The sequence below is a fragment of the Pseudomonas sp. PS02288 genome (genome assembly GCF_029959715.1).
GTDB classification, from domain to species: Bacteria; Pseudomonadota; Gammaproteobacteria; order Pseudomonadales; family Pseudomonadaceae; genus Pseudomonas_O; species Pseudomonas_O kuykendallii.
Map to the genome: position 1 here is coordinate 1 of NZ_JASCPA010000025.1, position 56,972 is coordinate 56,972.

Annotated in this window: 54 protein-coding genes and 1 pseudogene (1 of these 55 running past the window's edge); 37 read left to right on the plus strand and 18 right to left on the minus strand. The window is 63.1% G+C overall.

Features of this window, described 5'->3' with window-relative positions:
• From QMX85_RS11800 to QMX85_RS11815, 4 genes are all read left to right on the plus strand, one after another.
• Positions 1–968, plus strand: a 968-nt coding sequence (locus QMX85_RS11800) for an aldehyde dehydrogenase family protein (protein WP_282341069.1), incomplete at its 5' end; no start/stop codon positions are given.
• 169 nt (positions 969–1,137) lie between these two features.
• A complete protein-coding gene (locus tag QMX85_RS11805) occupies positions 1,138–2,466 on the plus strand; it encodes an MFS transporter (protein ID WP_282341070.1) in 1,329 nt (442 codons plus the stop codon).
• A 44-nt stretch (positions 2,467–2,510) separates the two neighbouring features.
• Entirely contained in the window at positions 2,511–3,476 is a 966-nt protein-coding gene (locus QMX85_RS11810; RefSeq protein WP_282341071.1) for a D-glycerate dehydrogenase, read from the plus strand.
• Between the two features lie 108 nt (positions 3,477–3,584).
• Positions 3,585–4,106 (plus strand): hypothetical protein, encoded by a 522-nt coding sequence (locus tag QMX85_RS11815; protein WP_282341072.1) that lies wholly within the window; start codon positions 3,585–3,587, stop codon positions 4,104–4,106.
• A gap of 42 nt (positions 4,107–4,148) precedes the next feature.
• Here the strand turns inward: QMX85_RS11815 and QMX85_RS11820 are convergent, their stop codons facing one another.
• The 5 genes from QMX85_RS11820 to QMX85_RS11840 all read right to left on the minus strand — a co-directional run bounded on the left by QMX85_RS11820 (position 4,149) and on the right by QMX85_RS11840 (position 8,206).
• Positions 4,149–5,027, minus strand: coding sequence for a DMT family transporter (locus QMX85_RS11820; RefSeq protein WP_282341073.1), 879 nt, complete (start codon positions 5,025–5,027; stop codon positions 4,149–4,151).
• Positions 5,024–5,359 (minus strand): tRNA-binding protein, encoded by a 336-nt coding sequence (locus QMX85_RS11825; RefSeq protein ID WP_273233809.1) that lies wholly within the window; start codon positions 5,357–5,359, stop codon positions 5,024–5,026. Before QMX85_RS11825 ends, QMX85_RS11820 begins: the two co-directional genes overlap by 4 nt.
• Before the next feature lie 85 nt (positions 5,360–5,444).
• Positions 5,445–6,212, minus strand: coding sequence for an AraC family transcriptional regulator (locus tag QMX85_RS11830; protein WP_282341074.1), 768 nt, complete (start codon positions 6,210–6,212; stop codon positions 5,445–5,447).
• A 68-nt stretch (positions 6,213–6,280) separates the two neighbouring features.
• Positions 6,281–7,669, minus strand: a complete 1,389-nt coding sequence (locus QMX85_RS11835; RefSeq protein WP_282341075.1) for an adenylate/guanylate cyclase domain-containing protein — start codon at positions 7,667–7,669, stop codon at positions 6,281–6,283.
• Positions 7,670–7,888: 219 nt separating this feature from the next.
• Complete coding sequence (locus QMX85_RS11840; RefSeq protein WP_282341076.1) at positions 7,889–8,206, minus strand: Mpo1-like protein; 318 nt, start codon at positions 8,204–8,206, stop codon at positions 7,889–7,891.
• A 129-nt stretch (positions 8,207–8,335) separates the two neighbouring features.
• Between QMX85_RS11840 and QMX85_RS11845 the strand changes: the two genes are divergently transcribed.
• Positions 8,336–9,349, plus strand: a complete 1,014-nt coding sequence (locus QMX85_RS11845; protein ID WP_282341077.1) for an AraC family transcriptional regulator — start codon at positions 8,336–8,338, stop codon at positions 9,347–9,349.
• 15 nt (positions 9,350–9,364) lie between these two features.
• Here QMX85_RS11845 and QMX85_RS11850 read toward each other — a convergent pair whose 3' ends face one another.
• Positions 9,365–10,819: a TrkH family potassium uptake protein gene (locus tag QMX85_RS11850; protein WP_282341078.1), complete on the minus strand. Its 1,455-nt coding sequence runs from the start codon at positions 10,817–10,819 to the stop codon at positions 9,365–9,367.
• A 191-nt stretch (positions 10,820–11,010) separates the two neighbouring features.
• On the opposite strand from QMX85_RS11850, the gene QMX85_RS11855 reads away from it, so the two are divergent.
• Positions 11,011–11,583 (plus strand): nitroreductase family protein, encoded by a 573-nt coding sequence (locus tag QMX85_RS11855; protein ID WP_282341079.1) that lies wholly within the window; start codon positions 11,011–11,013, stop codon positions 11,581–11,583.
• Between the two features lie 7 nt (positions 11,584–11,590).
• On the opposite strand, the gene QMX85_RS11860 is transcribed toward QMX85_RS11855, so the two are convergent.
• The 6 genes from QMX85_RS11860 to QMX85_RS11885 form a co-directional block, all read right to left on the minus strand.
• A complete protein-coding gene (locus QMX85_RS11860) occupies positions 11,591–12,931 on the minus strand; it encodes a HAMP domain-containing sensor histidine kinase (protein ID WP_282341080.1) in 1,341 nt (446 codons plus the stop codon).
• Positions 12,932–13,005: 74 nt separating this feature from the next.
• Positions 13,006–13,467 carry a Spy/CpxP family protein refolding chaperone gene (locus tag QMX85_RS11865; RefSeq protein ID WP_282341081.1) on the minus strand — a complete coding sequence of 154 codons (462 nt, stop codon included), beginning with the start codon at positions 13,465–13,467 and terminating at the stop codon, positions 13,006–13,008.
• Positions 13,468–13,584: 117 nt separating this feature from the next.
• Positions 13,585–14,262: a response regulator transcription factor gene (locus tag QMX85_RS11870; RefSeq protein ID WP_273233817.1), complete on the minus strand. Its 678-nt coding sequence runs from the start codon at positions 14,260–14,262 to the stop codon at positions 13,585–13,587.
• A gap of 6 nt (positions 14,263–14,268) precedes the next feature.
• On the minus strand, positions 14,269–14,646 hold the full coding sequence (locus QMX85_RS11875; protein ID WP_282341082.1) for a translation initiation factor 2: 378 nt from the start codon (positions 14,644–14,646) through the stop codon (positions 14,269–14,271).
• Between the two features lie 38 nt (positions 14,647–14,684).
• Positions 14,685–14,984 carry a YciI family protein gene (locus QMX85_RS11880; protein WP_282341083.1) on the minus strand — a complete coding sequence of 100 codons (300 nt, stop codon included), beginning with the start codon at positions 14,982–14,984 and terminating at the stop codon, positions 14,685–14,687.
• Between the two features lies 1 nt (position 14,985).
• Entirely contained in the window at positions 14,986–15,576 is a 591-nt protein-coding gene (locus QMX85_RS11885; protein ID WP_282341084.1) for a septation protein A, read from the minus strand.
• A 78-nt stretch (positions 15,577–15,654) separates the two neighbouring features.
• On the opposite strand from QMX85_RS11885, the gene QMX85_RS11890 reads away from it, so the two are divergent.
• From QMX85_RS11890 to rluB, 11 genes are all read left to right on the plus strand, one after another.
• Positions 15,655–16,530 (plus strand): PHP domain-containing protein, encoded by an 876-nt coding sequence (locus tag QMX85_RS11890; RefSeq protein WP_282341085.1) that lies wholly within the window; start codon positions 15,655–15,657, stop codon positions 16,528–16,530.
• Between the two features lie 13 nt (positions 16,531–16,543).
• Complete coding sequence (locus QMX85_RS11895; protein WP_090231747.1) at positions 16,544–17,173, plus strand: L-threonylcarbamoyladenylate synthase; 630 nt, start codon at positions 16,544–16,546, stop codon at positions 17,171–17,173.
• A gap of 142 nt (positions 17,174–17,315) precedes the next feature.
• Positions 17,316–18,038, plus strand: a complete 723-nt coding sequence (locus QMX85_RS11900) for a ScpA family protein (protein ID WP_273233889.1) — start codon at positions 17,316–17,318, stop codon at positions 18,036–18,038.
• Entirely contained in the window at positions 18,035–18,814 is a 780-nt protein-coding gene (gene scpB, locus QMX85_RS11905; protein WP_282341089.1) for an SMC-Scp complex subunit ScpB, read from the plus strand. The genes QMX85_RS11900 and scpB overlap by 4 nt, the downstream gene beginning before the upstream one ends.
• 44 nt (positions 18,815–18,858) lie before the next feature.
• Positions 18,859–19,044: a DUF1289 domain-containing protein gene (locus QMX85_RS11910; protein WP_282341091.1), complete on the plus strand. Its 186-nt coding sequence runs from the start codon at positions 18,859–18,861 to the stop codon at positions 19,042–19,044.
• Positions 19,045–19,208: 164 nt separating this feature from the next.
• Positions 19,209–21,035 carry a phosphogluconate dehydratase gene (gene edd, locus QMX85_RS11915; protein WP_282341094.1) on the plus strand — a complete coding sequence of 609 codons (1,827 nt, stop codon included), beginning with the start codon at positions 19,209–19,211 and terminating at the stop codon, positions 21,033–21,035.
• A complete protein-coding gene (locus tag QMX85_RS11920; RefSeq protein ID WP_282341096.1) occupies positions 21,032–22,027 on the plus strand; it encodes a glucokinase in 996 nt (331 codons plus the stop codon). Before edd ends, QMX85_RS11920 begins: the two co-directional genes overlap by 4 nt.
• Before the next feature lie 162 nt (positions 22,028–22,189).
• Positions 22,190–23,653, plus strand: coding sequence for a glucose-6-phosphate dehydrogenase (gene zwf, locus QMX85_RS11925; protein ID WP_273233825.1), 1,464 nt, complete (start codon positions 22,190–22,192; stop codon positions 23,651–23,653).
• Positions 23,640–24,356 (plus strand): 6-phosphogluconolactonase, encoded by a 717-nt coding sequence (gene pgl, locus QMX85_RS11930; protein WP_273233826.1) that lies wholly within the window; start codon positions 23,640–23,642, stop codon positions 24,354–24,356. Before zwf ends, pgl begins: the two co-directional genes overlap by 14 nt.
• Before the next feature lie 19 nt (positions 24,357–24,375).
• A complete protein-coding gene (locus tag QMX85_RS11935) occupies positions 24,376–25,017 on the plus strand; it encodes a bifunctional 4-hydroxy-2-oxoglutarate aldolase/2-dehydro-3-deoxy-phosphogluconate aldolase (RefSeq protein ID WP_282341100.1) in 642 nt (213 codons plus the stop codon).
• A 99-nt stretch (positions 25,018–25,116) separates the two neighbouring features.
• Positions 25,117–26,256: a 23S rRNA pseudouridine(2605) synthase RluB gene (gene rluB / locus QMX85_RS11940; protein WP_090231740.1), complete on the plus strand. Its 1,140-nt coding sequence runs from the start codon at positions 25,117–25,119 to the stop codon at positions 26,254–26,256.
• 61 nt (positions 26,257–26,317) lie between these two features.
• Here rluB and QMX85_RS11945 read toward each other — a convergent pair whose 3' ends face one another.
• The 5 genes from QMX85_RS11945 to QMX85_RS11965 form a co-directional block, all read right to left on the minus strand.
• Complete coding sequence (locus tag QMX85_RS11945; protein ID WP_282341103.1) at positions 26,318–27,244, minus strand: GGDEF domain-containing protein; 927 nt, start codon at positions 27,242–27,244, stop codon at positions 26,318–26,320.
• Positions 27,245–27,462: 218 nt separating this feature from the next.
• Positions 27,463–28,203: a YciK family oxidoreductase gene (locus tag QMX85_RS11950; RefSeq protein WP_282341105.1), complete on the minus strand. Its 741-nt coding sequence runs from the start codon at positions 28,201–28,203 to the stop codon at positions 27,463–27,465.
• 73 nt (positions 28,204–28,276) lie between these two features.
• The gene (gene mupP / locus QMX85_RS11955) at positions 28,277–28,948 is read right to left on the minus strand and encodes an N-acetylmuramic acid 6-phosphate phosphatase MupP (RefSeq protein WP_282341109.1); all 672 of its coding nucleotides are present in this window, start codon (positions 28,946–28,948) and stop codon (positions 28,277–28,279) included.
• 5 nt (positions 28,949–28,953) lie between these two features.
• Entirely contained in the window at positions 28,954–29,652 is a 699-nt protein-coding gene (gene ubiG / locus QMX85_RS11960; RefSeq protein ID WP_090231736.1) for a bifunctional 2-polyprenyl-6-hydroxyphenol methylase/3-demethylubiquinol 3-O-methyltransferase UbiG, read from the minus strand.
• Between the two features lie 121 nt (positions 29,653–29,773).
• The gene (locus tag QMX85_RS11965) at positions 29,774–31,093 is read right to left on the minus strand and encodes a TRZ/ATZ family hydrolase (protein WP_282341111.1); all 1,320 of its coding nucleotides are present in this window, start codon (positions 31,091–31,093) and stop codon (positions 29,774–29,776) included.
• A 162-nt stretch (positions 31,094–31,255) separates the two neighbouring features.
• Here QMX85_RS11965 and mtnA point away from each other — a divergent pair, with 162 nt between their 5' ends.
• From mtnA to rpsA, 9 genes are all read left to right on the plus strand, one after another.
• Positions 31,256–32,332, plus strand: coding sequence for an S-methyl-5-thioribose-1-phosphate isomerase (gene mtnA / locus QMX85_RS11970; RefSeq protein ID WP_282341113.1), 1,077 nt, complete (start codon positions 31,256–31,258; stop codon positions 32,330–32,332).
• 114 nt (positions 32,333–32,446) lie between these two features.
• Positions 32,447–35,263: a DNA gyrase subunit A gene (gene gyrA / locus QMX85_RS11975; RefSeq protein ID WP_282341114.1), complete on the plus strand. Its 2,817-nt coding sequence runs from the start codon at positions 32,447–32,449 to the stop codon at positions 35,261–35,263.
• A 117-nt stretch (positions 35,264–35,380) separates the two neighbouring features.
• Entirely contained in the window at positions 35,381–36,466 is a 1,086-nt protein-coding gene (serC, locus tag QMX85_RS11980; protein ID WP_282341116.1) for a 3-phosphoserine/phosphohydroxythreonine transaminase, read from the plus strand.
• A complete protein-coding gene (gene pheA, locus QMX85_RS11985; RefSeq protein WP_090231731.1) occupies positions 36,466–37,572 on the plus strand; it encodes a prephenate dehydratase in 1,107 nt (368 codons plus the stop codon). Before serC ends, pheA begins: the two co-directional genes overlap by 1 nt.
• A 40-nt stretch (positions 37,573–37,612) precedes the next feature.
• Entirely contained in the window at positions 37,613–38,230 is a 618-nt protein-coding gene (locus tag QMX85_RS11990; RefSeq protein ID WP_273233836.1) for a YitT family protein, read from the plus strand.
• A 33-nt stretch (positions 38,231–38,263) separates the two neighbouring features.
• Positions 38,264–39,376, plus strand: a complete 1,113-nt coding sequence (hisC, locus tag QMX85_RS11995) for a histidinol-phosphate transaminase (RefSeq protein ID WP_282341121.1) — start codon at positions 38,264–38,266, stop codon at positions 39,374–39,376.
• A gap of 1 nt (position 39,377) precedes the next feature.
• Positions 39,378–41,615, plus strand: a complete 2,238-nt coding sequence (locus QMX85_RS12000) for a bifunctional prephenate dehydrogenase/3-phosphoshikimate 1-carboxyvinyltransferase (protein WP_282341156.1) — start codon at positions 39,378–39,380, stop codon at positions 41,613–41,615.
• Positions 41,612–42,301 (plus strand): (d)CMP kinase, encoded by a 690-nt coding sequence (gene cmk / locus QMX85_RS12005; RefSeq protein WP_282341123.1) that lies wholly within the window; start codon positions 41,612–41,614, stop codon positions 42,299–42,301. The genes QMX85_RS12000 and cmk overlap by 4 nt, the downstream gene beginning before the upstream one ends.
• Before the next feature lie 169 nt (positions 42,302–42,470).
• Entirely contained in the window at positions 42,471–44,153 is a 1,683-nt protein-coding gene (rpsA, locus tag QMX85_RS12010) for a 30S ribosomal protein S1 (protein WP_090231726.1), read from the plus strand.
• A gap of 85 nt (positions 44,154–44,238) precedes the next feature.
• On the opposite strand, the gene QMX85_RS12015 is transcribed toward rpsA, so the two are convergent.
• Positions 44,239–44,430 carry an autotransporter outer membrane beta-barrel domain-containing protein gene (locus tag QMX85_RS12015; RefSeq protein ID WP_282341128.1) on the minus strand — a complete coding sequence of 64 codons (192 nt, stop codon included), beginning with the start codon at positions 44,428–44,430 and terminating at the stop codon, positions 44,239–44,241.
• 1,102 nt (positions 44,431–45,532) lie between these two features.
• Between QMX85_RS12015 and ihfB the strand changes: the two genes are divergently transcribed.
• The 11 genes and pseudogenes from ihfB to QMX85_RS12070 all read left to right on the plus strand — a co-directional run.
• A complete protein-coding gene (gene ihfB, locus QMX85_RS12020) occupies positions 45,533–45,817 on the plus strand; it encodes an integration host factor subunit beta (RefSeq protein ID WP_090231724.1) in 285 nt (94 codons plus the stop codon).
• A 796-nt stretch (positions 45,818–46,613) separates the two neighbouring features.
• Complete coding sequence (locus QMX85_RS12025; protein WP_282341130.1) at positions 46,614–47,897, plus strand: Wzz/FepE/Etk N-terminal domain-containing protein; 1,284 nt, start codon at positions 46,614–46,616, stop codon at positions 47,895–47,897.
• Between the two features lie 186 nt (positions 47,898–48,083).
• Positions 48,084–48,958, plus strand: a pseudogene (locus QMX85_RS12030) (glycosyltransferase family 2 protein).
• A 136-nt stretch (positions 48,959–49,094) separates the two neighbouring features.
• Positions 49,095–50,381: a hypothetical protein gene (locus QMX85_RS12035; protein ID WP_282341132.1), complete on the plus strand. Its 1,287-nt coding sequence runs from the start codon at positions 49,095–49,097 to the stop codon at positions 50,379–50,381.
• The gene (locus tag QMX85_RS12040) at positions 50,374–51,570 is read left to right on the plus strand and encodes a hypothetical protein (protein WP_282341134.1); all 1,197 of its coding nucleotides are present in this window, start codon (positions 50,374–50,376) and stop codon (positions 51,568–51,570) included. Before QMX85_RS12035 ends, QMX85_RS12040 begins: the two co-directional genes overlap by 8 nt.
• A gap of 49 nt (positions 51,571–51,619) precedes the next feature.
• Positions 51,620–52,849, plus strand: a complete 1,230-nt coding sequence (locus QMX85_RS12045; RefSeq protein WP_282341136.1) for a glycosyltransferase family 4 protein — start codon at positions 51,620–51,622, stop codon at positions 52,847–52,849.
• Positions 52,849–53,706 carry an SDR family oxidoreductase gene (locus tag QMX85_RS12050; protein ID WP_282341138.1) on the plus strand — a complete coding sequence of 286 codons (858 nt, stop codon included), beginning with the start codon at positions 52,849–52,851 and terminating at the stop codon, positions 53,704–53,706. Before QMX85_RS12045 ends, QMX85_RS12050 begins: the two co-directional genes overlap by 1 nt.
• A 27-nt stretch (positions 53,707–53,733) precedes the next feature.
• Positions 53,734–54,744, plus strand: coding sequence for a polysaccharide biosynthesis protein (locus QMX85_RS12055; protein WP_282341140.1), 1,011 nt, complete (start codon positions 53,734–53,736; stop codon positions 54,742–54,744).
• A complete protein-coding gene (wecB, locus tag QMX85_RS12060) occupies positions 54,737–55,864 on the plus strand; it encodes a UDP-N-acetylglucosamine 2-epimerase (non-hydrolyzing) (protein ID WP_282341142.1) in 1,128 nt (375 codons plus the stop codon). The genes QMX85_RS12055 and wecB overlap by 8 nt, the downstream gene beginning before the upstream one ends.
• 18 nt (positions 55,865–55,882) lie before the next feature.
• Positions 55,883–56,842: an SDR family oxidoreductase gene (locus tag QMX85_RS12065; protein ID WP_282341143.1), complete on the plus strand. Its 960-nt coding sequence runs from the start codon at positions 55,883–55,885 to the stop codon at positions 56,840–56,842.
• 85 nt (positions 56,843–56,927) lie between these two features.
• On the plus strand, positions 56,928–56,972 hold the 5' end (the start) of the coding sequence (locus QMX85_RS12070) for a glycosyltransferase family 4 protein (RefSeq protein WP_282341145.1). It continues 981 nt past the right edge of the window; only the first 45 of its 1,026 coding nucleotides appear in the window; its start codon is at positions 56,928–56,930; the stop codon falls past the right edge of the window.

Sequence of the window (56,972 nt, forward strand, 5' to 3'; positions counted from 1 at the left end):
CCGAGAAGACCGGCATGCCCAAGGGCGTGTTCAACATGATCTACGGCGGCGGCGTGGGCGAAGCGCTGGTCAAGCACCCGGCGATCCAGGCGGTCGGCTTCACCGGCTCGCTGCGCGGCGGTCGTGCGCTGTGCGACATGGCGGCGGCGCGTCCGCAGCCGATCCCGGTGTTCGCCGAGATGAGCAGCATCAACCCGATGCTCCTGCTGCCCGAGGCGATCAAGACCCGTGGCGAGAAGATCGCCGCCGAGCTTACCGGCTCCGTGGTGCTCGGCGCCGGGCAGTTCTGCACCAACCCCGGCCTGGTGATCGGCATCCGGTCGGCGGAGTTTTCCGCCTTCCTCGAGCGCTTTGCCGCGCTGATGGGCGACCAGCCGGCGCAGACGATGCTCAATCCCGGTGGCCTGAAGAGCTACTGCCACGGCCTGGACAACCTGCACAAACATCCGGGCATCAGCCACCTGGCCGGCTCGACCCAGGAGGGCAACCAGGCCCGCCCGCAGCTGTTCAAGGCCGACGTCAGCCTGCTGCTGAACGGTGACGAGCTGCTCCAGGAAGAGGTCTTCGGCCCGACCACCATCGTCGTCGAAGTCGCCGACAAGGCCGAGCTGATCCAGGCGCTGCACGGCCTGCACGGCCAGCTCACCGCGACCCTGATCGCCGAACCGGCGGACCTGGACGCCTACGGCGACCTTCTGGCGCTGCTGGAACAGAAGGCCGGGCGCCTGCTGCTCAATGGCTACCCCACCGGCGTGGAAGTCTGCGATGCGATGGTGCACGGCGGGCCGTACCCGGCGACTTCGGACGCGCGCGGCACCTCGGTCGGGACGCTTGCCATCGACCGCTTCCTGCGCCCGGTGTGCTACCAGAACTACCCGGACGCCTTCCTTCCCGAAGCGCTGCGCAACGCCAACCCGCTGGGCATCCAGCGCCTAGTGGACGGCACGCCGAGCCGCGAGGCGTTGTAAGCCATCAATCGACCCCAGGGTGGGGCGGGCGGCGCTCCACCCTCAATGCACCGACTTATCGGTGGGCTGAAGCCCACCCTACGGCTGATCTTCAGCCCTGCGACAGTGAACCAATAGCCTCCGACAACCCCGCCGTAGGCCATTACAAGAACAACAACGAGGGTCAACCATGAATACCAGCACGCTGGCCGCGGACGCGGCTGCCCAGGAATCCCTGGAAAACCGCATCTACCGCAAGGTGAACTGGCGGATCGTTCCGCTGTTCATCCTCTGTTTCCTCTTCGCCTACCTGGACCGGGTCAACATCAGCTTCGCCAAGTTGCAGATGCAGAGCGACCTCGGCTTCAGCGACACCGTCTACGGCCTGGGCGCGAGCCTGTTCTTCGTCGGCTATTTCCTCTTCGAGGTGCCGAGCAACATGCTCCTGCACCGCATCGGCGCCCGCGTCTGGATCGCCCGGATCATGATCTCCTGGGGCCTGGCCTCGGCGGCGATGATGTTCGTCAGCAACGAGACCTGGTTCTACGTGCTGCGCTTCCTGATCGGCGTGATGGAGGCCGGCTTCGTGCCCGGCGTGCTGTATTTCTTCACCCAGTGGTATCCCGGCAACCGCCGTGCGCGGATCAACTCCTACTTCAAGAGCTCGATCTGCCTGTGCGGCATCATCGGCGGACCGCTGGCGGGGTTCATCCTCGGCCATTTCGACGGTGTCGGCGGCATGGCCGGCTGGAAGTGGCTGTTCCTTCTCGAAGGCCTGCCGTCGGTGCTGCTGGGCCTGGTGGTGCTCTGGCTGGTGGCCGACCGCATCGAGGATGCGCGCTGGCTGAGCCGCGAGGAGAAGGATTTCCTCGCCGAGCGCATGGCGCGCGAAGTGCAGCCCGAAGGCTCGCAGTCGCTGCGTTCGATCCTCAAGGAACCGGCGACCCTGGCGCTGTCGGGCATCTACCTGTGCCTGGTGATGGCGCTGACCGGGCTGCTGTTCTGGATGCCGCAGCTGATCCGCAATGCCGGGGTCGACGACACCATGCGCATCGGCCTGCTGACCATGATCCCCTACATCGTCGCGGTGGTCGGCAACCTGCTCATCGGCCGCAGTTCCGACATGCGCGGCGAGCGCCGCTGGCACATGGCGTTCTGCGCGGCGATGACCGCCTGCGGCTACCTGGTCTGCGCGCTGTTCTACGGACAGATCGCCCTGCTGATGCTGGGCATGTGCCTGATCATGACCGGCATCATCGCCTGGATGCCGATCTTCTGGACCATCCCGCCGCGCTACCTCAGCGGTCTGGCCGCCGCCGCCGGTATCGCCCTGATCAACTCCCTGGGGCAACTGGGGGGTATCGTCGGTCCGTTCATGGTTGGTAAGGTCCGGGATCTGTCGGGCAGCTCGTCGCTGGCGTTGTTCATGCTGGCGGGCGCCTGCCTGTTGGCCACCGCGCTGATCATCTGGGCGGTGCCTTCGCGCTTCTATGCCAAGGAAGTACCGGCCGACAGCTGACTGAATCCGGCGGCGTTCGCGCCGCCGTCGAACGAGGAAATTCCGTGAAGAAGAAAGTACTGGTATTCAGCCGCGCCTCATCCGCCGAGGTGATGGCCGACCTGCGCGAGCGTTACGAGCTGAGCGTCTTCCTCGACCCGCTGGGCGCCGACCGGGAGGCGTTCATCGCTGCCCTGGCCGACGCCGACGGGCTGATCGGCGCCGGCAGCAAGCTCGACGAGTCGGTGCTGCAGCATGCGCCGAAGCTGCAGGTGATCTCGACCATTTCCGCCGGTTACGACAACTACGACGTGGCCTACCTGAAACGGCGCGGCATCCGCCTGACCAATACCCCGGACGCGGTGACCGAAACCACCGCCGACACCGGCTTCATGCTGCTGATGATGACCGCGCGACGTGCCGTCGAACTGGCCACGCTGGTCCGGGAGGGCGAGTGGAAGGCGAGCATCGGCGAAGCCCATTTCGGCGTCGACGTGCACGGCAAGCGCCTCGGCATCATCGGTCTGGGGCGCATCGGTGCCGCCGTCGCGCGGCGCGCGCATTTCGGCTTCGGCATGTCGATCCTCTACAGCGGCCACAGCGACAAGCCGCAGTACGAGGACGAGTTCGGCGCGCGGCGGCTGTCGATGGACGCGTTGCTCGGCGAGGCCGACTTCGTCTGCGTCTGCGTGCCGCTCTCGGCGGAAACCCATCACCTGATCGGCGAGCGCGAGTTCGGCCTGCTGCGCAAGGACGCGATCTTCATCAACATCGCCCGTGGCCCGGTGGTGGACGAGACCGCGCTGGTCGCCGCGCTCAAGGCCGGAAAATTCCGTGGCGCCGGTCTCGACGTGTTCCAGAAGGAGCCGCTGCCGGGCGACTCGCCACTGCTGGCGCTGCCCAACCTGGTGGCACTGCCGCACATCGGCTCGGCGACCCACGAAGCGCGCGAGCTGATGGCGCGCACCGCGGCGGACAATCTGATCGCCGTGCTCGACGGCCGCGAACCGACCTACCCGGTCGAGCTCTGATCGGCGCGGATTTACCCAGGCCTTACCTGGCACTGACAGCAGCGTACCTGCGCCCGCGAGATAATTCGCCGGCGCAAGGTGCGCTTGCGTTCGTTCAGGAGGTGCCAGATGTCGTCCACTCTGATGCGTGCCGGTCTCGTTGGCCTGCTGTCGTTGGTGCTCGCCGTGCCGGTGTTCGCCGGCCCGTCCGGCCCGCCGGGGCACGGCGGGCCCGGAGGTCCGGGCGGCCCAGGCGGGCCGGGCGGAGAGCGCTATTACCCGCCAGGGCCGCGTCACGGTCATGGCCTGCCCGGCGCGGCACGGGAAATCTGGATCGGCAGCACGCTGTACTTCCTCGCCGCCGGTGCCTACTACCTGTGGGATGCGCCGCGCGAGCAGTACGTGGTGGTCAACCCGCCACCGGTGGTCCAGGCGGTGCCGGTGGGCAACTACGAGGTGATCGCCTACCCGGCGCAGGGCCAGAGCGCCGACCAGCAGGCCCGCGATCGCTACGAGTGCCACGGCTGGGCGGTAACGCAGAGCGGTTTCGATCCGGCCGCCGCGCAATCCGCACCATCGCCGGGCGTGGCGGATATCTACCGGCGAGCGCTGGGCGCCTGCCTGGCCGGTCGTGGCTACAGCATCAACTGAGGCGGCGCCAGGCCCACGTTCGGCGGGCCTGGCGTGGGTCTTCTAGAGGGTTTCCACGGCCTTTACGGCGGGCGGATCGTTCTTCGCCCGGCTGGAAAGCACGATGGCGGCGATGATCAGCGCTCCACCCAGCAGCATGCGCAGGGTCGGCTGCTCGCTGAACAGCCACCAGGCGAACGCGATGCCGTAGACCGGCTCGAGGGCGAACACCAGCGCCGCCGAGCGCGCATTCAGCACGTGCAGCGCGGAGACGAACAGGCTGTGCGCGACACCCGTGCAGAACGCCCCGAGCATGAACAGCCACAGCCAGTCCATTGCGCGTACCTCGAGCAGGTCCCGCCAGGCGAACGGCAGCAGGCAGAGCAGGATCGCGGCGTTCTGGCAAAGCGCCGCCTGCATCGGGTTGAGGCCCTTCACGGTGGCGCGGTTGGCCAGCGTCAGCAGGGCGAATAGCAGGCCCGAGGCGACCGCCCAGAGCAGCCCGGCGGTGGAGCTGCTGGCGAGGTCGAAGTGCGGCGTGACCAGCACCAACCCGAGGCTGACCAGGCCAACCAGGGTCCATTCGCGGCGCTGAATGCGCTCGCGAAACAGCAGTCCCTCTAGCAGCACGGTGAAGGCCGGGAAGCTGGCGAACCCCAGGGTGGCGATGGCCACGCCGGAAATCTTCACGGCGTAGAAGAACGTCAGCCAGTGCCCGCCGAGCAGCAGCCCACTCCCGGCGAGCATCGCCAGGCGGCGCCGATCTATCGACGATTCACCGGAGCGCAGGCGGCTGAACGGAATCAGCGCGGCCACGGCGAACAGCGAGCGGCCGACGACGATGGCCAGCGGGGCGGCCAGCGCCAGCTTGCCGAAGATGCCGCTGAGACCGAAGGCCAGGGCACCGATATGCAGGCCGATGAGCGCGCGACGCGGCGTCATGCGAGGCGCGCGCCGTTGGCCAGGGGCTTGTCGAAACCGGCCAGGACCACCTTGCCGTCGGCATCGTAGACGCCGGTGACCAGCACCTCGGAGCGCACACCGGCGATCCGTTTCGGCTCGAAGTTGCACACGCAGAGCACCTGGCGACCGGGCAGGTCTTCGGCGGCGTAATGCGCGGTGATCTGCGCGCTGGAGGTCTTCACGCCCAGCTCGCCGAGGTCGACCTCCAGCACGTAGGCGGGTTTGTTGGCTTTTTCGTTGAGACGGGCGGAAAGCAGGGTGCCGACGCGCAGTTCCACGCGTTGGAAATCCTCCCAGGTGATGCTGGACATGCTGATCCTCGGGGGCGTTCGGGGCCGGCTCGATTGGCCGGGGAGACTCGATTCTACGGGGCGGCAGACGCGGCCGTCTGTCGCGCTACTCGCCGGTTTTGTCGCGCAGCTCGCGGCGCAGCGCCCGCGGCGACCGGCCGAACTCGCGCACCATGGCGGCGGTGAAGGCGCTCTGCGAGGCATAGCCGACGCAGGTGGCGATCTCGCCGATGGCGCGGGCGCTGTTCAACAGCAGCTCGCGGCCCAGGGTCAGGCGACGCTGGCGAACGAAATCCATCGGCGTCTGCCCGGTCTCTTCGAGAAAGCGCAGATGGAAACGCGCCGCGGAGAGCCCCGCCAGGCGCGCCAGGTCGGCGACCTGCAGCGGCCGCGCGGCGTTGCGCTCGACGTAGGCGCGCAGGGCGTCCAGCGGCAGGCGCTGGGCGCGTGCGTCGGCGGGAGCGGCGCTGGCGAGGCTGGCGAGCAGCAGCGCGGCGCCCTGTTCGGCGATCACCGCGTCGTTGATCGGACTCGCCGCGAGCCAGCCGACCAGCTGGCTCTGCGGTGCATTCAGTTGCAGCGCGCCGGGGCGTTCGAGAATCCGCGCGCAGGTGTCGGCATGCGTGCCCAGCCGGCTGCGCAACCAGTCGCGGGGCGGCACGTCGAGCACCAGGCAACGGCTGCCGTACGGGCTGCCGCAGGCGTGGTGTTCGTCCTCGGGCACCACCGCGAGGGTCTGCTGGATCACCTGGCTACCGCGCCCGGCAACCTCGAAATCCAGGCGCCCGGACAGGCCGAACACCAGCTGCGCGTGGGCATGGCTGTGGGCGACCAGTTCGTGGCTGTAGTGGCGCAGGGTCAGGATCGATGGCATCGCGGTTTCCTCGGCGGATCGCCGCAGTCTACCCAGAACGGCCGTCGAGATGGAAAAGGAAAGGCGGGTTAGAGAATCACCTTGTCCTTGAGCTTCTCGGCCGCCTGTTGCAGCGCCTCCACCACACGATCCTTGTCGAAGTTCTGGATGCCGTTGGTATCGAGGTACATGGAGAAGCCGGGCAATTCGTGCTCGATGTAGCTGGAGCTGGCGCCGAGGTCGCGGCGGAAATCCACCACCTGGTAGATCTGCACGGGACGGCTGAAACCCTTCACGGCGATCTGGCCCTTGTCGCGGCACATGATCACGTCCTTCACCAGCGAATAGGTCTCGTGGGAAATCAGGATCTCGCCGGCTTCGCTGGCGCTTTCCAGGCGGCTGGCGAGGTTCACTTCGCGGCCGATGATGGTGTAGTCCATGCGCGTGTCGGCGCCGAAGTTGCCCACCGTGCAGTAGCCGGTGTTCAGGCCCATGCGGATTTCCAGCGGCTTGGTGATGCCCTGGGCGCGCCACTGCTGGCGCAGCACCTTCATGTGCTTGCGCATGGCGATGGCCATCGAAACGGCGGCCAGCGCATCCTTTTTCGCGCCCTGGGTCGCCGGGTCGCCGAAGAACACCATCACGCTGTCGCCGACGAACTTGTCGATGGTGCCGCCGTGTTTCAGGGCGATCTTCGACATCTCGTTGAGGTAGGTGTTGAGCAGGTCGGTCAGCGACTCGGCTTCCAGCTCCTCGGACAGCTCGGTGAAGCCCTTGATGTCGGAGAAGAACACCGAAAGGCGCTTGCGCTGGGTTTCCAGGCGCACGCTCTTCTTGCCCTTGAAGATCGACTCCCAGACCTGCGGGGACAGGTACTTGGCCAGCCCGTGGGCCAGGCGCGCGGCTTTTTCCTGCTCGCGGCGGATCTCGTTGCGCACCTGGGCCAGGCGCAGGCCCTGCTGGTGGGCGAAGTAGGCGCTGATGCAGATGAACAGCGAGCTGAAGAGGATGCTCACCAGGGCCACCAGCGGCGGCGTGGCGAAGGCCAGCCGCGGCCCGACCAGGGCGCTGCAGAGCAGCACGCCGCCGAGCGCCATCAGCAGGCCGAGGCCCAGGTAGAGCAGGCCGCCGACCACCAGCGCGCTGAAGCCGATCATCAGCAGGTTCATCAGGCTCGGCACCACCGAGAAGCTCATCAGCGCGACCGCCGCGCCCGCGTGCAGGGCATCGATGGCGAGCAGGGCGAGGTCGACGCTTCGCGCGTGACCGGTCTTGAAGCGCCGTCCGAGCTGATAGGCCAGATGCGGATAGAGCAGGGCGTAGGGCACCAGCCAGAGAATGTCGTGGCCGAAGTGATTGACGTAGGTGCCCGCCGCAATGGCTGCGGCGGTGGCGATGTACGCCAGCACGCGCAGGTAGTATTCGCGGATCGGCGGCGTCGGCAGCCCGTCTAGCGGGGTCGCGGGGAAAGACTTCATCTGATTGGAACGATCCCTGGTGAGGCGATGGGCACCGTGGCCACGTACGTCTTTTCAGTCCATGAGGCCGACCAGCGCCCCGACGGCGGGATCATAGCGAAGCACCGTCCAGCAGCCAATCACGGCCGCCGGATGACGCGGGAATCAGGCAGAAAGCGGGTGGGATGTGCGGCTCGTCGACGTTCCGCCGTCGTTGCGGCGGAAAACGTCAGGAAACCGTTAGAAGGGAATGCGTCCGGTGAAGGCGTCCCTGAGCATCACCCAGTCGCCCATCAAGCTGTAGAGCGGATACTGGAAGGTCGCTGGGCGGTTCTTCTCGAAGATGAAGTGGCCTACCCAGGCGAACCCGTAGCCCGCCACCGGCAGGGCCAGAAGCCAGATCCACTGCTGGCTGACCAGTGCGTAGGCCAGGATGCCGAGCACCAGCAGGCTGCCGGCGTAATGCAGCCGACGGCACACCGGATTGCTGTGCTCCGCCAGGTAATAGGGGTAGAAGTCGGCGAAGCGGCTGAAGCGTTCGGCGGTTTGCGTACTCATCTCGCACCTCCTGTCATTGTGTTCCCAAAGTCTAGATCGGACGGCCGCGCAGGCCAGTGACAATGGGGGCCAGTCTAGTATCCTTGCGACACGGCGCCGCAGGCCCTGATCCGACGACAAGAAGACGCCATGAGCGAACTACGGACAACTTCATCGAGCTGGGCGCAGAGCATCGTCCAGGGCCTGGAAATGGGCGGCGTCGACTGTCGCGCGCTGTTCCTCGAGCTGGGCATGGACTACGCCGCGCTGGGCGATGCGGAGGCGCGTTTCCCGCAGGACGGCATGACCCGGCTCTGGCACCGCGCCGTGGAGCTGTCCGGCAACCCGGCCATCGGCCTGAACATGGCCCGCGTGGTGCGGCCCGCGTCGCTGCACGTGGTCGGTTACGCGCTGATGTCCAGCCGCACCCTGCGGGAGGGCCTGACCCGTCTGGTGCGTTACCAGCGAATCATCGCCGAGGGCGCCGACCTGAACCTGCGCATGCTGCCCGAGGGCGGCGCGCTGACGCTGGCGATCCATGGCGACCGTCTGCCGCCCGCCCGGCAGAGCGCCGAAGCTTCCCTGGCGTGCACCCTGGCCTTCTGCCGCTGGATCAGCGGAACGCCGCTCAAAGCCTTGCAGGTGTGGCTGCAGGGCCCGCCGCCGGACGATCCGGAGCCTTACCGCCAGGTGTTCCAGGCGCCGCTGCAGTTCGATGCCGAACACTACGGGCTGCTGTTCGAACTCGCCGATCTCGAGGCGCCGCTGCCGTCGGCCAACGAGTCGCTGGCGCAGTTGCACGACCGCTTCGCCGGCGAGTACCTGGCGCGCTTCTCCGGCAGCCGGGTCGCCCACCAGGCCCGCCAGGTGCTCTGTCGCCTGCTGCCGCAGGGCGAGCCGCGTCGCGATAGCGTGGCGCAGGCGCTGCACCTGTCCGAGCGAACCTTGCAGAGACGCCTGCAGGACGAACACACCAGCTTCCAGCAACTGCTCGACGACACCCGTCGCGAACTCGCGGAGCAGTACCTGGCGCAACCCAATCTGACCCTGCTGGAAATCGCCTACCTGCTGGGCTTCGCCGACCCGAGCAACTTCTTCCGCGCCTTCCGCCGCTGGTTCGGCAGCACGCCGGGGGAGTATCGCGCCGCGCTGGACAGCCGCTGATCCGGCCGGGCGCGGTCAGTGCCGCCAGAACGCCGGTGTCAGCAGCACCAGCACGGTGATGATCTCCAGACGGCCGAGCAGCATGCCGAAGGACAGCATCCATTTCGCCGCGTCCGGCAGGCTGGAGAAGTTGCCGGCCGGGCCGATGATGTGGCCCATTCCGGGGCCGACGTTGCATACCGCAGTGGCCGCGCCCGTGAGTGCTGTGATCCAGTCCAGGCCGATGAAGGTCAGCCCGAGGGCGATCAGCGCGATGGTAAAGGTGAAGAAGAACGAGAAGGTGAGGATCGAACGAACGATTTCCTCGTCGAGCGGATGGCCGTTGTACTGCTGCCGGATCACCGCGCGCGGGTGCACCAGTTGCTGCAGGTTGGCGCGCAGCAGAACCCAGGACACCTGGAAGCGGAACACTTTCAGGCCGCCGGCGGTGGACCCCGAGCAGCCGCCGATGAAGGTGAGATAGAAGAACAGCATCACGGAGAAGCTGCCCCACAGCGAATAGTCACCGAGCGCGAAGCCCGTGGTGGTTACTACCGAAACGATGTTGAGCGTGACGATACGGAAGCTGTCCAGCCATGAGAGCCCCGAGCGCATCCAGTACCAGAGGCTGACCACCAGCGAGATGGCCAGCAGGAAGCTGAGCAGTCCGCGAACCTGATGATCGCGCAGCAACGCCATGCGATTGCCGCGCAGAGTGGCGACATACAGGGTGAAGGGCATGCTGCCGAGCAGCATGACCACCACCGCGACCCAGTGCACCGCAGGCTGCTGCCACTTTGCCAGTGACTGGTCGGAGGTGGAGAAACCACCGGTGGAGATCGCCGACATGGCATGGTTGATCGCGTCGAAGCCACTCATTCCGGCCAGGCGGAAGGCCAGCGCACCGAACAGGGTGAAGCCGATATAGATGCAGAGGATGTACTTGGCCGCCATGTGCGAGCGCGGCATGACTTTCTCCGACCAGTCCGAGGACTCGGTCTGGAACAGGCGCATGCCGCCGACGCGTAGCAGCGGCAGGATCGCCACCGCCATGCCGATGAAGCCGATGCCGCCCAGCCAATGCAGCAGCGAGCGCCAGATGAGGATGCCCGGCGACATGCCGTCCAGCCCGCTGAGTACCGTCGAACCGGTCGTGGTGATGCCCGACATGCTCTCGAAGAAGGCGTCGGTGTAGCTGATGTGCTGGATGAAGAACAGCGGCAGGGCGGCGAAGCAGCACACCGTCAGCCAGCTGCAGGTGGTCAGGAAATACATGTCGCGCGGGCGTAGCTGAACGTTCTCCGGGCGCCCTGGCAGCACCAGCAGCAGGCCGGTGGCGAAGGTGATCAGGCTGGCCCAGAAAAACGACTGCAGGTCGTCGCTGCGGTCGTACGAGAAGAGCGTCAGCATCGGCACGACCATGCCGATCGCCAGGGTGATGAGGAAGATGCCGAGAATGAAACCGATCATGCGCAGGGTCGGCAGGGCCATGGAAACGACTCGGGTCTGGAGGGCAAGGGGCGCCATTCTACCCGCGCGTCCGGCGCTGTAAACCGCCGCCATTCGCCACTCGCAGGGGGCGCCGGGGAGCGATTCGGGAGGCGCCATGGTCACGGCATTTGCCCGCGGCCGGCCGGCGCCCTCTAGAATGGCCACTCATTTCAATTTCAGGAGGTGGCCCGATGGAGGCTCTGGACGCTCTGCTCAAGCGTGTTTCCGTGACCCGGCTGGAAGAGCCCGCGCCGAACGCGGCGCAGCGCGATACGATTTTCCGTGCGGCCTTGCGCGCGCCGGATCACGGCCAGCTGCGCCCGTGGCGTTTCCTCACTGTGGAAGGCGAGGCGCGTGAGGCGCTTGGCGAGCTGTTCGCCCGCGCGGTCGCCGAGAAACAGGCGGACGCCGAGCCGGCGGTGCTGGAAAAGGCGCTAACCAAGGCCCGCGCGATGCCGTTGCGTGCGCCGCTGCTGGTGGTGGTGATCGCCTGCGTGCAGGCGCATCCGAAGGTCCCGGCGCAGGAGCAGCGGCTGGCGGCCGGCTGTGCGGCGCACGGCATGCTGCTGGCTGCCTACGCGCAGGGCGTCGGCGCGGTCTGGCGCAGCGGCGAGCTGTCCTACGATGCCCGCGTCGAGGCCGGCCTGGGCCTGGCGAAGAACGAGGAAATCGTCGGTTTCCTCTATATGGGCACGCCCAGCGGCGAGCTGCGCACGCCGCCGGCGCTCGATCCCGCGGATTTCGTGACCACCTGGCGGGGCTAGTCCCCGCTCAAGCCTTGAGCGGCAGCTCCAGGCTGGCGACGAAGCCCCCCTGCGGATGGTTGGCCAGCTGCAGAGTGCCGCCGTGGCGCTCGGCGGCGCGCCGCGCAATGGCGAGGCCGAGCCCATGCCCTGCCGCCGCCTGGCCCGGCGCGCGGAAGAACGGCTCGCCCAACTGGTTCAGGTGTTGCGCCTCCACGCCGGGACCGTGATCGCGCACGCTGATCAGCAACGTCTCGCCCTGGCGCGCTGCGCGAATCTCGATCGGCTGATCGGCCGGGTTGAAGCGCAGCGCGTTGCGCAGCAGGTTGTCCAGCGCGCGATCGATCATGTCCGGCCAACCGAACAGCGCGATGCCCGGCTCGATGTCGATCTCGATGCGCTGCTCGGCGTTGCCGACACTGGCGTTCTCGCGGACGCCCTCGAGGATGCCGGCAAGGTCCACCTGTTGCACCGGACCCGGATCGGCATCCAGCCGCGCCAGCGCGAGGATCTCGGCGATCAGCGCTTCGAGGCGGTCGCAGTCCTTGGCCAGCCGCGGCCACAGCGCCTCGCGCTCCTCCGGCGTCGCCCGTTCGGCCAGCGCCAGGGCGATGCGCAGGCGCGCCAGCGGCGAGCGCAGCTCGTGGGAGACGTCGCGCAGCAACTGCCGCTGGCTGCCGATCATGCCCTGCAGGCGCGAACCCATGCGGTTGAAGTCGCTGGCCAGCACGCCGAGCTCGTCGCGCCGCGCGGCCAGTTGCGCGAGGCTGTTCTGCTGGTAGGCGGTCTGCCCGAGGTCGTGCACGGCGCCGCGCAGGCGTGTCAGCGGACGGGTGATCGAGAGGGTCAGCAGCAGGCTGAACAGGGTCAGCACCACCAGCGCGATGCCCAGCGCGCTGAGCGGCCAGAGCAGGCTGTCGCGGTGCCAGGCATCCAGTTCCGGGCGCGGGATGCGGTAAATGAACAGGTAGGTTTCGTCGCTGGTCGGGCTGGTGTAGTCGGTGGTCAGGCGCCGCCAGGGCAGGCCGCGATCATCGCCTCGCGGATCGCCGGCGCCGTGCTGGCGGGCCTCGAAGGCCGCGGCCCGCGGCGGGAAGGTGCCCTTGATGACCGCCAGGCCGTTGTCGCCGAGCACCTGCACATCGATGTGATAGCGCTGGCGATGACGCTCCAGAAAGCTCTGCGCGGCTTCTTCCCCGTCCGTTTCGTAGACCTGCGTCCAGCGTTCGGCGAGATCCTTTACCCCCGGATGCCGGTTGAGAATCCAGGAGTCCTGGTTCAGTGCATGCCCCAGCAACAGGGAAAGGCCTGCCACCAGGGCAATGGCCAGCCAGAAGCTGGCGAGGATGCGCCAGAACAGTGAACGCACGGCAATTCCTTGATCATCAATGGCAAAAAAGCCCGCCAGGTCCAGCCTGACGGGCGCGTGCTACGCGGTTTTGCTCAATTCTTGGCCTTCGCCGCCTTCTCGGCTTTCCAGGCTTCGAACTCGGCGTGTTCGGCGCGACGTTCTTCCATCTCTTTCTGCTTCTCGTCGAAGCGCTTCTGCTGCTCCGGAGTCAGCAGGGCGCGGATGGCGCTGTCGTTCTTCGCACGGGCGGCCTCGAGTTCGTCTTCCATGGCCTTCTTGTCGGCGGCCGGAAGCTTGTCGAGGTACTTGCGGGTGAGTACGCGACGGCTCTCCATCTGATCGCCCATCAGCCTGCCGACCTGCTGGCGTTGTTCCCTGGTCAGATCCAGGTCGCCGAACGGCCCGTGTTCGCCACGCGGTCCGTCCTTCGGACCGCAGCCGTGGTCGCCCTGCATGTGCGGCGGAACGTCGGGGCCGCCTTTTTCCGGCGCGGCGAACACCGCGGTGGCGGGCAGGGCGGCGGCGAGCGTGAGAGCGATGAGTGTCTTGCGCATGAGTTTTCTCCTTGTCTGAACCGGCCGATTGCCGATGTGCCCAGTCTACGGACGGCAAAGTCAAGGGCGGTCAGGCGAGGGTAAAGGCTTGGTAAACGCTGTGTATCGTCGCCGCAGTCAGGCGCTGTAGTAATAGCCGCGGCTGCGCAGCGCGAGAATGCGCGGGCGTCCGTCGGGGTGCGGGCCGATCTTCTTGCGCAGGTTGCTGACGTGCATGTCCAGGCTGCGGTCGTAGAGGGTGAGCTTGCGGCCGAGGGCCAGTTGCGCCAGTTCCTGCTTGTCCAGCGGTTCACCCGGCTGGCGCAGCAGCGCTTCGAGCAGGCGGCTTTCTGATACGGTCAGGCTGATCTCGTGGTCGCCGATGCTGACCACGCCACGCGCCGGACTGAAGCTCAGGTCGTCCAGTTGCAGGTGGCTGCCGCCGCTGACCGGCTGGCTGCGGCGCAGCACGGCGCGCAGGCGTGCGGTGAGTTCGCGTGGATCGCAGGGCTTGGCCAGGTAGTCGTCGGCGCCCAGTTCCAGGCCGAGGATGCGGTCCAGCGGTTCGCCGCGGGCGGAGAGCATCAGCACCGGCAGGTCCGGGTGGTTGCCACGCAACTGGCGCAGCAATTCCAGGCCGCTGCCATCGGGCAGCATCACATCCAGCACCACCGCCGAGGGAGCGTGCTGGGCGAGCGCCGCGCGGGCGCTGTTGCCGTCGTGGCAGGCGCGCACCTGGAAGCCTTCCTGGCTTAGCCAACTGACCAGCAACTCGCAGAGTTCCTCGTCGTCGTCGATCAGCAGCAGTTCACTCATGGCGCTTCAGTTGGTCCATTGCCGACGCGCGCTGCGGTTGCCGCGCAGCAGCGAGCCGAAGAAGAACGCGATCAGGGCAACCCCGCCACCGATGACGAACCACAGTTGCTGCTCGCTGAGCAGCGGTTGGGGCTTGGCGCTGCGGGCCTGTTCAAGATCCTGCAGCAGGCGGCGGTTTTCCTCGCGCAGCCGTTGCATCTGGCGCCCGGCTTCGGGTGGCGTGGCCCGCTGCAATTGCTCGGTCAGCTCACTGCGCTGTGCCTCGCTCACCGCCAGACGTTGTTCCAGCTCATCGAGCCGCGCCGCCGCTTCGTCGTTCTGCTGAGCGTGCACCGGAAGGGCGACGAGCGCCGCGGCGAAGAACAGGTAGGTGAGTGGGCGCATCGGATTTCCTTTTCCAGGCAGGCGTGCGACGGGGCGAATCAGGGCAGGACGCGTTTGAACGGCTTGACGATCACCCCGCCGTAAACGCCGGCGGCGCGGTACGGATCGGCCTCGGCCCAGCTCAGCGCGGCTTCGAGGGAGTCGAACTCGGCGACGATCAGGCTGCCGCTGAAACCGGCCAAGCCTGGATCGTTGCTGTCGACGGCCGGGTGCGGGCCGGCGAGGACCAGGCGTCCCTCGGTCTTCAGCTGCTCCAGGCGGGCGATGTGCTCCGGACGGGCGGCCAGGCGTTTTTCCAGGGAGTCGGCGACGTCTGTGGCGATGATGGCGTAGAGCATGTCAGTCCTTGGTTTTTTCAGGGGAGGTGTCGTGCAGGTGGCGCGCCAGATAGAGACCCTGGCCGATCAGGAAAAGTACCGTCATGGCGAGGCTGCCGAATACCTTGAAGTCGACCCAGATGCTCTGGAAGGTGAAGGCGACGAACAGGTTGGCGCAGCCGCAGAACAGGAAGAACACCACCCAGGCGACGTTCAGGCGGTTCCAGATCGTCTGTGGCAGCTCCATGGCATGCCCCATGACGCGCTGGATCAGCGGCTTGTCGCCGATGAAGTGGCTGCCGGCGAAGGCCACTGCGAACAACCAGTTGACCACCGGCGCTTTCCACTTGAGGAAGGTTTCGCTATGGAAGGCCAGGGTCAGACTGCCGAATACCAGGCAGGCGATCAAGGTCAGCCACTGGCCCTTTTCCAGCTTGCGCTGCAGCGCGAAGAGCGTCCCGTATACCACCACCGAGGCGACGATCAGCACCGCGGTGGCGCTGAAGATGCCGCCGACGCTGAGGCTGTGTCCGGCCAGTTCGACTACGCGGGGTTCCATTTTGTAGACGATGAAGAACAGCAGCAGCGGGATGAAGTCGATGAATTGTTTCACGGGCGCAGCCAGAGAGCGGGATGTGGCGGCATAATAGCAAACATCAATGACGGCGAAACTTCGCCCAGAGCCTTAAATATGAAGGTCGACCTGCACTGCCACAGCACCGCATCGGATGGCGTCCTGGCGCCCTCCGTGGTGGTCGAGCGCGCCCATGCGCGCGGCATCGGCATGCTTGCGCTGACCGATCACGACACCCTCGAAGGGCTGCCGGAGGCGCGCTTGGCGGCGGCCGGGCTGGGCATCCAGCTGATCAACGGCATCGAACTGTCCTGCACCTGGGGCGGCGCGACCATCCATGTGCTGGGCTACGCCTTCGCCGCCGACGCGCCGCAGTTGCAGCAGGCCATCGCCGAGCTGCATGCCGGGCGCTGGCTGCGCGCCGAGGAAATCGGCCGGCGCCTCGAGGCCAAGGGCATGCCCGGCGCGTTCGAGGGCGCGCGGGCGATCCAGCAGGAGCTGGGCGACAGCGGCAACGCGCCGGCGCGGCCGCACTTCGCGGAATTCCTCACCCGCGGCAAGTACGTTCGCGACCATGCCGAGGCCTTCCGCAAGTGGCTCGGCTCCGGCAAGCTCGGCGACGTCAAGCAGCACTGGCCGACCCTGGAGCAGACGGTGGCGACGCTGCGCTCGGCCGGCGCCTGGATCAGCCTGGCGCACCCGATGCAATACAGCCTGACGCGCAGCAAGCGGCGTCGGCTGATCATCGATTTCGTCCAGGCCGGCGGGCACGGCCTGGAAGTGGTCAACGGCATGCAGCCGGCCGAGCAGGTCGGTTCGCTGGCGATCCTGGTCCGCGAGTTCGGGCTGATGGCCAGCATCGGCAGCGATTTCCACGCCCCGGGCGACTGGTCAGAGCTGGGCATGTACCGCCCGTTGCCGGACGACCTGTCGCCCTTGTGGGCGCGATTCCAGCAAGCGCCAGCGAGCACGCCCCATGTCGTCGCTCAATGAGCAGGGAGCAATCATGAGTCAGTTCTTCCAGATCCATCCGGAAAATCCGCAGCCGCGCCTGATCAAGCAGGCGGTGGAGATCGTCCGCGGCGGCGGGGTGATCGTCTATCCGACCGACTCCTCCTACGCGCTGGGTTGCCACATCGGCGACAAGAACGCGGTGGAGCGAATCCGCCGCCTGCGCCAGTTGGACGACAAGCACAACTTCACCCTGGTCTGCCGCGATCTCTCGCAGCTCGGCCTGTTCGCCAAGGTCGATACCGGCGCCTTCCGCCTGCTGAAGATGCACACGCCGGGGCCTTACACCTTCATCCTCAGCGCCACCCGCGAGGTGCCGCGCATGCTGCTGCATCCCAAGCGGCGCACCATCGGCCTGCGCGTGCCCAGCCACCCGATCGCCCAGGCGTTGCTCGAGGAACTCGGCGAGCCGCTGATGAGCGTGAGCCTGATCCTGCCCGGGCAGAGCGAGGCGATGGAGGACCCGTACGAGATGCGCCAGGCCCTGGAGCATCACGTCGACCTGATCATCGACGGGGGCTACGGCGGCACCGCGGTGTCCACCGTGGTCAACCTGTCCGAGGGCGAACCGCAGGTGATCCGCGTCGGTTGCGGCGACCCCGCGCCGTTCATGGACGGCCAGTGAGGCGTACCCGGCGGAGATGAGCATGCAGGACGAACCCGTGCTCGAGGCCAGCGCACTGGAGCCCGAGCAGCTTCGCCTGGCGCTCGTCTACGGCGAGGCCGTCACCGAGCTGCCGCAGGACCTGTACATCCCACCGGACGCGCTGGAGGTCTTCCTCGAAGCCTTCGAGGGCCCGCTCGACCTGCTGCTCTACCTGATCCGCAAGCAGAACATCGACATTCTCGACATTCCCGTGGCCGAGATCACCCGCCAGTACATGGGCTACGTCGAGCTGATGAAGAGCGTGCGTCTGGAGCTGGCCGCGGAGTACCTGGTGATGGCTGCGATGCTCGCCGAGATCAAGTCGCGCATGCTGCTGCCGCGCTCGGCGATCGCCGAGGACGAGGAAGACGATCCGCGCGCCGAGCTGATCCGCCGCCTGCAGGAATACGAGCGCTTCAAGGCCGCGGCGGAAAACGTCGACCGCCTGCCGCGCCTGGGGCGCGACATCAGCGTGCCGCGCCTGGACGCCCCGGAGGCCAGGGCGCGCAAGCTGCTGCCCGAGGTCTCGCTGGAGGAGCTGCTGTTGTCGATGGCCGAGGTGCTGCGCCGCGCCGACATGTTCGAGAGCCACCAGGTGACCCGTGAGGCGCTGTCCACCCGCGAGCGCATGAGCGAGGTGCTGGAGCGCCTGAAGGGCGGCGGTTTCGTGGCCTTCGTCGCGCTGTTCAGCGCCGAGGAGGGTCGTCTCGGCGTCGTGGTGACCTTCATGGCGGTGCTCGAGCTGATCAAGGAATCGCTGGTCGAGCTGGTGCAGAACGAACCGTTCGCGCCCATCCACGTACGCCTGCGCGGCGAAGAACCCACCCAGGTGGTCCTGCAGTGAACCTCTCCGATCCGAAAGACCTCGCTTCGCTGCTCGAAGCCTACCTGCTCGCCTCGGGCAAGCCGCTGTCGCTGGAGCGCCTCGGCGAGCTCTTCGAGGAAATCGAGCGGCCCACGCCCGCGCAGCTCAAGGCCGCGCTCAAGGTGCTGGAGAAGTCCTGCAGCGGCCGCGCGTTCGAGCTGAAGGAAGTCGCCAGCGGTTATCGCCTGCAGGTGCGCGAACGCTTCGCACCCTGGGTCGGACGGCTCTGGGAAGAGCGCCCGCAGCGCTATTCGCGGGCGCTGCTGGAGACCCTGGCGCTGATCGCCTATCGCCAGCCCATCACCCGCGGCGAGATCGAGGACATCCGGGGCGTCGCCGTCAACAGCCAGATCGTCAAGACCCTGCTGGAGCGCGAATGGGTGAGGGTGGTTGGCCATCGCGACGTACCCGGTCGGCCGGCGATGTTCGCCACCACGCGCGGCTTCCTCGACCATTTCAACCTGAAGAGCCTCGACGAACTGCCGCCGCTGGCCGTGCTGCGCGAGCTGGAGCCCGCGCCTCTGGTGGATGAGGAAGACGCGCCGGTGCCCGACGGCCTGCAGGCGCGCGCCGACGCCAGCGAGCTCGGAGAGGACGCGCCGGCCCGCGAGGAAACCAGTTTCCGCAGCCTGCTGGCGGAACTCGACACGCTGGAACAGGGCCTGAAGACAGACTTCGACGATCTGCCGCTGGCCGAGAAGGCCGGCGACATCGAGGCCGATGACGTCGAGTCCGATCCCGATACCCTGCACTGACGCCGCGCGCCGCGAAACCGGCCGTCGCCGTCGAGGACGCGTGCATGAAGAATCCCTGCATCAAGGTCTGCGAATTCGACGCCGACGTCTGCCGTGGTTGCGGCCGCACGCGCGACGAGATCAAGGCCTGGAAACGCCTGGACAAGCCCGAGCAGCGCAGCGTGCTGGCGCTCTCCGAGATGCGTCTGCTGGCACTGGCGGCGACGGGGCGGCGCAAGCAGAAGCGCTGACCCGCGCCGACGGGAGACGCGTCTACCGTCGAGGTTCGCCCGCTGCGGCGGCCCTTCCACGCCCGTCGCGGCGCATTGAACGTCCCGTCGCGACACCCGGTCTGTACGAACAGGCCCCGCGTGGCATAAGTTCGCAGGAACCGTTGATAAGCCAGGAGCCAGACATGCATCCCCGAGTCCAAGCGGTAACCGATCGGCTGATCGAGCGCAGCCGTCCCACCCGCGAGCGTTACCTGGCACAGATGGGCGCCGCCGCCAGCCAGGGCCCGCAGCGCGGCCAGCTGCAGTGCGCCAACTTCGCCCACGGCGTGGCTGGCTGCGGCAGCGATGACAAGCAGAGCCTGCGCCTGATGAACGCGGCCAACGTCGCCATCGTTTCCGCTTACAACGACATGCTCTCGGCGCATCAGCCCTACGAGCACTTCCCGGCGATCATCAAGCAGGCGCTGCGCGAGATCGGCTCGGTGGGCCAGTTCGCCGGCGGCGTGCCGGCGATGTGCGACGGCGTCACCCAGGGCGAGGCGGGGATGGAGCTGAGCCTGGCCAGCCGCGAGGTGATCGCCATGTCCACCGCCGTGGCGCTGTCGCACAACATGTTCGACGCGGCGCTGTGCCTGGGCATCTGCGACAAGATCATTCCCGGCCTGATGATCGGCGCGCTGCGCTTCGGCTACCTGCCGTTCGTCTTCGTGCCGGGCGGGCCGATGCCGTCGGGGATTTCCAACAAGGAAAAAGCCGAGGTCCGCCAGCTGTTCGCCGAAGGCAAGGCGACCCGCGAGCAACTGCTGGAATCGGAGATGAAGTCCTACCACAGCCCCGGCACCTGCACTTTCTACGGCACCGCCAACACCAACCAGGTGGTGATGGAAGTGATGGGCCTGCAACTGCCCGGTTCGTCCTTCGTCAACCCGTACACGCCGTTGCGCGACGAGCTGACCCGCGAGGCGGCGCGCCAGGTCACCCGGATGACCCGCCAGGGCGGTCAGTTCATGCCGCTCTGCGAGATCGTCGACGAGAAGTCCATCGTCAACTCGGTGGTCGCGCTGAACGCCACCGGCGGTTCGACCAATCACACGCTGCACATCCCGGCCTTCGCCCGCGCCGCCGGCATCCTGCTGACCTGGCAGGACATGGCCGAGCTGTCCGAGGTGGTGCCGACGCTGGCCCATGTCTATCCCAATGGCAAGGCCGACGTGAACCACTTCCACGCCGCCGGCGGGGTCAATTTCATCGTCCGCAGCCTGCTCGATGCGGGCCTGCTGCACGAGGACGTCAACACCGTGGTCGGCCACGGCCTACGCCGTTACCTGCAGGAACCCTTCCTCGATGGCGAGCGCCTGTCCTGGCGCGAGGGCCCGCGGCAGAGCCTGGACGAGAACATCCTGCGCCCGGTCGAACGCCCCTTCGATGCCGAAGGCGGCCTGCGCCTGATGGAGGGCAACCTCGGGCGCGGGGTGATGAAGGTCTCCGCGGTGGCGCCCGAGCATCAGGTGATCGAGGCGCCGGCGCTGGTGTTCGCCGATCAGCTGGAACTGGCCGCCGCCTTCAAGGCCGGCGAGCTGGAGCGCGATTTCGTCGCCGTGGTGCGTTTCCAGGGGCCGAAGGCGAACGGCATGCCCGAGCTGCACAAGCTCACGCCGTTCCTCGGCGTGCTGCAGGATCGCGGCTTCAAGGTGGCGCTGGTCACCGACGGGCGCATGTCCGGCGCGTCGGGCAAGGTGCCGGCGGCGATCCACGTCTGCCCCGAGGCGAAGGACGGCGGGCCGCTGGCCTACGTGCGCAACGGTGACGTGATCCGGGTCGACGGAACGCGCGGCGAGCTGCTGGTGCGCGTCGATGCCGCCGAGCTGGAAGCCCGCGAGCGCGCCCGGCAGCCGGCGGATACCGGGGTTGGCTGCGGTCGCGAGCTGTTCGGCTTCATGCGCGCCGCCTTCAGCTCGGCAGAGCAGGGCGCCAGCGCCTTCACCGCCGAACTGGAAGCACTCCGGTGAGGTTGTCGCTGGTCGGCGACATCGGCGGCACCAATGCCCGGCTCGCGCTGTGGCGCGATGGGCAACTCGAGCACGTACGGGTTCTCTCTACCGCCGCGTTCGCCGGCCCCGAACAGGCCATCCGCAGCTACCTGGATACCCTTGGCCCGCACGCCGGCGAGCTGGATCGCGTGTGCCTGGCCTGCGCCGGGCCGGTCAGCGGCGACGAGTTCCGTTTCACCAACAACCATTGGGTGATCAGCCGCACCGCGTTCCGCCGCGACCTCGGGCTGAGCGACCTGCTGCTGATCAACGACTTCAGCGCCATGGCGCTGGGCGTCACCTGCCTGCGCAAGGACGAATTGCTCGACGTGCGCCCCGGGGTGGTGGTGGCGGACTGTCCGCGCCTGGTGCTCGGGCCCGGCACCGGCCTGGGCGTCGGCACGCTGCTGCCGGACACGCGCGGCGGCTGGCATGCGCTGGCAGGCGAGGGCGGGCATGTCGACCTGCCGATCGGCAGCGAGCGCGAGGCCGACCTGTGGAGTTATCTGCACCGCCAGCTCGGCCACGTCAGCGCGGAAAACCTGATCAGCGGCTCCGGGCTGGTCAGCCTGTACCGCGCGAGCTGCGCGTTGGACGGCAAGACCCTGCGTTTCGACAGCGCCGCCGAGGTGACCCAGGCGGCGCTGCAGGGCGACGCCCAGGCGATCGCCGTGCTGGAGCAGTTCTGCACCTGGCTGGGGCGCGTCGCCGGCAATGCGGCGCTGACCCTCGGTGCGCGCGGCGGCGTCTATCTCGCCGGAGGCATGCTGCCGCGCTTCGCCGATTTCCTCGTCGCCAGCGGTTTTCTCGCCGCCTTCCAGGCAAAAGGCGAGATGAGCGGCTACCTGATGCACATCCCGGTGTGGCTGGTTACTGCCGAACAGCCGGGCCTGCTGGGCGCCGGGTTGGCCCTGCAGCGCAGCCTCGCGGGTGAGTCGCCGATGATCAGCGGGCTCGCCGACGATGTCTGAGGCCGGCATGAATCCCTTGCCCGTGGCGGGTTTCTCGCTTGGCGCAAAGGCGGCTGGGTGGCCTATCCTGCCGTTAACCGTGGAAATCGCCGGCGGTCGGTCCGCTCTGTGCATCGGCCGTGTGGCATTTTCCAACCGTTTCGCTGACTGAAGAATCGACCCATGCCCGGAATCAACGTCACTCCCTGCACGTTCGCATTGTTCGGTGCGCTCGGCGACCTCGCCCTGCGCAAGCTCTTCCCCGCGCTTTATCATCTGGATCACGCCGGCCTGCTGCATGAGGACACGGTGATCTTCGCCCTGGCCCGCGAGCCGCGCGATCCGCAGGAGCACCTGGATTTCATCGAGCAGACGCTGCGCCGCTACGTGGGCGAGTCGGGCATCGAGGAAGACTGCATGCGCCGCTTCATGGCGCGCATGAGCTACCTGACGATGGACTTCAAGAAAACCGACGACTACGCCGCGCTCGGCGCCCGGGCCAGTACCCGGCAGCCCGTGGTGGCCTATTTCGCCACGCCGGCCTCGGTGTACGGCGCGATCTGCGAGAACCTCGCCGCCCACGGCCTCGCCGAGCGCACCCGCGTGGTGCTGGAAAAGCCCATCGGCCACGACCTGGCGTCCTCGCGGCTGGTCAACGATGCGGTGGCCCGGTATTTCCCGGAAACCAGCATCTACCGGATCGATCACTACCTGGGTAAGGAGACGGTGCAGAACCTCATCGCTCTGCGCTTCGCCAACAGCCTGTTCGAGACCCAGTGGGACCACAACCACATCTCCCACGTTGAGATCACCGTGGCCGAAACGGTCGGCATCGAGGGCCGCTGGGGCTATTTCGACCAGGCTGGCCAGCTGCGCGACATGATCCAGAACCACCTGCTGCAACTGCTTTGCCTGATCGCCATGGACCCGCCGGCGGACCTCTCCGCCGACAGCATCCGCGACGAGAAGGTCAAGGTGCTCAAGGCCCTGGCGCCGTTCAGCGTCGACGAGTTGAGTCGTCATCTGGTGCGCGGCCAGTACAGCGCCGGCAACATCAACGGCAAGACGGTGCCCGGCTACCTGGACGAAGAGGGCGCCAATGTCGAGAGCAACACCGAGACCTTCGTCGCCCTGCGCGCGGACATTCGCAACTGGCGCTGGTCCGGCGTGCCGTTCTACCTGCGAACCGGCAAGCGAATGGCGCAGAAGATGTCGCAGATCGTCATTCACTTCAAAGAGCCGCCGTTCTACATCTTCGCCCCGGAGCAGCGCTCGCAGGTCAGCAACCGACTGATCCTGCGCCTGCAACCGGACGAGGGCATCTCGCTGCAGGTGATGACCAAGGAACCGGGGCTGGGCATGCACCTGCGCAGCGGCCCGTTGCAGCTGAATTTCTCCGATGCCTACAAGAACGCCCGCGTCCCCGATGCGTACGAGCGCCTGCTCCTGGAGGTCATGCAGGGCAATCAGTCGCTGTTCGTGCGTAAGGACGAGGTCGAGGCCGCCTGGCTCTGGTGCGACCGGCTGATGGCGGGCTGGAACGCCCTGGGCGAAACGCCGAAGCGTTACTCGGCGGGCTCCTGGGGACCGGCCGCCTCGATTGCACTGATAACCCGCGACGGGAGGTCCTGGTATGGCGATCTATGAACTGGAACTACCGGTCGGGCTGATGGCGCACAGTTGCACCGACGCCGAACGCCAGGCCGATGCGCTGGCCCAGGCGGTGTCCGGCGCGCTGCGTTCGGCGCTGGAAACCTATGGCAAGGCCAGCCTGGTGGTGTCGGGCGGGCGCAGCCCGATCGCCTTCTTCGAGCGGCTCTCCCGTGAGCCGCTGGACTGGGCGAATATCCAGATCGGCCTGGCCGACGAGCGCTGGGTGTCCGTCGAGCACGCCGCGAGCAACGAGGGCCTGGTGCGCCGGCACTTGCTGCAGGGCCCGGCCGCCGCGGCGAGCTTCCTTGGCCTCTATCACCCGGCGCCGACCCTCGAGGACGCGGCGCTGCTCGCCGACCGCGCGCTGGCCGAGCTGCACCAGCCGATCGACGTGCTGGTGCTGGGCATGGGCGACGATGGCCACACCGCCTCGCTGTTCCCCGCCAGCCCGCGCCTGAGCGATGCGCTGGAGGCGGACGGCCACCGCCGCTGCCTGCCGATGCAGGCCCCGGTCGAACCCCACGAACGCCTGACCCTGACCCTGCCGGTGCTGGCTTCGGCGCGCCTGCCGCTGCTGGCGATCCAGGGCGAGGCGAAGCTGGAAACCCTGCGCCTGGCCCTGGCCGGAGAGAACGTCGCGGCGATGCCGATCCGCGCGTTCCTGCATTCCCCCCTGGAAATCTATTGGTGCCCCTGAGGCCGAGGACGAGTTGCCCATGAACATGGCCGCGAAGATCGAACTGATCGACGACATCTGCCGCAAGGCGCGCATCCTCCCGGTGATCACCATCGCCCGCGAAGAGGACATCCTGCCGATGGCCGACGCGCTGGCCGCCGGTGGCCTGTGCACGCTGGAAATCACCCTGCGCTCGGTCCACGGGCTGACCGCGATCCGCCAGTTGCGCCGCGAACGCCCCGAGCTGTGCGTCGGCGCCGGGACCATCCTCGACAAGGCGATGCTGGCCGAGGCGATCGATGCCGGCGCGCAGTTCATCGTCACCCCGGGCTGCACCGCCGAGCTGCTGCAGGCCGGTTGCGACCTCGACGTGCCGCTGCTGCCGGGCACCTCCTGCGCCTCCGACATCATGCTCGGCTATGCCCTGGGCTACCGTCGCTTCAAGCTGTTCCCGGCGGAGGTCGCGGGTGGCGTGGCCGCGCTCAAGGCGTTCGCCGGCCCGTTCGGCAACGTGCGCTTCTGCCCGACCGGTGGCGTCAGCCCGGACAACCTGAAGAGCTACCTGGCGTTGCCCAACGTGATGTGCGTCGGCGGCACCTGGATGCTCGACAGCGCCTGGATCAAGTCCGGCGACTGGGCGGCGGTGGAGCAGGCGAGCCGCGAGGCGATGGCGCTGACCTAGCCCTGACCGTTACTTTCATCGGCCGCGCATATCGCCGCGGTCGTCCAGCGCGTATGATTCGCGCCCCATTCGGAACAGCCCACACCGGGAGGTGCACAGATGACCGAACATGAGCAACCCGCCGAGCACGTCGCTCACGGCGAAAAACTGCAGAAAGTCCTCGCGCGCATGGGCCTCGGCTCGCGTCGCGACATCGAGACCTGGATCAGCCAGGGACGGGTCAAGGTGAACGCCAGCGTGGCGACCCTCGGCCAGCGCGTCGACCTGCACGACGCCATCGCCCTCGACGGCCGCCTGATCAAGCGCGAGGAGGCCGTCGAAGCGGTCCGCCGCGTGCTCATCTACAACAAGCCGGACGGCGAAGTCTGCACCCGCGATGACCCGGAAGGCCGTCCGACCGTGTTCGCCCGCCTGCCGCGCCTGCAGGCCGGACGCTGGATCAATATCGGCCGCCTGGACATCAACACCACCGGTCTGCTGATGTTCACCACCGACGGCGAGCTGGCCAACCGCCTGATGCACCCGTCCTACGAGATGGACCGCGAATATGCGGTGCGCGTGCGCGGCGAAGTCACCGAGGAAATGATCGAGAACCTCAAGACCGGCGTGATGCTCGAAGACGGTCCGGCGAAGTTCACCGACATCCAGGAAGCGCCCGGCGGCGAAGGCTTCAACCACTGGTATCACTGCGTGGTGATGGAAGGCCGCAACCGCGAAGTGCGGCGCCTGTGGGAGTCGCAGGGGCTGGTGGTCAGCCGCCTGAAGCGCGTGCGTTTCGGCCCGGTGTTCCTCACCTCCGAGCTGACCATGGGGCGCTGGCGCGAGATGGGCCAGGCCGAACTGGACATCCTCAGCGCCGAAGTCGGCCTGAAGCCGGTTTCGCTGCCCGACATGAAGGGCAAGGTGCGCGAGAAGCTCGACCGCGCGCAGCGCAAGTCGGCCAAGCCGCTGGCGCCGAGCGAGCGTCCGGGCCGTGCGCCGCGCGGTGGCAAGCCCGCCGCCGGTGCCGGCAAGCCGACCAACCGCCGTCTGCGCCCGGATTCGGAACGCAGCACGCCGCGCGGCGCCGGCAGCACCGTCGCCGAGCGGCCGCAGGATGTGAACAAGAAGCGCCGCCCTGCCGAAGACGCCGGCGGCGAACGTGGTGCGCCCCGCAAGCCGTCGGCGGGCGCTCCGGCCAAGCGCCGTGGCCCGGTGGCCGACGGCCAGCGTCCAGGCTTCGGTCGCAAGCGTCCGTAAACGGATGGCGTAACGAAAAACCCCGCTCTCGCGGGGTTTTTCGTTTCTGTGCTGGCGCTGCTCAGCCCGCCAGCATCATCCGGTTGCGGCCTTCGCGTTTGGCGGCATAAAGCGCATCGTCGGCGCGGCGGGTGAGGCTTTCCGCGGATTCGAGGGGTCGCAGCAGGGCGCAGCCCAGGCTGACCGACATCCTGATGGCCTGGCCCTGACTCAGGTATTGCAGTGTCTCGATGGTGCTGCGCAGGCGCTCGCCTACCAGGCTGGCGGCCTCGAGGGACGTGTTGGAGAGCAGCACCATGAATTCCTCGCCACCGAAACGGAAGATCATGTCGATGTTGCGCAGTTGGTTCTTCAGCGCGACGGAAACCGCGCGCAGCACGTCGTCGCCGACGCCGTGGCCGTAGCCATCGTTGATCAGCTTGAAGTGGTCGAGGTCGAGCATCAGCACGCACAGCGGCTGCGAATGACGGTGGGCCATGTCCACTTCGCGAGCCAGCGACTGGTTCATGGCGGAGCGGTTGCCGGTGCCGGTCAGCGGGTCGTGCAGGGCGTTCTGCAGGGCGCAACGGTAGAGCAGCGCATTGCGCAGCGGGAACACCAGGCAGGACAGCAGCGATTCCACCTGGCCGAGCTCGAAGTCGTCGAAACGCTGGTTGCGGCGGAACACCAGTTCGCCCATGTATTCGCCGGCCTGGTTGAGGTTGTAGCTGGCGCTGTGGGTGCCGCGTTCGCCGAACTGCAGGGAAAGCTCGCTGCGCGGATGGGAGAAGGTCATGGCGTCCAGCGGTACCAGGCGCTGAACCTCGCGGAAGAACACCTCGAGAATGCGCTCCACCTCCAGACTGGTCTGCAGCTGCAGGGTCAGTTGGCGGTGCAGCTCGCTCAGCGTTACCGGTAGCAGGGCAACGGGGCGAGATTCCGAGTAGCCCATGCGCAGCAGGCGGGCGGCGTCGAAATCGATCGTGTTCTTCTTGCTGGGAGGGACCATGAGCGCTCTTCCTTCAACGCTGGTATGCGTTTCGTGAGGGGACAAGAGCGAAATGTGTGCCAGGATATTTTTATCGTTATTTAACAGTGACTTGAGCGTTTATTTCGGAGGCGGTGGCAAGATTTCGCCGGTTATCCGGCGCGCAATGGCCGCTATTTGGAAGGTACGGTGCCGCTTTCGACGTAAAACTGGCGGTGGCCCGGCCACCGCCCGCGTGCTCACTGGGCGTCGAGCTGCTGGCCGTTGACGCCCTTGCTGTCCGGGCCCATCAGGTACAGATAGACCGGCATGATCGACTCCGGCTCCGGGTTGTTCGCCGGATTTTCGCCCGGGTAGGCATGGGCACGCATCGCGGTGCGGGTGGCGCCGGGATTGATGCTGTTGGAGCGCACGGCGCAGGTGCCGTCGACTTCGTCGGCGAGGACCTGCATCAGCCCCTCGGTGGCGAACTTGGAAACCGCGTAGGCGCCCCAGTAGGCGCGGCCCTTGCGGCCGACGCTGCTGGAGGTGAACACCACCGAGGCGTCCTCGGACAGCTTGAGCAACGGCAGCAGGGCGCTGGTGAGCATGAACATGGCGTTGACGTTGATCTGCATGACGCGCATGAAGTTCTCGCCCGAGAGCTGCTCGAGCGGCGTGCGCGGGCCGACGATGGACGCGTTGTGCAGCAGTCCGTCGAGGCGGCCGAATTCGCTTTCGATCATCGCCGCCAGTTCGCCGAACTGGTGCGGCTGGGCGGTTTCCAGGTTCAGCGGGATCACCGCGGCCCGCGGGTGGCCGGCCGCTTCGATCTCGTCGTAGATCAGGTTCAGGTTGTCTTCGTTGCTGCCCAGCAGCAACAGCGTCGCGCCATGCGCGGCATAGGCCTTGGCGGCGGCCGCACCGATGCCGCGGCCGGCGCCGGTGACCAGGATGATGCGGCCCTGCAGCAGATCGGGGCGGGCGGTGTAGTCGAACATGGAGGGCTCCTTCGGGCGCGGCACGCCTTGGCCGCGCGGGTGGCTAGCGGGTCGGTGGATGGAACGGCGCCTGTCAGCAGCCGCAGAGGGCGCGGTCGAGCAGGGCACGCAGTTCCAGCGGGTGGTCGATGACGGCATCGGCGCCCCAGCTGCGCGGGTTGTCCTGCGGATGGATGTAGCCGTAGCTGACGCCCACCGTGCGCGTGCCGGCGGCGCGGCCGGATTCGATGTCGCGCAGGTCGTCGCCGACGAACAGCACGCTGGCCGGCTCCAGCTCCAGGCGCTGGCAGGCCAGGGCGAGCATTTCCGGGTCCGGCTTGCTGTGGGTGACGTGGTCCGGGCAGATCAGCAGCGCCGAGCGCTCGGCCAGGCCGAGCCGCTGCATGATCGGTTCGGCGTAGCGCAGCGGCTTGTTGGTCACCACGCCCCAGATCAGCCCGGCCCTTTCGATATCGGCGAGCACCTCGGCCATGCCGTCGTAGAGGTGGCTGAAGGTCGCGCAGTGGCTCTGGTAGCGCTCGAGGAATTCAAGGCGCAGGGTCTCGAACGCGTCGGACAGCGGGTCGACCTCGAAGGCGCTGATCACCATCGCCCGCGCACCGCCGGACACCACGTCGCGCACCGTCTTGTCCTCGATCGGCGGCAGCGCGCGCGCGGCACGCATCGCCTGGATCACCGCGATGAAATCCGGCGCGGTGTCCAGCAGGGTGCCGTCCATGTCGAAGAGCACTGCTCGAATGCGCATGCCGCTCACGCCTCCCTCAGGGTCTGGACCATGTAGTTGACGTCCACGTCCGGCGCCAGCCTGTAGCGCTTGCTCAGCGGGTTGTAGGTCAGGCCGATGATGTCGCGGACCTGCAGCCCGGCGTCGCGGCTCCAGGTGCCCAGCTCGGAAGGACGGATGAACTTGGCGAAGTCATGGGTGCCTCGCGGCAGCAGGCGCATCAGGTACTCGGCGCCGACGATGGCGAACAGCCAGGCCTTGGGGTTGCGGTTGATGGTGGAGAAGAACACCTGGCCGCCGGGCTTGACCAGCGTGTGGCAGGCGCGGATCACCGAGGCCGGGTCGGGTACGTGCTCGAGCATTTCCAGGCAGGTGACCACGTCGAACTGGCCGGGCATTTCCGCCGCCATCGCTTCGGCGGTGATCTGCCGGTATTCCACCGGCACGCCGGATTCGAGCTGGTGCAGCCGCGCCACCGATAGCGGCGCCTCGCCCATGTCGATGCCGATCACCTCGGCGCCGCGCTGGGCCATGGCTTCGCTGAGGATGCCGCCGCCGCAGCCGATGTCGATGACCTTCTTGCCGGCCAGGCCGACGCGTTCGTCGATCCAGTTGACCCGCAGCGGGTTGATGTCGTGCAGGGGTTTGAACTCGCTTTCGCGGTCCCACCAGCGGTGGGCCAGGGCTTCGAATTTGGCGATTTCGGCGTGATCGACATTGCTCATGAGTATTTCCATCGAAACGAGAAAGAGGAGGGCGCGGCCGGGCGGACATGTTGCCAGCTTGACGGCGCCGATAGGCTCATCGACGTCGGCCCAATGTATGCCAGTTTGTCGCAGGTCGGCGTCAGCCGCCGCGGATGCGCGAGCCCCACTGCCGTGCAGTGGCGATGATGCGTTGTTCGTCCATGCGGGTCAGGCGTCCGTGGTCGAGCAGTGGCTTGCCGCCGACCCAGACGTGCTTCACGCAGTCGCGCCCGCAGGCGTAGATCAGTTGCGATACCGGATCGTAAACCGGCTGCTGGGCCAGGCCGTTCAGGTCGAAGACGACCAGGTCGGCGAACTTGCCGACCTCCAGCGAACCGCAGCAGGCGTCCAGCCCGAGGGCGCGCGCGCCGTTGAGCGTGGCCATGCGCAGCGCGCGGTGCGCGTCCAGGGCGGTGGCCGAACCGGCGACGGCCTTGGCCAGCAGCGCGGCGGTGCGGGTTTCGCCCAGCAGGTCGAGGTCGTTGTTGCTGGCCGCGCCATCGGTGCCGAGGGCGACGTTGACACCGGCCTGCCAGAGTTTCTCGACGGGGCAGAAACCGCTGGCCAGCTTGAGATTGGACTCCGGGCAGTGGATCACGCTGCTGTTGCTTTCCACCAGCAGCGCCAGATCCTCGTCGTTCACCTGAGTCATGTGCACGGCCTGGAAGCGCGGGCCGAGCAGGCCGAGGCGGGCGATGCGCGCCAGCGGCCGCTCGCCGGTCCGCTCGACGGCCTGCTGCACCTCGCCGGCGGTTTCGTGGACATGCATATGAATGCCGACGTCCAGCTGATCGGCGAGCATCAGGATGTTCGCCAGCTTGTCGTCGCTCACCGTATAGGGCGCGTGCGGGCCGAAAGCGACCTTCAGACGCGGGTGGTGGCGTAGGTCGTCGAACAGCTCTAGGCCGCGGCGAATGGCGTCGGCCGGGTCCGCCGCGCCGGGGATCGGGAAGTCGAGGATCGGCAGGCTGATCTGCGCGCGCACGCCCGCGTTGTGCATCACCTCGCTGGCGATCTTCGGGTAGAAGTACTGGTCGCAGAAGCAGGTGATGCCGCCCTTGAGCTGTTCGGCGATCGCCAGCTCGGTGCCCGCGCGGACGAAGTCCTCGTCGACCCAGCGGCCCTCGGCCGGCCAGATGTGCTGCTCCAGCCAGCTCTGCAGCGGCAGGTCGTCGGCGAAGCCACGGAACAGGCTCATGGCCGCGTGGCCGTGGGCGTTGATCAGTCCCGGCGCGAGCAGCATGCCGGGCAGCTCGCGGATTTCTGTCGCCGGCTGGCGTAGGGTCTCGGCGCGTGGCGCGATGAGCACGATGCGTCCGTCGCGGATGCCCAGGCCGTGGTCGCTGAGGACCACGCCCGCCGGCTCCACCGGAACCAGCCAGGACGGCAGCAGCAACAGGTCGAGGGGCGCGTCGGGCATGGGCTGGCGTTCCAGGTCAGGGGGCCGGACAGTGTATTGAAGCCGCACGGGGCTGGAAAGGCGAAGGCAGCGGTCGGTCGGCTCGCCCGCCACCGCGTCGCCCGCCACCGCCGTAGGCTTGTGCGTATAATTCGCCGCTTTTGTTCCGGTACGAGGTTGAGCATGCGCGAGCAATTGCTGGCGGCAGAGAAGGTCACGTCCATCGAATGGCGCGCGGGCGAGCTGCGTCTGCTCGACCAGCGCCGGCTGCCGCTGGAGGAAACCTGGCTCACCTTCGACTCGGCCGCCGGTGTCGCCGAGGCGATTCGCGGCATGCTCGTGCGGGGGGCGCCGGTGATCGGCATCGCCGCGGCCTACGGGCTGGTGCTCGGCGCGCGGGCGCGCCTGGCGCAGGGCGGCGACTGGCGCGCCGGGCTGGAGGCGGACTTCGCCGTGCTGAAGGGCGCCAGACCGACCGCGGTCAACCTGTCCTGGGCGCTGAACCGCCTGCGCGAACGGCTCGACAAGCTCAAGCACGGCGAAGACCCGCTGAAGGCGCTGGAAGCCGAAGCCATGGCCATCCACCTCAGCGACCGCGAGGCCAACCTGACCATGGCCCAGCTGGGCATGGAGCTGATTCGCAAGCAGCAGGGCAACCTGCAGACGCTGCTGACTCACTGCAACACCGGCGCGCTCGCCACCGGTGGCTTCGGTACCGCGCTCGGGGTGATTCGCGCGGCCTTCCTCGAGGGGCTGGTGGAGCGCGTCTACGTCGACGAAACCCGGCCCTGGCTGCAGGGCTCGCGCCTGACCGCTTGGGAGCTGGCCAGCGAAGGCATCCCGCTGAGCCTCGGCGTCGACTCCGCCGCCGCGCACCTGATGAAGACCAAGGGCATCACCTGGGTCATCGTCGGCGCCGACCGGATCACCGCCAACGGCGACGTGGCGAGCAAGATCGGCACCTATCAACTGGCCGTTTGTGCCATGCACCACGGCGTGCGCTTCATGGTCGTGGCGCCCAGCTCGAGCATCGACATGGCGCTGGAGAGCGGCGACGACATTCCCCTCGAGGAGCGCGACGGCGCAGAGCTGCTGGAGGTCGGCGGCGTGCGCGTCGCTGCCGGCGTCGAGGCGCTGAATCCGGTGTTCGATGTCACCCCGGCCGACCTGATCGACGCCATCGTCACCGAGAAGGGCGTGGTCGAACGCCCTGACGCGACGAAGATGGCCGCCCTGATGAGCCGCAAGCGCCTGCACTGAAAGGGCGCCTGCTCATCCATTCGACACGTCTCTAGGCGGCTTTCGAACGCCGCCTTGTGATAATATCCCGCGCTTATTCGCAGCACCTCGCAGACAAAAGGAACCAGGCTTCTCATGGGTGAACTGGCCAAAGAAATCCTCCCGGTCAATATCGAAGACGAGCTGAAACAGTCCTATCTCGACTACGCGATGAGTGTGATCGTCGGGCGTGCCCTGCCGGATGCGCGCGACGGCCTGAAGCCCGTGCATCGGCGCGTGCTGTTCGCCATGAGCGAACTGGGTAACGACTGGAACAAGCCGTACAAGAAATCCGCCCGTGTGGTCGGTGACGTGATCGGTAAGTATCACCCGCACGGCGACACCGCCGTGTACGACACCATCGTGCGCATGGCCCAGCCGTTCTCGCTGCGCTACCTGCTGGTCGACGGTCAGGGCAACTTCGGTTCGGTGGACGGCGACAACGCCGCGGCCATGCGATACACCGAAGTGCGCATGACCAAGCTGGCCCACGAACTGCTGGCCGACCTGCAGAAGGAAACCGTCGACTGGGTGCCGAACTACGACGGCACCGAGATGATCCCGGCGGTGATGCCGACCAAGATCCCCAACCTGCTGGTCAACGGCTCGTCGGGTATCGCCGTGGGCATGGCCACCAACATCCCGCCGCACAACCTCGGCGAAGTGATCGACGGCTGCCTGGCGCTGATGGACAACGCCGAGCTGACCGTCGACGAACTGATGCACTACATCCCCGGCCCGGACTTCCCCACCGCGGGGATCATCAACGGCCGTGCCGGCATCATCGAGGCCTACCGCACCGGTCGCGGGCGCATCTACATCCGCGCGCGCGCCGAGATCGAGGACATCGACAAGGCCGGTGGCCGCCAGCAGATCGTCATCCGCGAACTGCCGTACCAGCTGAACAAGGCGCGTCTGATCGAGAAGATCGCCGAGCTGGTCAAAGAGAAGAAGATCGAAGGCATCACCGAGCTGCGCGACGAGTCCGACAAGGACGGCATGCGCGTGGTCATCGAGCTGCGTCGCGGCGAAGTGCCGGAGGTGATCCTCAACAACCTCTACGCCCAGACCCAGCTGCAGAGCGTGTTCGGTATCAACGTGGTGGCGCTGGTCGACGGCCAGCCGCGCACGATGAACCTCAAGGACATGCTCGAGGTGTTCATCCGCCACCGCCGCGAAGTGGTGACCCGGCGTACCGTGTTCGAGCTGCGCAAGGCGCGCGAGCGCGGCCACATCCTCGAAGGCCAGGCGGTCGCGCTGTCCAACATCGACCCGGTGATCGAGCTGATCAAGGCATCGCCAACGCCTGGCGAAGCCAAGGAACGCCTGATCGCCCGCGCTTGGGAATCCAGCGCCGTCGAGGCGATGGTCGAGCGCGCCGGTGCCGATTCCTGCCGTCCGGACGATCTCGATCCGCAGTACGGCCTGCGCGACGGCAAGTACTACCTGTCGCCCGACCAGGCCCAGGCGATCCTCGATCTGCGCCTGCACCGCCTGACTGGCCTGGAGCACGAGAAGCTGCTGGCCGAGTACCAGGAAATCCTCACCCTGATCGGCGAGCTGATTCGCATCCTGACCAACCCCGTGCGCCTGATGGAAGTCATCCGCGAAGAGCTGGAAGGCGTCAAGGCCGAGTTCGGCGATAAGCGTCGCACCGAAATCGTCGCCTCGCAGGTCGACCTGACCATCGCCGACCTGATCACCGAAGAAGACCGCGTGGTGACCATCTCCCACGGCGGCTACGCCAAGTCCCAGCCGCTGCACGCCTACCAGGCGCAGCGCCGCGGTGGCCGCGGCAAGGCGGCCACCGGGGTCAAGGAAGAGGACTACGTCGAACACCTGCTGGTCGCCAACAGCCACGCCACGCTGTTGCTGTTCTCCAGCAAGGGCAAGGTCTACTGGATGAAGACCTACGAAATCCCCGAAGCCTCGCGCACCGCGCGTGGCCGGCCGCTGGTCAACCTGCTGCCGCTGAGCGAAGGCGAGCGCATCACCGCGATGCTGCAGGTCGACCTCGATGCGGTGCGTCAGCAACTGCCGGAAGGCGAAGACGCCGATGATGTCATCGAAGGCGTACTGGCCGAGCCGGAAGAGATCGAGGAAGTCGGCGAAGACGAAGACGGCGACGACGAAACCGCCGACGAGCCCACCGGCAGCTACATCTTCATGGCCACCGCCAACGGCACCGTGAAGAAGACCCCGCTGGTGCAGTTCAGCAAGCCGCGCAGCGTCGGCCTGATCGCCCTGAAGCTGGAAGAGGGCGACACCCTGATCGCCGCCGCCGTCACCGACGGTGCGCAGGACGTGATGATGTTCTCCGACGGCGGCAAGGTGATCCGCTTCAAGGAAAGCAAGGTGCGCATCATGGGCCGTAACGCCCGTGGCGTGCGCGGCATGCGCCTGCCGGAAGGCCAGCACATCATCTCCATGCTGATCCCCGAGCCCAACGCGCAGATTCTCACCGCCTCGGCGCGTGGCTACGGCAAACGCACCGCGATCGCCGAGTTCCCGCGCCGCGGACGTGGCGGCCAGGGCGTGATCGCCATGGTCAGCAACGAGCGCAACGGCATTCTGGTGGGCGCCATCCAGGTCCAGGAAGGCGAGGAGATCATGCTGATTTCCGACCAGGGCACGCTGGTGCGTACCCGCGTCTCCGAGGTGTCCTCGCTGGGCCGCAACACCCAGGGCGTGACCCTGATCAAACTCGCCAAGGACGAAACCCTGGTCGGTCTGGAGCGGGTGCAGGAGCCTTCGGTCGAGGAAGACCTCGAGGAAAACGAAGCGGCTCTGGCCGAGGACGTGCTCGACAAGGAGCTGCCCGTGGTCAGCGCCGAGCCGGACGAGGATGAACTGCTCGGTGGCGGCGGCGACGTGTCGCCGGACGTGGTCCCCGGTGACGGCGAAGACGAGTAACGTCGGCGGCGTTCCCGTGCAGGCAGGGGCCGGGCGGCGACGTCCGGGCTTCTGCCCGCAACGCGGGGTTCGAACGAGTGAAAGGGCCAAGCCCTGCTTTTTTGAGAGACATCAACGATGAGCAATCGCGCTTTCAACTTCTGCGCCGGCCCGGCCGCGCTTCCCGAGGCGGTACTGAAACGTGCCCAGGCCGAACTCCTCGACTGGAACGGCAAGGGCCTTTCGGTGATGGAGATGAGCCATCGCAGCGACGACTACACGACGATCGCGGTCAAGGCCGAGCAGGACCTTCGCGACCTGCTGTCGGTGCCGGCGAACTACAAGGTGCTGTTCCTCCAGGGCGGCGCCAGTCAGCAGTTCGCTGAAATCCCGCTGAACCTGTTGCCCGAAGGCGCTTCGGCCGACTACATCGACACCGGCATCTGGTCGCGCAAGGCCGTCGAAGAGGCGCGCCGCTACGGCAAGGTCAACATCGCCGCCAGCGCCAAGCCGTACGACTACTTCGCCATCCCGCCGCAGAGCGAATGGCAGCTGGATGCGAAGGCCGCCTACGTGCATTACGCCTCCAACGAGACCATCGGCGGCCTGGAATTCAACTGGATTCCCGAAACCGGCGACGTGCCGCTGGTGGTGGACATGTCCTCGGACATCCTCTCGCGCCCCCTCGACGTGTCGAAGTTCGGCCTGATCTACGCCGGCGCGCAGAAGAACATCGGTCCCAGCGGCCTGGTCGTGGTGATCGTTCGCGAAGACCTGCTCGGTCACGCGCGCAGCGTCTGCCCGACCATGCTCGACTACAAGATCGCGGCCGACAATGGCTCGATGTACAACACCCCGGCGACTTTCTCCTGGTACCTCTCCGGGCTGGTCTTCGAGTGGCTCAAGGAGCAGGGCGGGGTCGCCGCCATGGAACAGCGCAACCGCGCGAAGAAAGAACGTCTGTACGGCTTCATCGACGCCAGCGGCCTGTACAGCAACCCGATCACCGGTGAGGCGCGTTCGTGGATGAACGTGCCGTTCCGCCTCGCCGACGAGCGCCTGGACAAGGATTTCCTCGCCGGCGCCGATGCCCGCGGGCTGCTCAACCTCAAGGGGCACCGCTCGGTGGGCGGCATGCGCGCGTCCATCTACAACGCCCTCGGCCTGGACGCCATCGAGGCGTTGGTCGGCTACATGGCGGAGTTCGAGAAGGAGCGTGGCTGATGTCCGATGCGAACTCCGAGCTTGAGCTGAAGGCGCTGCGGGTACGCATCGACAAGCTCGACGAGAAGATCCTCGAGTTGATCAGCGACCGTGCGCGATGCGCCGAAGAGGTCGCCCGGGTCAAGATGGCCGCGCTGGCCGAAGGCGAGGTGCCGGTGTTCTACCGGCCCGAGCGCGAGGCGCAGGTGCTCAAGCGCGTGATGGAACGCAACAAGGGCCCGCTCAGCAACGAGGAGATGGCACGGCTGTTCCGTGAGGTCATGTCGTCCTGCCTGGCCCTGGAGAATCCGCTGAAGGTCGCCTACCTCGGCCCCGAGGGCACCTTCACCCAGGCCGCGGCGATCAAGCATTTCGGCAACGCGGTGATCAGCACGCCGATGGCGGCCATCGACGAGGTGTTCCGCGAGGTCGCCGCAGGTGCGGTCAATTTCGGCGTGGTGCCGGTGGAAAACTCCACCGAGGGCGCGGTTAACCACACGCTGGACAGCTTCCTCGAGCACGACATGGTGATCTGCGGTGAAGTCGAGCTGCGCATCCACCATCACCTGCTGGTCGGCGACAACACCAAGACCGACAACATCAGCCGCATCTATTCGCACGCCCAGTCCCTGGCGCAGTGCCGCAAGTGGCTCGATGCGCACTACCCGAACGTTGAGCGCGTGGCGGTTTCCAGCAACGCCGACGCCGCCAAGCGGGTCAAGGGCGAGTGGAGCTCGGCGGCCATCGCCGGCGACATGGCGGCCAGCCTCTACGGCCTGACCAAGCTGCAGGAGAAGATCGAGGACCGCCCGGACAACTCCACGCGCTTCCTCATCATCGGCAACCAGGAAGTCCCGCCGACCGGCGACGACAAGACCTCGGTGATCGTCTCCATGCGCAACAAGCCCGGCGCGCTGCACGAGCTGCTAGTGCCGTTCCACAGCAACGGCATCGACCTGACGCGCATCGAGACGCGCCCGTCGCGCAGCGGCAAGTGGACCTACGTGTTCTTCATCGACTTCGTCGGCCACCACAAGGACCCGCTGATCAAGGACCTGCTCGAGCGCCTCAGCCAGGAAGCGGTCGCGGTGAAAGTGCTGGGTTCCTACCCCAAGGCCGTGCTCTGAACGGCGCGCGGCACCTGGCGCGCCCGTGCGGAGTGGCGGCATGACGCTGGAAAGCACGCCGGCCGACCGCCACAGCCTGTTCGAGGATGCCCAGGCGTTGGTCAGCGGCACCCTGATGATCGCCCTGGCGATCAATCTCTATCGTGCCGCCGGCCTGCTCACCGGCGGCACCGCGGGGCTGGCGTTCCTCACCCAGTACACCGGCGTGGTCAGCTTCGGCGTGGCCTTTTTCGTGATCAACCTGCCGTTCTACTGGCTGGCGATCCGGCGCATGGGCTGGCCGTTCACGCTGCGTACCCTGACGTCGGTGACCCTGGTCTCGCTGTTCGCCGACCTGACCCCGCGACTGATCGGTTTCCAGGCGCTCAACCCGCTGTATGCCAGTATTCTGGGCGGCATCCTGATGGGCATCGGCCTGCTGATCCTGTTCCGCCACCGGGCAAGCCTGGGCGGCGTGAACATCGCGGTGCTCTATCTCCAGGATCATTTCGGCTGGCGCGCCGGCAAGGTGCAGATGGTCATCGATTGCCTGATCCTGCTGGTGGCGCTGTTCGTCGTCGATCTGCACGCCATCGCGCTGTCGATCGTCGGCGCGGTGGTACTGAACATGGTGCTGGCGGTCAATCACCGGCCAGGCCGCTATTCGGCAATCAGTTGACCGGCGCGCGGCGCCGCTTGAACAGAGGTTCGCATGAGTTGTGATTTCCTTCGTCTGGCCCAGCCCGGCGTGCAGAAGCTGTCCCCCTACGTGCCGGGCAAACCGGTCGACGAGCTGGCGCGCGAGCTTGGCCTGGAGCCGGCGAGCATCGTCAAGCTGGCCAGCAACGAGAATCCGTTGGGCCCCTGCGAAAAAGCGCTGGCGGCGATCCGCGCCGAACTGGCCGAACTGACCCGCTACCCCGACGGCAACGGCTTCGAGCTGAAGCACAAGCTCGCCGAACGCTGCCGGGTGACGGCCGCGCAGGTGACCCTGGGCAACGGCTCCAACGACATCCTCGAACTGGTCGCGCGTGCCTACCTGGCGCCGGGCCTGAACGCGGTGTTCAGCCAGCACGCGTTCGCCGTCTACCCGATCGTCACCCAGGCCGTCGGCGCCGAAGGCCGCTCGGTCGCGGCGAGGCACTGGGGCCACGATCTGCCGGCGATGCTCGCGGCGATCGACGAGAACACCCGCGTGGTGTTCATCGCCAACCCGAACAACCCGACCGGTACCTGGTTCGGCCCGGCGGCGCTGGCCGATTTCCTTGCCCAGGTGCCCGAGCGGGTGCTGGTGGTGCTGGACGAGGCCTACATCGAGTACGCCGAGGGCGACGAGCTGCCCGACGGCCTCGATTACCTGGCGCAGTATCCCAACCTGCTGGTCTCGCGGACCTTCTCCAAGGCTTACGGCCTGGCCGCGTTGCGCGTCGGTTACGGGTTGTCGTCGACGCAGATCGCCGACGTGCTGAACCGCGTGCGCCAGCCCTTCAACGTCAACAGCCTGGCCCTGAGCGCCGCCTGCGCCGCGCTCGACGACGCCGAATACCTGCAGCGCAGCCGCGAGCTGAACGATGCCGGCATGCAGCAGCTCGAGCATGGCTTCCGCGCGCTGGACCTGCAGTGGATCGCGTCGAAGGCCAACTTCATCGCCGTCGATCTCGGCCGCGATGCGGCGCCGGTCTACCAAGCGCTGCTGCGCGAAGGCGTGATCGTGCGGCCGGTCGGCGCCTACGGCATGCCCAATCACCTGCGCATCTCCATCGGCCTGGCCGAAGAGAACGCCCGTTGCCTGGATGCGCTGGGACGGATTCTCGCCCGTGGCTGATATGACGCCGCTGCCACAGGCCGGGCGCGCGCTCGGCCGCCTGGTGGTGGTCGGGCTCGGCCTGATCGGCGGCTCGTTCGCCAAGGGCCTGCGCGAGAAAGGCCTGTTCGGCGAAGTGGTGGGATTCGACCTCGATCCGCAATCGCGCCGCCTGGCGGTGGAGCAGGGCGTGGTCGATCGCTGCGAGACCGACCTGGCCGCCGCCTGCCGCGCCGCCGATGTGATCCAGTTGGCCGTGCCGATCCTGGCGATGGAAAAAGTCCTCGGCGAACTGGCCCGGCTCGACCTCGGCAACGCCGTGCTCACCGATGTCGGCAGCGCCAAGGGCAACGTGGTGCGTGCCGCCGTCGAGGCCTTCGGCGACATGCCGGCGCGCTTCGTCCCCGGCCATCCGATCGCCGGCTCCGAGCGCAGCGGCGTCGAAGCGGCCGACGGCGCGCTGTTCCGCCGCCACAAGGTGATCCTCACGCCGCTGGCCTCCACCGACGGCGAGGCCCTGGCGCTGGTCGACCGGCTCTGGCGCGAACTGGGCGCGGACGTCGAACACATGGACGTCGAACACCACGATCAGGTGCTCGCCGCCACCAGCCACCTGCCGCATCTGCTGGCCTTCGGCTTGGTGGACTCGCTGGCCAAACGCAGCGAGAACCTGGAAATCTTCCGCTACGCCGCCGGTGGTTTTCGCGATTTCACCCGCATCGCCGGCAGCGATCCGGTGATGTGGCACGACATCTTCCTCGCCAACCGCGACGCCGTGCTGCGTACGCTCGACGCCTTCCGTGGCGATCTCGACGCCTTGCGCGAGGCGATCGACAGTGGCGACGGCCATCAGTTGCTCGGCGTGTTCACTCGCGCCCGCGTCGCCCGCGAGCATTTCGGCAAGATTCTCGCCCGGCGTGCCTACGTCGATTCGGTGCAGGCCAACGGCGACCTCGTATTCCTCGCCCAACCCGGCGGGCGCGTCAGCGGCAGCATTCGGGTGCCGGGCGACAAGTCGATTTCCCACCGTTCGATCGTGCTCGGCTCGCTGGCCGAAGGCACCACCGAGATCGACGGTTTCCTCGAAGGCGAGGACGCCCTGGCGACGTTGCAGGCGTTCCGCGACATGGGCGTGGTGATCGAGGGGCCGCACCACGGCCGCGTGACCATCCATGGCGTCGGGCTGCACGGCCTGAAGGCGCCGCCGGGGCCGCTGTATCTGGGCAATTCCGGCACGTCGATGCGCCTGCTCAGCGGGCTGCTGGCGGCGCAGCCGTTCGACAGCGTGCTGACCGGCGACGAGTCGCTGTCGAAGCGTCCGATGGGGCGCATCGCCGAACCGTTACGCCAGATGGGCGCGCAGGTCGAGACCGCCGCCGATGGTCGTCCGCCGCTGAGCATTCGTGGCGGCCAACGCCTGCAAGGGCTGAATTATGCGATGCCGATGGCCAGCGCCCAGGTCAAATCCTGCCTGCTGCTCGCCGGTCTGTACGCCCCGGGAAACACCTCGGTGACCGAGCCGGCGCCGACCCGCGACCACACCGAGCGCATGTTGCGTGGCTTCGGTTATCCGCTGACGGTGGATGGCGCCACGGTGACCATCGCGCCCGGCCACAGGCTGCAGGCCTGCGCCATCGAAGTGCCGGCGGACATTTCCTCGGCGGCGTTCTTCCTGGTCGCCGCCAGCATCGCCGAAGGCTCGGAAGTGCTGCTGCGGCACGTCGGCGTCAATCCGACGCGCACCGGCGTGATCGACATCCTGCGGCTGATGGGCGCGGATATCACTCTGGAGAATCCGCGTGACGTCGGCGGCGAACCGGTGGCGGACATCCGCGTGCGCGCCGCGCGCCTGCAGGGCATCGAGATTCCACGGCACCTGGTGCCACTGGCCATCGACGAGTTCCCGGTGCTGTTCATCGCCGCCGCGGTGGCGTTTGGACGCACCGTACTGCGTGGCGCCGAGGAGCTTCGGGTCAAGGAGTCCGACCGGATCCAGGTCATGGCCGATGGCTTGCTCGCCCTCGGCGTGAAGGCCGAGGCGACGGCCGATGGCATCGTCATCGAGGGTGGCACCCTGGGCGGCGGCGAGGTCTACAGCCATGGCGATCATCGCATCGCGATGGCCTTCAGCGTGGCCGCATTGCGCGCCAGCGCGCCGATCCGCATCCACGACTGCGCCAATGTGGCGACATCTTTCCCCAACTTCCTCGCCCTGGCGGCGGAAGTCGGCATCCGAGTAAGCGAAGAGGGCGCATCATGAACACCCAGGCACCAGTCATAGCCATCGATGGACCGGGCGGTTCGGGCAAGGGCACCATCGCCGGCCTGCTGGCTCGGCATCTCGGCTGGAATCTGCTGGATTCCGGCGCGCTCTATCGCCTGCTGGCGTTCGCCGCGCGCAACCACGGCGTCGATCTGACCAACGAGGAAGCGCTCAAGGTGCTGGCCGCGCACCTCGACGTGCAGTTCGCCGTCGCCGCGCCGGGGCAGGAGCAGCACATCATTCTCGAAGGCGAGGAAGTCACCCAGGCGATCCGCAACGAGCAGATCGGCGCCGCCGCATCGCAGGTCGCCGCGCTGCCGGCGGTGCGCGATGCGCTGCTGCAGCGCCAGCGTGCGTTTCAGGAGAATCCGGGGCTGGTGGCGGACGGCCGGGACATGGGAACGGTGGTGTTTCCGGACGCGCCGCTGAAGATATTCCTCACCGCCAGCGTCGAGGAACGTGCCCGCCGCCGGTACATGCAGTTGAAGGCCAAGGGTGATGATGTTAGTCTTGCGAGTCTTCTTGATGAGATCCGTGAGCGCGACGAACGCGATACCCAACGAGCGGTAGCGCCTCTGAAGCCGGCGCATGATGCGATCATGCTGGATTCCACGGTGCTTTCCATCGAGCAGGTGCTTGAAAAGATTCTCAGCGAAGTCGCCAGGCGCGATCTCGCCGAGTAACCAGGCTGCAGCAGCCGTCCGCGAAAGCGCCGGCACTGTAGGCCCGACAAGGAGGCGTGCGGGAGACCAGTCCTAGTCCCGCAGGCCTCTTTTTACATGAACGTATCCCACGTTGTCTGGAATGTGGCAGATGGGCGTTTTCTCCGCCCTTGAACCAACAGGAATCAACATGAGCGAAAGCTTTGCAGAACTTTTTGAAGAAAGCCTGAAGTCCCTCGACATGCAGCCGGGCGCCATCATCACCGGCATCGTGGTCGACATCGATGGTGACTGGGTCACTGTCCATGCCGGTCTGAAATCCGAGGGCGTCATCCCGGTCGAGCAGTTCTACAACGAACAGGGCGAGCTGACCATCAGCGTGGGTGACGAAGTTCACGTTGCGCTGGACGCGGTTGAAGACGGCTTCGGTGAAACCAAGCTGTCCCGCGAAAAAGCCAAGCGTGCAGAGTGCTGGATCGTTCTGGAAGCGGCTTTCGCAGCGGAAGAAGTTGTCAAGGGCGTCATCAACGGCAAGGTCAAAGGCGGTTTCACCGTCGACGTCAACGGTATCCGTGCGTTCCTGCCAGGCTCCCTGGTGGATGTCCGCCCTGTGCGCGACACCACTCACCTCGAAGGCAAGGAACTCGAGTTCAAGGTCATCAAGCTCGACCAGAAGCGCAACAACGTTGTCGTTTCCCGTCGCAGTGTCCTGGAAGCCGAGAACAGCGCTGAGCGTGAAGCTCTGCTGGAATCCCTGCAGGAAGGTCAGCAAGTCAAAGGTATCGTCAAGAACCTCACCGACTACGGCGCATTCGTCGACCTCGGTGGCGTGGACGGCCTGCTGCACATCACCGACATGGCTTGGAAACGCATCAAGCACCCGTCGGAGATCGTCAACGTTGGCGACGAGATCGACGTCAAGGTTCTCAAGTTCGACCGCGAGCGCAACCGCGTATCGCTGGGCCTGAAGCAACTGGGCGAAGACCCATGGGTTGCCATCAAAGCCCGTTACCCGGAAGGCACCCGTGTCACCGCCAAGGTCACCAACCTCACCGACTACGGCTGCTTCGCCGAGCTGGAAGAGGGCGTGGAAGGCCTGGTGCACGTTTCCGAGATGGATTGGACCAACAAGAACATCCACCCGTCCAAAGTCGTTCAGGTTGGCGACGAAGTGGAAGTTCAGGTTCTCGACATCGACGAAGAGCGTCGTCGTATCTCCCTGGGTATCAAGCAGTGCAAATCCAACCCGTGGGAAGATTTCTCGAGCCGCTTCAACAAGGGCGACAAGATCTCCGGCACCATCAAGTCGATCACCGATTTCGGTATTTTCATCGGCTTGGAAGGCGGCATCGACGGTCTGGTTCACCTGTCCGACATTTCTTGGAACGAAGTCGGTGAAGAAGCCGTTCGCCGCTTCAAGAAGGGCGACGAGCTCGACACCGTCATCCTCTCGGTCGATCCGGAGCGCGAGCGCATCTCCCTGGGCATCAAGCAGCTGGAGGACGATCCGTTCTCCAACTACGCGTCGCTCAATGAGAAAGGCACCATCGTTCGCGGCACCGTGAAAGAAGTTGACGCCAAAGGCGCCATCATCGATCTGGGCAACGATATCGAAGCGACCCTGAAAGCCTCCGAAATCAGCCGCGACCGCATCGAAGATGCGCGCAACGTGCTGAAAGAAGGCGACGAAGTCGAGGCCAAGATCATCAGCATCGACCGTAAGAGCCGCGTAATCAGCCTCTCCATCAAGTCCAAAGACGTCGAAGACGAAAAAGACGCGATGAAAGAGCTGCGTACCAAGCAGGAAACCGAGAGCACCGGTCCGACCACCATTGGTGATCTGATCCGCGCTCAGATGGAAAGCCAGAACTGAGTTCTAGCGATCCAGAGAAAAAGGGCGACTTCGGTCGCCCTTTTTTGTGCCTGCGATAAACCACTGCGATCCGGCGGACGGCAATTCAGAAGCTGTAGGCGTAGGTCAGGCTGACGGCATGGTCACGGCTCCTGTCGGAAAACTGGCCGGCGTAGTTGGCCGAAAGACGGCTGCGTGCCGAGATCGCCATGTCCACGCCGGCACCGACCAGCGCTGCGTACCTCGCCATGGGCGCGCCCTCCACCTTGAAGCTGTCCCCGCCCAGGGCGAAGCGCATGCTGGGCATCGCCCTGGGCGTTGCCGAAGGCATGCTGCCAGCCGACGGAGCCGCGAACGATCAGGTCCGCCTCCTGCCCAGATCGATGTGCTCCGCTGCGCGCAGGCCAATGGTGGATTGGGTGATGGACTGGTCGCCATCCGAACGCAGGCTCGCGTCGCCGCCTTTCTCCGTGACGTGTCGCTCTTTTAGCGGCTGTGACTGAGACCGACGAAGGGCTCCAGCGCCACCATTTCTGTATCGATCACGTAGCTCAGTTCGCCGAACACCTACGCGGTGCGGGCGTCGTAGCCAGCCTTGGCGCGCTCCGAGATGCCGCTGAGGGCGACATCGCGACGGCTGTCGATCTCGTGCATCGCGTAGGCAGCGCCGAAGCGTGCATTGAAACTGCCTTCGCGGCAGGATGAGTGGGCCGCCAGGTGATAGGTGTCGACGTCGCTCTTCGAGGCGCGGGCGCTGGCGTCCAGCGTGGTTTCGGTATAGCGGGCAGCGACGCCGATGCGCGAATGTTCGTCGAGCTCCTGATCGAAGACGAACAGGATGCCGGAGCTGCGCCGTTCGAGTTCGGCGGTATTGCAGTCGCCCTAGAGTTTGCCGCGACTCGCCAGCGTCCGGCCCCACAGGCTGTCGTCGCCGCTTGCTGGTCGCACCTCAAACCCCAGAGCAGGAATCCTCATCGATCCAGCTTTTGCTGCTCCTTTTTCGAACACAGATGCCGTCGACGAACTGACAAGTTGCCACTTCTTTCAACCCGTCGATACGGTTAATGCCTTTCGATCGCGAAAAGACCTGTGGCCTTTATGGATAGCGAGCAGCGCCGCGTTATCGATGAGCGAATGGTACAGGGTGGATGGAGTTCAACGCGGGCCTGATTCCAGCAGCGAATACGAGCGGCTTGGCGCCCCCAAATTCGTATGAAAGGCCGCCGGAATGCGGGCCCCCCTTCGCTCCACGCCCCTGCGGATGGCCTGGCAGGCCGAAAGGGTGAAATTCTTTTCGAATCATCGAGCTAGACGCCTTTTCAGGCTGTTCAAAGTCTGTTCAGCGTGCTAAAACCGAAACTCCCGTAATGATCTAGCCGCTTGAAAAAGAAGGGAAAACCATGACCAAGTCGGAGTTGATCGAGCGAATCGTCACTCACCAGGGTCAGCTTTCATCCAAGGATGTCGAGCTGGCGATCAAGACCATGCTGGAACAAATGTCCCAGGCGCTGGCCACTGGCGACCGCATCGAGATCCGCGGCTTCGGCAGCTTCTCCCTCCACTACCGCGCCCCCCGCGTCGGCCGCAACCCAAAAACCGGCCAGTCGGTTACTCTGGACGGAAAGTTCGTCCCGCATTTCAAGCCAGGGAAAGAGCTGCGCGATAGGGTGAATGAGGATGAGTGACTTCATCCGTGCGGTAGCGTGCATGGCCGTTCCTCCTTCATGACCTTCGCGCCTCGCGAAGAATTTTCTCCCAAGTAACGGTTCCACCCGCCCTATCTACTCCGCAATAGCCCTGATCGTTGTTTGCGCTACAGGGCGCGCTGGCACTAGCCTACCGACTCGCCGAACAGCTTCTCCCGCAATAGAGCCAGCACGTGAACACGGCTGTTACGGTTCCCCCCTATGCTCAGATTTTGATAGGCTGCATCCGCCGGAACAGGCCACGTTGACGTTGCCGTATCGGGGCTGGGGTAAATCTGGAAAAGCAAGTTGTTCGATTTATTTCGTCTGCAACCCATGAGTGAGTCGCCCTAAGGAATTGACCACTTTTCCGGCGTCACAGATCAAAGCCTAAGCCGAACCAAACCGGTAAATTGGGAAAACCCACGGTATGGGTTTCCGGCAATTATGTGGACAAGCGCGTTAAAGGACTGCCATGAGTCATCTCGACATCCTCCATTGTAGTGCCCGACAGGGTTTGGATTGTTCGTGTGGCCAGTCGCCAGTAAATGATGAGTGCACTAGCGTGCTGATCGACGGCGGCTTGATCAATGGGCGGAAACCCTCACTCGAGGGCCTCATGGGAACCACATTTCCATTGAGTTCATGCTGGCCAGCTCCTGGTTCTGAAGTTGGAAGCGACAAAGCTCTGCAGGTTGCGAGAAGCGCATAGCAGAGCAGACCAACTTCCCAATCCCAAATCACCCATCTTTGCGATTGGCCCTTAGCCAGTTGCTTCAATGGAATTACCCTTCCGATGCTGAACAACCCGACTGTATCGCCCCGGCGAGACGATGAGATCGATATTATTGAACTGATTCGTGCGCTATGGCAGCGCAAGTTTCTAATTGCTGGCATCACGTTCGCGGCAACCCTTATCGCACTGGCCTACGCCCTGATGGCCACTCCCTATTACCAGACCCAGACAACACTGCGGCCCGTTTCGGCCAAGGACCTGGACGAGCTGAACAGTTCGGGACTGTACAAGCTGTCTCCGGAAGAGGCGCTAAAACGGGTAGGCGCCGGCATTGACTCCTATGAGTACCGTCTGGAGTTTTTTCGCAAGAACCAGGAACTGTTCGACTCAGAAGCGCCACAAGGTGGGGAAACGCTGGAGCAAGCATTCAGTCGGGTGAACGAGGACATGAAGACCCTACGGCCTGATCCTAAGCGAAGCGAGGGCAGCTTTCCGTTCGTGGGACTTTCCTACATATACCCCGCCAATATAAAAGGCCCGGAAATAACAAACGGCCTGATCGAATATGTAATCGGCAGGGAGCGAGTCGCGATCGCCCAAGATGTTGAAGTCATCGTTCAGAACCGTCTCACCAAACTCGAGCAGACGATGGCCGCGGAGCGTTCCAGTTATCAGGCTAGCAAGGAAGCGAGGATTGCCGCGCTTACCGAAGCCGATGATCTCAAGCGTGCGAAGTTGAATGACGAACTCAAGGCATTGCGCAAGCAGTTGCGTACCCGGAGGGAGGACCGCATCGCTCAGCTGAACGAGGCAATCCTGATAGCCAGATCCCTGAACATTATCAAGCCGGCCACGCCCTCATCCCTGGGCAATGCGGAGCAGCCTGCGGCCGGCTCCCAGGGGAATGTCATTCGTACCGAAGTGAACAATCAGCAAATACCACTGTACTTCATGGGTACCAACGCGCTGGAGGCGGAAAAGGCTGCGCTGCAAAAACGCGGTTCGGATGATTTTACCGAGCCACGTGTTGGCCAGATAGAGAAAGAACTGCAGCTGCTGAACCAGAACCGAGAAATCGAGCTGTTAAAGCAGCGTGGTGAAGAGGATCTCTTCATTGGCGCCTATGCCGACTGGCACAAAGAAGCTGCTAGGCTGAAAAATCTAAATCTCAACCTTGCCAATATCTCTCTCGTCAATATCGATCAGTACGCCGGGGCGCCCTATTCGCCAGTAAAACCGAAGAAGGCGTTGGTTATGTTGTTGGGTATAGCGTTAGGTGGGTTTCTAGGTATCTTTGTGGCCCTTATTAAAATAACGATTCTCCGCTCTTCGCGGCGAATCTAAGCAATTGTAGGTCCGGTGTATGAAAGTCTTTAAGCTCATTCTAGTTTTCCGTTAAAGATTTGTATGGAGACAAGTGGTGAATATCGATGATGGAGATCCATTGTGGAGCCATTCTGTTGAAAGCATGCAAGTCTATATTGTAAATAGCCTAGGCTGATCTGAAAGATAATTAACTACGGAAAAATTATGGACGCCATTTTAGTCAGTGTAATTATACCGTTCTTTAAGTACAGAAAGTGGCTGGAAGAAGCCATTATTTCAGTTTTAGGGCAGACGCATAAAAATATAGAAGTAATAGTGGTCAATGATGGCTCTCCGGAAAACATTGATGATTTAAAGAAAAAATATCTGGGTAGAGTGCGCTTCTACGAGAAAAAAACGGTGGCGCTGCAAGCGCGAGAAATTATGGACTAAGCACCGCTGAAGGCCAATATATAGCGTTCCTCGATTCGGATGACATATTTGCCGTAGATAAAATAGAAAGGCAGCTAAAATATATGCTTGAAACAGGCGTGGCTTGGAGTCAGCATTCCTATTACAAACGCTATGATTGTGGGAAAAAAGTCCTTGTTGATACAAGTCGATATAACGGGGACGTATATCGAAGCACTTTTACCTCTTTTCGCGTTCAAACGTCTACGGTAATGGTGATTCGCCAAGCCTTGATTCGGGATGGGATAAGGTTTCCTGAAAACTTCAAGAATGGTCAAGATGGTGAGTTTTACAAAGCACTGGCAGCAAAAAATCCGCTTGGCTACGTACCTAATGCATATTCGGATTTCAGAATTCGAGGTGCCAATGTCGGATTTAACCCGGAAGTACTATTAAGAAATAAGTCTCAGATATGGAAAGAGCTTGAAAAAACTGATCATTATCCAAGAGAAGTAGATGTTTCAATTAGACTGTGCCATCTTTTAGGTCATAAGGCTTATTGCGTGCATTCCTATATCGTTAACAATTTTGCCTTCCTAAGGCCGTATAGGAAAATGATAGCTTTTTTATTGTATCTGTCACCATTTATATCTTTAAAAATAGTACATAAATTCGATGGAAAGCCATGAAGTATTCATGTGGTTCTGTGCTGGTGCCTACAGTAAGCGTTACAGCTTCGTCATTTTTCGATAGCGTGAGGTTGATTGTGCAGAGTTTCTGCCGGAACTCCATTTTAGCAGAATATTTACAAGTCGAGTGATTGAGGTGAGTAGCAGAAAGGCATTGTTCCCACTTATCGTAATTATGTCATACTTATTTTTTACATTAGGCATTTATCTGTTTGGTCCTGTTTCATTTGCGAGACACAATCAAGATCTGGTCACTAGCTTACTTCTTTTATATTTTACTTCATTTTGTATTGGTTATGTTCTGGCGATCTATTTTAATGCCTCAAAATTCAGGTTTTTGCTTGACGCGTCGGAGGAAAGGCGTATACCTGGATGGCTGTTGATATTTTCGTTTGGATATGTGTCGTTAAGCCTGTACGCGTATGTTCCTGAGTTTTCGTTTGCTGACTATTTCTATATGTTGAAGTACTCTGTGGCTGATCCGCTCGCCGTCTATCAAAAATCTCTTTACTATGTAAAAAGTTCGCCATCGGTTCATTTTTTGGTTGTTCTTTTTCCTCTTTATTTCTTCGTTTTGGTCAGCTTCATTTATAAATTTGATAGGCTGTCATATGTATTCAAATCTCTCTTGATTGCTGTGATTGCGTTGGAGCTATCTCGCTGGATACTTATGGGGCGAAATAAAGGTATTTTCGATATCTTCTTTGTGATTCTTACGGTTTTGGTCATAAAACGAAGTCGAAGTGATCTATTTAAAGGTCGGGATTCTTCTTTTTTAAAGGTCAGCAAGAAAAAAATATACCTTGGGTTCTTGGCGGCTTTAGCTTTTTTTGTAGTGCTAAATTATTTTTCGCATAGTATATCGGCGAGGAAAGTCAATTTTGAAAATTATGCCGGATATAGTGATAACCTCCTGATAAATATTGTGCCTGGCTTTCTAGAGCCTCTGCTGGTTAATCTCACCGACTATTTAGCACAGGGATACAACGCTCTTTCCTACGTTTTTGATATGGATTGGCGTCCACTTTATGGTTTGGGTCACTCCCCTATACTGATGGCTAATGTAGATGGGGTGTCAGGGAGTCTGTTCCAGGACACCTATCAGTACCGCATGTCGCGATTCGATATTGATCCCTATGTGAACTGGCATACCGCTTTTGTATGGATTGCAAATGATGTCCATTGGTTTGGCGTAATTTTCTTTATGTTGGCTTTTGGTTACTATTTTTGCTGGGTTTATCTGCGTTCAGTAATCTATCGCGACAGGTTTGCCCATTGCATGCTAGCACTTTTAATGATTTCGATATTTTATCTGCCCGCAAATGCCCAGATATTCACCCAAACAGGAACTACCTTTGCTTTTTGGGTTTTCTTTTCCATCTTGGCTTTTTATAGATTAAAGGAGTGGGTGCGAGGTGACTAAATTGTGCATTTTGGTTTCTACCTACCATCCCTTCCATTCCGCCAACTCTCGGTGTATCGCCAATATTGTTGAGAATATTGGCGATGGATACGAGATAACCGTCATTGCTAGCGACCTTTCTGGCGTCGAGCCCTATGTTGTTAATGGGGTGGCTGTTGTGCCAAACCCAGAAAAAAGCAAGCTTGGAATGGTTGCGAGGGTGTCTGCTTTTAAACGGCGGGCATGCAATCAAAATAGCATGGATATAAAAAAGAAAAATTATTTTCTTAGGGCGTTAAAATCTCTAAAAAGCGTGCAGGATATTGTGATTCCAGTATGTTTCCCAATTGAAAGTCTTGCGGCTGCGTTTGAATATAAAAAGCTATTTGGCGTAAAGGTCATACCATATTTGCTGGATGTTGTTTCCACAAGTGCTACCGCTCACACGTTAGACTTTCTCAAAAGCGTGAAGTTTAATAGAAATGTCGAGTTTGAGCGTTCCATTCCGTCGAAAGCAGATGCTGTTATAGTGAATGAGTCTTGGTGTCAGCATTTTAAAGAGTTGAATGGAGATTATAAGAATATTTTCTTGTTAGGCCATCCTCTCGTTGCCGATGTTAGGAAGGGCGTTGAGTCCGGTGCTGTAAAGAAAGGTGTGTTGTTTTATGGCGGGGCGCTGGGTAAGAAGGTTCGTAGTCCCGATTATTTTTTGAGCGTAATGGATGAGCTCTTGTATAGAAACAGACATTTGATGGTGCAGATATGCCACCGGGGTGATTGTGGAAAGTCCGTTTCTGCTCTGCAGGAAAGGCATCCCGGCTTTTCAAATTTTGGTTCTATAAAGAGCGATCTGGCTACAGCTCTCATGCTTCAGGCCGAATTTCTAGTGCTGATAGGAAACAACAATACTTCGCAGCTTCAAAGTAAGGTCTTTGAATACGTTTCTGTTGGGGCTCCTATAATATTCTTTTGTAAAGAGCATTCAGATCCGTTGCTCGACGTGTTAGCTGCTTACCCGAACGCTTTGGTTGTTTTCGAAGATGAACATGTCTCCACTGTCGTGGAGAAGGTCGAGGATTTTATTGTGCATAGCAGTTCGAATGTTCGCTTGCCCTATGAGAAGGTTTCAGAGATTTATCATGAGCATACGGTCAAATATATTTCAGCTGAGTTTTCTTCCTTGTTGGCGGCTTGGGTTGAGACTGTTTAGCTCTTTTTTATTTTGTATTTAGGCTCTATGGCAGAGCGAGGTTTATGTTGTGAGAATTCTTCTGCTATCGCAGTACTTTTGGCCTGAGAATTTTATTATTAATGATGTTGTTAGGAACTTGGTTGCGCAGGGGCATGAGGTAGTTGTCGCTACAGGGAAGCCAAACTATCCAGACGGAAAAGTCTTTCCTGGTTATCGAGTGGGCGGGATTCAGCGAGATTTTTTTTCGGCAACCGTGGAAGTCTTCCGTATTCCAATATGGCCTCGGGGTAAAGGGGGGGCTAGAAATTTGATTTTGAATTATATTTCATTTGCCTTCTCCGGGCTTATTTTTTTTCCATGGTTACTAAGAAAACGTGAGTTCGACACGATTTTTATTTTCGCTCCCTCACCTATTACTCAGGCGGTGCCAGGCATATTTCTAAAATGGCTGAAAAAGGCCCGCCTGGTCTTATGGATTCAGGATCTGTGGCCGGAGAGTTTGGCTGCTACCAAGTTCATCACTCACCCATACCTTCTCAAACTGGTGGGTTGTATCGTCAAGTGGGTTTATGAGAAGTCGGATATTTTGTTGGTTCAGTCGCTGGCTTTCGTTGAGCCCGTAGCACGTTATGCGCGCGTTGAGAAGATTATCTATTATCCTAATTCGATAGATGTGAAATCATTTTCGGGAGTTAAAGATATTCCCCTAGAGTTAGCCAATGAGCTAGAACGACATTTCTGCGTGGTATTTGCAGGTAACCTAGGTACGGCACAGGCTGTAGAAACGTTAGTTGAGGTCGCTATACAACTAAAGTCTGATCCAGACGTCCGTCTGGTGCTTGTTGGCAGTGGAAGCAAGCTCGCTTGGTTGCAAGAACAAAAGCGGGTTCATCGCTTGGATAACTTGATATTGCCTGGTTTTTTTTCAATGGACTCGATGCCGCAGATCTTCGAACGTGCTGCTTTGCTTCTGGTGTCGCTCAAGGACGAGGAGGTCTTCGCCCAGACAATACCAAGTAAAATCCAGGCTTATCTTTCGGCGGGTCGCCCGATTATTGCTTCACTTAATGGCGAGGGCGCACGGATAATTAGGGAGGCAGGGGCGGGGGACTCCTGTGAGCCTGAGAATCCCACCGCTTTAGCAACATTGATCTGCTCTATGAAAAATCGATCTTCTGCCGAGCGGTATACTATGGGACTAGCCGGTAAGGCGTACTTCTACGAACATTTCGAGATGACCAGTCAGGTGGCACGCTTAGTCAAAATTCTTGAAACTCATGATAAAGGACAACATTGATGCGCATATTGGTGCTTGGCGTGACCGGGATGCTAGGCAATGCTGTGTATAAAGCTTTTGATGACGATCCGGCGCATGAGCTTTGGGGTACGATGCGTCGCGCCGGAAAGCTTCGACATTTCACAGAGCGAAGCAAAGAGCACCTATTAAGCGGGGTCGAGGTACTCGATCACGACGGATTGGTTAGGGTGCTGGAATATGTCCGTCCTGATGTTGTGATCAATTGCGTCGGTTTGATCAAGCAATTAGGTGACGCCAAAGACCCTCTTTCAGTCTTGCCTATCAACGCCATGCTTCCACATCGCTTGGCGAAACTCTGTGGATTGATGGGCGCTCGGTTGATCCATGTGAGCACGGATTGTGTATTTTCCGGGCGCAAGGGCATGTATACCGAAGATGATCTTTCGGACGCGGAGGATCTCTATGGAAAGTCAAAGTTCATTGGCGAGCTGCACGAGGTGCCTCACGCCGTTACGCTGCGTACGTCCATCATCGGCCATGAGCTCGATACCCACCTCTCACTAATTGACTGGTTCCTCGCCCAAAAGGGTTCGGTTAAGGGTTACGCAAAGGCCATATTTTCCGGTTTGCCTACGGTAGAATTGGCCCGGGTGATGAAGGACTATGTAGTACCAAATTCTGACCTGCATGGCCTCTATCATGTGTCGGCAGAGCCAATCGACAAGCTGGCGCTGTTAAGGCTGGTGGCGGAAGCCTACGGACACAAGATCGAGATAGTCCCGGATGAACAGATCCACATAGATCGCTCACTGGATTCCTCTCGCTTTCGTAAGGAGGCTGGTTACCAACCTCCCGCCTGGCCGGAATTGGTCAAAATGATGCGTGATCAGCGTTAATTTTTTTCCTGAAGGTATGTGCCTTTTATGTTCAATGACAAGGTTCTAATGATTACGGGCGGCACGGGTTCGTTCGGAAATACTGTGCTGAAGCGATTCCTTGATACCAATGTCAGGGAAATAAGGGTTTTCAGTCGGGATGAAAAGAAGCAAGAGGACATGCGTATCGCCTTGGCGAACGATAAACTCAAGTTCTACATAGGGGACGTGCGCGATTACGACAGCGTTTCCCAGGCTATGGTAGGCGTTGACTATATATTTCACGCAGCGGCTCTGAAACAGGTGCCGTCGTGCGAGTTCTACCCGATGGAAGCGGTTCGTACCAATGTCATAGGTACGGAAAATGTACTCAACGCTGCAATCGCCACCGGTGCCAAGAGGGTGGTAGTGCTCAGTACGGATAAAGCTGTGTACCCGATCAATGCGATGGGCATTTCAAAGGCCATGGCGGAAAAGCTGATGGTTGCCAAGTCTCGGATGATTCCATCTTCCGGTCCGGTTATCTGCGCTACACGCTACGGTAACGTAATGGCTTCGCGTGGCTCTGTGATCCCACTGTTCATTAGTCAGTTGAAGGCGGGCGAGCCGCTGACTATTACCGATCCGAACATGACGCGCTTCCTGATGTCGCTGGAAGACTCCGTGGACTTGGTCCTGCATGCCTTCGAACATGCAGAACAGGGCGATATATTTGTTCAGAAAGCACCCGCTTCTACAGTGGCGGACTTGGCACAGGCGCTAAAAGAGCTATTTTCGCGTGATAACCCTATAAAGATCATCGGTACTCGTCACGGTGAAAAACTATATGAGTCGCTGATTTCCCGGGAGGAAATGGCCAAGGCCGAAGACATGAGCCGCTATTACCGGATTCCGGCGGATAACCGCGATCTCAACTACAAGAAGTTTTTCGTCGAAGGCGAGCAGCATATTTCCGAGCTGGACGACTACACCTCGCACAACACCGAACGTTTGAACATTCAGGGCATCAAGGATGTACTGCTCAGGCTGGATTACATTCAGGAGCAGCTCGATGCTTAAGGTGATGACACTGCTCGGCACCCGTCCGGAGCTGATCAAGATGAGCCGGGTGATCGCCGAATTGGATAAACAGGTTCACCACGTGCTGGTGCACTCTGGGCAAAACTACGATTACGAATTGAATCAGGTTTTTTTTGATGACCTGGAAATTCGCAAGCCAGACCATTTTCTGGGCGCAGCGGGCGACACCGCAGCGAAGACCATCGCCGAGGTGATCGCCAAGGCAGATGCGGTGTTCGAGTTGGAGAATCCCGACGCGCTCTTGCTGTATGGCGACACCAACACCTGCCTGGCAGTCATTGCCGCCAAGCGTCGGAAGATCCCGGTGTTCCACATGGAGGCAGGAAACCGCTGTTTCGATCAGCGTGTGCCGGAAGAGTTGAACCGCAAGGTTCTCGATCATCTGAGCGATATCAATATGGTACTGACGGAGCATGCGCGCCGTTACCTGATCGCCGAAGGCATTCGCCCGGAAACCATCATCAAAACGGGTTCGCACATGGAGGAGGTGCTGGATTACTACATGCCGAGGATCGAGGCCTCGGATGTGCTGCAACGCGAGGGCCTGGAGGAGGGCGCGTTCTTCATCGTCAGTACTCACCGGGAAGAAAACGTCGATACACCCGAGAATCTGCGGGATCTGCTGGAAACCCTCCGCGCGCTGGCTGAAACGTATCAGTACCCCGTTATCGTTTCCACGCACCCTCGTACCCGAAAACGATTGGAGGCGTTAAACGAACCGCTGGATCACCCGCTGATCCGCTTCGTAAAACCTTTTGGTCTGTTGGATTACATCAAGCTGCAGATGTCGGCCTTTTGTGTGCTTTCTGATAGCGGGACTATCACGGAGGAGGCTTCTTTGCTCAATCTGCCTGCGGTCACCCTGCGCATTACGCACGAGCGTCCCGAGGGTATGGACGAAGGCACTCTTATCATGAGCGGGCTGAAAAAAGAGCGTGTGTTGGACGCGGTCGGGGTGGTGACCCGTCAGCATGAGCGTGGCGTGCGGGTGATTTCCAGGATTAAAGACTATGAAGCGGGATCGGTATCGAAGAAGGTCGTCAGGGTCGTGCTCAGCTACACCGATTACATAAACCGTACCGTCTGGTCAAAACCCTGAGCGCCTTGAGATAAGCAAATGCGCATTTTGTTGACCGGCTCCACGGGTTTTGTCGGGCGTGGATTGCTGGAAAGAATGTCCGCCGAGGTCGGCGTGGAAACCGTCGCGGTGGTGCGTGATTCCTCGGTAGGGCTTCCTACGCATGCGGCGATCTTCCGGGTCGGCGAGATAGGGGCGGATACCGACTGGCGAGGCGCACTGGAGAGGATTGACGCCGTTGTCCACTGCGCTGCGCGGGTGCACGTCATGCGTGACACCTCTTCCGATCCACTTGCCGAATGTCGTCAGGTTAATGTGAACGGAACGTTGAACCTCGCTGAGCAGGCCGCGCGCGCCGGAGTCCGTCGTTTCATCTTTATCAGCTCGATCAAGGTGAACGGTGAGGGTACCGAGTCGGGTAAGCCATACCTTGCCGATTGCCTTCCCGCACCGCTTGACCCCTATGGGATATCAAAAATGGAGGCCGAACAAGGGTTGCGCGCGTTGGCCTCTGAAACAGGTATGGAGGTTGTGATTATCCGTCCCGTTTTAGTCTACGGCCCGGGTGTCAAAGCGAATTTCCGCAGCATGATGAGCTGGCTGAGCAAGGGCGTTCCGCTGCCGCTCGGCGCCATTCACAACAAACGCAGCTTGGTGGCGTTGGATAATCTGGTCGATCTGATCGTAACCTGCGTCGATCACCCCAATGCCGCCAACCAGACGTTTCTGGTCAGTGACGCAGAAGATCTTTCCACAACCGAACTGTTGCAACGTATGGGCCGGGCGTTGGGCAAGCCAGCACGATTGCTACCTGTTCCAGCCCCTTTGCTCAGGGTTGGGGCCGCCCTGCTCGGAAAAGGCGCCGTCGCCCAGCGGCTTTGCGGATCGCTGCAGGTAGATATTTCGAAGACCCGCGAGGTTCTGGGCTGGACGCCACCGGTAAGTGTGGATGATGCGCTGCGCAGAACCGCCGAGCATTACCTGGCGGAGAAGGGATGAGGGTTCGGCGAGCCGAAGAGAATAGCGAACTCGCTCCGCTCGGGGCCGAGGGATAGAGGCCTACGGAATGGTTGAGGGACCACACGTGTTGATCTGGTTGTTTCCGCTAATTGCTTGCTTTTCGTTTTTT

Excerpts from the sequence above, each read along its gene's own strand:
- QMX85_RS11805 (WP_282341070.1), top strand. The coding sequence starts at position 1,138 with ATGAATACCAGCACGCTGGCCGCGGACGCGGCTGCCCAGGAATCCCTG.
- QMX85_RS11815 (WP_282341072.1), top strand. The coding sequence starts at position 3,585 with ATGTCGTCCACTCTGATGCGTGCCGGTCTCGTTGGCCTGCTGTCGTTG.
- QMX85_RS11820 (WP_282341073.1), bottom strand. The coding sequence starts at position 5,027 with ATGACGCCGCGTCGCGCGCTCATCGGCCTGCATATCGGTGCCCTGGCC.
- QMX85_RS11825 (WP_273233809.1), bottom strand. The coding sequence starts at position 5,359 with ATGTCCAGCATCACCTGGGAGGATTTCCAACGCGTGGAACTGCGCGTC.
- QMX85_RS11830 (WP_282341074.1), bottom strand. The coding sequence starts at position 6,212 with ATGCCATCGATCCTGACCCTGCGCCACTACAGCCACGAACTGGTCGCC.
- QMX85_RS11835 (WP_282341075.1), bottom strand. The coding sequence starts at position 7,669 with ATGAAGTCTTTCCCCGCGACCCCGCTAGACGGGCTGCCGACGCCGCCG.
- QMX85_RS11840 (WP_282341076.1), bottom strand. The coding sequence starts at position 8,206 with ATGAGTACGCAAACCGCCGAACGCTTCAGCCGCTTCGCCGACTTCTAC.
- QMX85_RS11845 (WP_282341077.1), top strand. The coding sequence starts at position 8,336 with ATGAGCGAACTACGGACAACTTCATCGAGCTGGGCGCAGAGCATCGTC.
- QMX85_RS11850 (WP_282341078.1), bottom strand. The coding sequence starts at position 10,819 with ATGGCCCTGCCGACCCTGCGCATGATCGGTTTCATTCTCGGCATCTTC.
- QMX85_RS11855 (WP_282341079.1), top strand. The coding sequence starts at position 11,011 with ATGGAGGCTCTGGACGCTCTGCTCAAGCGTGTTTCCGTGACCCGGCTG.
- QMX85_RS11865 (WP_282341081.1), bottom strand. The coding sequence starts at position 13,467 with ATGCGCAAGACACTCATCGCTCTCACGCTCGCCGCCGCCCTGCCCGCC.
- QMX85_RS11870 (WP_273233817.1), bottom strand. The coding sequence starts at position 14,262 with ATGAGTGAACTGCTGCTGATCGACGACGACGAGGAACTCTGCGAGTTG.
- QMX85_RS11875 (WP_282341082.1), bottom strand. The coding sequence starts at position 14,646 with ATGCGCCCACTCACCTACCTGTTCTTCGCCGCGGCGCTCGTCGCCCTT.
- QMX85_RS11880 (WP_282341083.1), bottom strand. The coding sequence starts at position 14,984 with ATGCTCTACGCCATCATCGCCACAGACGTCGCCGACTCCCTGGAAAAA.
- QMX85_RS11890 (WP_282341085.1), top strand. The coding sequence starts at position 15,655 with ATGAAGGTCGACCTGCACTGCCACAGCACCGCATCGGATGGCGTCCTG.
- QMX85_RS11895 (WP_090231747.1), top strand. The coding sequence starts at position 16,544 with ATGAGTCAGTTCTTCCAGATCCATCCGGAAAATCCGCAGCCGCGCCTG.
- QMX85_RS11910 (WP_282341091.1), top strand. The coding sequence starts at position 18,859 with ATGAAGAATCCCTGCATCAAGGTCTGCGAATTCGACGCCGACGTCTGC.
- edd (WP_282341094.1), top strand. The coding sequence starts at position 19,209 with ATGCATCCCCGAGTCCAAGCGGTAACCGATCGGCTGATCGAGCGCAGC.
- zwf (WP_273233825.1), top strand. The coding sequence starts at position 22,190 with ATGCCCGGAATCAACGTCACTCCCTGCACGTTCGCATTGTTCGGTGCG.
- pgl (WP_273233826.1), top strand. The coding sequence starts at position 23,640 with ATGGCGATCTATGAACTGGAACTACCGGTCGGGCTGATGGCGCACAGT.
- QMX85_RS11935 (WP_282341100.1), top strand. The coding sequence starts at position 24,376 with ATGAACATGGCCGCGAAGATCGAACTGATCGACGACATCTGCCGCAAG.
- rluB (WP_090231740.1), top strand. The coding sequence starts at position 25,117 with ATGACCGAACATGAGCAACCCGCCGAGCACGTCGCTCACGGCGAAAAA.
- QMX85_RS11945 (WP_282341103.1), bottom strand. The coding sequence starts at position 27,244 with ATGGTCCCTCCCAGCAAGAAGAACACGATCGATTTCGACGCCGCCCGC.
- QMX85_RS11950 (WP_282341105.1), bottom strand. The coding sequence starts at position 28,203 with ATGTTCGACTACACCGCCCGCCCCGATCTGCTGCAGGGCCGCATCATC.
- mupP (WP_282341109.1), bottom strand. The coding sequence starts at position 28,948 with ATGCGCATTCGAGCAGTGCTCTTCGACATGGACGGCACCCTGCTGGAC.
- ubiG (WP_090231736.1), bottom strand. The coding sequence starts at position 29,652 with ATGAGCAATGTCGATCACGCCGAAATCGCCAAATTCGAAGCCCTGGCC.
- QMX85_RS11965 (WP_282341111.1), bottom strand. The coding sequence starts at position 31,093 with ATGCCCGACGCGCCCCTCGACCTGTTGCTGCTGCCGTCCTGGCTGGTT.
- mtnA (WP_282341113.1), top strand. The coding sequence starts at position 31,256 with ATGCGCGAGCAATTGCTGGCGGCAGAGAAGGTCACGTCCATCGAATGG.
- gyrA (WP_282341114.1), top strand. The coding sequence starts at position 32,447 with ATGGGTGAACTGGCCAAAGAAATCCTCCCGGTCAATATCGAAGACGAG.
- serC (WP_282341116.1), top strand. The coding sequence starts at position 35,381 with ATGAGCAATCGCGCTTTCAACTTCTGCGCCGGCCCGGCCGCGCTTCCC.
- pheA (WP_090231731.1), top strand. The coding sequence starts at position 36,466 with ATGTCCGATGCGAACTCCGAGCTTGAGCTGAAGGCGCTGCGGGTACGC.
- QMX85_RS11990 (WP_273233836.1), top strand. The coding sequence starts at position 37,613 with ATGACGCTGGAAAGCACGCCGGCCGACCGCCACAGCCTGTTCGAGGAT.
- hisC (WP_282341121.1), top strand. The coding sequence starts at position 38,264 with ATGAGTTGTGATTTCCTTCGTCTGGCCCAGCCCGGCGTGCAGAAGCTG.
- QMX85_RS12000 (WP_282341156.1), top strand. The coding sequence starts at position 39,378 with ATGACGCCGCTGCCACAGGCCGGGCGCGCGCTCGGCCGCCTGGTGGTG.
- cmk (WP_282341123.1), top strand. The coding sequence starts at position 41,612 with ATGAACACCCAGGCACCAGTCATAGCCATCGATGGACCGGGCGGTTCG.
- rpsA (WP_090231726.1), top strand. The coding sequence starts at position 42,471 with ATGAGCGAAAGCTTTGCAGAACTTTTTGAAGAAAGCCTGAAGTCCCTC.
- QMX85_RS12015 (WP_282341128.1), bottom strand. The coding sequence starts at position 44,430 with ATGCGCTTCGCCCTGGGCGGGGACAGCTTCAAGGTGGAGGGCGCGCCC.
- ihfB (WP_090231724.1), top strand. The coding sequence starts at position 45,533 with ATGACCAAGTCGGAGTTGATCGAGCGAATCGTCACTCACCAGGGTCAG.
- QMX85_RS12025 (WP_282341130.1), top strand. The coding sequence starts at position 46,614 with ATGCTGAACAACCCGACTGTATCGCCCCGGCGAGACGATGAGATCGAT.
- QMX85_RS12050 (WP_282341138.1), top strand. The coding sequence starts at position 52,849 with ATGCGCATATTGGTGCTTGGCGTGACCGGGATGCTAGGCAATGCTGTG.
- QMX85_RS12055 (WP_282341140.1), top strand. The coding sequence starts at position 53,734 with ATGTTCAATGACAAGGTTCTAATGATTACGGGCGGCACGGGTTCGTTC.
- wecB (WP_282341142.1), top strand. The coding sequence starts at position 54,737 with ATGCTTAAGGTGATGACACTGCTCGGCACCCGTCCGGAGCTGATCAAG.
- QMX85_RS12065 (WP_282341143.1), top strand. The coding sequence starts at position 55,883 with ATGCGCATTTTGTTGACCGGCTCCACGGGTTTTGTCGGGCGTGGATTG.